Genomic DNA, 47105 nt, shown 5'->3' on the forward strand with positions numbered 1-47105 from the left:
AGGCCGGCCGTGAAGACGCCGAGTCGCTGCCAGTTCTCCATCTGCCGCTGGTCGCCGCGCTTGGCGATCTGCCGGGACCAGTCGATCTCCGGCATCGGGTGCACCGGATAGGGGGCGAAGCGTTCCGTGTCGACGCGCGTCTGCAGCGCCTCGGCTCCCGTCAGCATCGCGAGATGCGGCTCCGTGCCGACCCCCTGGCAGGTCACGATGCCGATCCCCGTGACGACGACGTCGTTTGCAGCTTTCGCCATTCTCAAGCTCCCCTGGCCGTTGCGGCCATCGCATCCATCAGCCCGACTTCGCCGGCCCGCTTGCGCACGATCCCGGCGAGCGGCACCTCGGCGAAAGGCATCGTGCGCAACTTGAGCTGCGCGTCGCAGACCTTCTTGCCGTCCGACGTGATCCTCGCCTTCGTCACGGCATAGCCCGAGCCATCGTGTTCGAGCACCGCCTCGATGTCGAGCACCGCGTCCGGCTCGACGAAGGTGCGCATCTTGGCGCCGTCGACGGACATCAGGAAGGGCATGGCGGCAAAATCGGTCGCGGCGAGCACGAGGAAGCCGGAGGCCTGCGCCATCGTCTCGATCAGCAGCACGCCCGGAACGAGCGGCATGCCGGGAAAATGGCCCTCGAAGACCGGGCTTTTCGCCGGGACGACGGAACGGGCGGTGAGCGTCCTGCGCTCGGCGTCGATCGTCTCGACGCGGTCAATCATCTGGAAATATTCAAGCAGCATTTCAGAATGGCCTCCGGCGGACCGGAAAAGGGAAAGGCCTGCCGGGTCTGGCAGGCCCAAAGTGCTGTCCGTATGTAGGCGCCGCGATGGGTCGGCGCAACGGCATCCGGACCGGGTGGACATGCCGCCCGGCGATCAGGCCTTGGCGGCGCGCAGTTCGTCGATCTTGGCGCAGAGGTTCTTGAGGACGAAATACTCCTCCGTCGAAACCTTGCCTTCGTTGACTTCCTGCGTCCACTGCTCGAGCGGGATCTTGATGCCGAACTCCTTGTCGATCGCGAAGACGATGTCGAGGAAGTCCAGGCTGTCGATGCCGAGATCGTCGATCGTATGGCTTTCGGGAGTGATCGTGTCACGGTCGATCTCGCTCGTTTCGGCGATGATGTCGGCCACCTTGTCGAATGTAGCAGTCACGCTATTACCTCATGAAATCTTGGGTCGCGCGATCCTATAAGGAAATAAGGCGGAATTGCCAATGGCCGCACTCCGCCGCTGCTGCATTTTGGCAACAGGGTGTTGCGCAAACATCATCCGGCCCGGCAAGGGCCTCGAAATGCCGGATTTCCGGCCGCGACGCGCTTTAGACGGCGAGCGAGTGGCGCCCGCCGCCGCCGGAGAGGAAGCCGTCGAAGGCCGCAGCGATGGCCCGGGCAAAGGGCCGCCCGGCAGCGCGCAGTCGGAACCGACCGTTGCCGACGGCGACAAGACCGTCGCGGTCGCGGGCCGCGACCTGATGCGTTTCCTTGAGAAGGGTCGCCGCATGATCCGGAAACCGGGTGCAGAGTTCCCGCAGGCTGAAGCCGAAGTCGCACATGATGCGGCTGATGATCCAGGCGCGCGCCCGGTCCTCGTCCGTCAGCGCATAGCCGCGAACCGTCGGCAGCACGCCGGCCCGGACCCTGCGCAGATATTCCCCCGTCGCCGGCATGTTCTGGGTATAGCCCTGCGGCACCCGGCCGATCGCTGACGCGCCGAGCCCGATCAGGCATTCGGCCGTATCCTCCGTATAGCCCTGGAAATTGCGGTTGAGCCGGTTGCCGCGCGCCGCCGCCGCGAGGCCGTCGCCGGGCAGCGCGAAATGATCGATGCCGATCGCCGTGTAGCCGGCGGCGAGCAGCATTCCCGCCGCGTGGCGCATCTGCTCGAAGCGTGCCGTGACCGAGGGCAGCGCCGCCGGGTCGATCATCGTCTGGTGCTTCTTCATCCAGGGCACGTGCGCATAACCGAACAACGCGATCCGGTCGGGCCGCAGCGACAGCACTGCCGTCATCGTCGCTTCCAGCGATTCGGTGGTCTGGTGCGGCAGGCCGTAGAGCACATCGCAATTGACGGAGCGGACGGCCCTGGCGCGGCATGCTTCCACGACCGCCCGCGTCTGCTCGAAGGTCTGCAGGCGGTTGATCGCCTTCTGCACGACGGGATCGAAATCCTGGATGCCGAGGCTCGCGCGTGTCAGGCCGATCGCCGCAAGCGCGTCGTGGCGGGCTCCGTCGAGGTCGTTCGGGTCCATCTCCACGCTGATCTCCGGCCGCTCCGCCCAGGTGAAGCGGCGGTCGATCTCCCGTCGGAGAGCGATCATGTCGTCGGGCCGCAGCATGGTGGGCGAGCCGCCGCCGAGATGCAGCGCCGTCACGCGGCCGCGCCCCGCAAGATGGCCGCCGACCAGCTCGATTTCGCGGCAGAGCCCTTCGACATAGGCCTTGACCGGTTCGTAGCGCAGCGACTGCCGGGTGTGGCAGGCACAGAACCAGCAGAGCCGATCGCAGTAGGGAACGTGGGCGTAGAGCGACAGGGCTGCGTCGGCGTCGATCCGCGCGAGCCAGTCTTCATAGGTCTCCGACCCGACACCGTCGTGGAAATGCGGTGCCGTCGGATAGCTGGTATAACGCGGAACGGGTGTGGCAAGCCTCTCGATGAGCGTCTGGTCCATAGCGGTCTCCTGTATTTTTCAGCGTTATCGTGGGGGACCGTCAGACGAATTGATTTTGATCAAGCGAAATGCGGTGCATTCACCCTAACGTTTGTCAATTGACAGGAAGCGTTATTTTGCCGCGCGAAGCAACGCTGTAAACAACAGGCTGCAACAGGTAGAGTCCGTGCCGATTTGAAGGGTCCGGGACCAGAACGCCGAAAGGGCAAGTCGATGGAAGTCAGACGCATGGACATCCATATCGCCGAAATTCCGGTCGCCTGCCGAGCCTGCGAGGCGCGCCACGGCGGCGTCTGCGGCACGCTCACGCCGGCCGAGCTCTGCGAGCTCAACAAATACTCCGCCCGCCGGCGTCTTGACGCCGGCACCGAGGTCGTCGGCCAGGGCGAGACGGTATCGAGCTACGCCAACATCATCCGCGGCGTGGTGAAGCTCACCAAGATGATGGCGGACGGTCGCCAGCAGATCGTGGGACTGCAGTTCGCCCCGGATTTTCTCGGCCGGCCGTTCGTGTCCGAGAGCGCCCTGTCGGCCGAGACGGCGACGGATGCCGAAATCTGCAACTTTCCGCGCAGCGTAATGGACCGGCTCGCCGCCCGCGCGCCCGACCTCAAGGACCGGCTGCACCGGCAGGCGCTGCAGGAACTGGATGAGGCACGCGACTGGATGCTCACCCTCGGGCGCAAATCGGCGCAGGAGAAGGTCGCAAGTTTCCTCTACCTGATCGCCACCCACAGCGATCCCGAAGAGGTCGACAAGAGCAGCTTCGACCTGCCGCTGTCGCGCGCCGACATCGCGGATTTCCTCGGCCTCACCATCGAGACGGTGAGCCGACAGTTCACCAAACTGCGCAAGGACGGCGTCATCGCGATCGAGAACAACCGCCACGTCATCGTCCCGGACCTCGACCGGCTCATGCAGTTCGCCGGCAACGACCGCTGAGCTTGCCGATCCCGTTCAGTTCGTGATGACGATCCGCGTGTTGCCGAGTCCGTTGCGGTTCGCAAGCGAGAAAAAAGTCGCGGCATTTTCGGGATGCAGGCGGATGCAGCCGTGCGAGGCCGGCCGGCCGAGCCGTTTCAGGTCATACGTCGCATGCACCGCGTAGCCACCGTGGAAGAAGATGGCGAAGGGCATCGGCGCATTGTCATATTTGCGCGACCGATGATGCTTGGACGCCCATTTGGCCGTCCAGGCGCCGATGGGCGTCCTGTAGCCCTTGCGTGCCGTCGACACTGTCCAGCGATGTTTCACGATGCCGTTCTGCGTGACCGTCATCGTCTGCGACGACAGGTCGATCTTCGCGACAAGGTTCGCTGCATTTGCCGTCAAAGGTAGAAAAAAACTGCAAACGGCGGCTGTCGCCGCCAACAATGCTGCGCGCATCGGCTCCCTCTCCGTATTCTATCCAGATTTACTGCTTCCCCGACGAGAAGGATGCTGCAAAGAACCGAATATGACAATGGAAATGAAAGGATCGTCCGACGAAACCTGTCGGAACGGTAAATTTCCGATCGGGCTGCAGGTCGCTCAAAGCATTTTTGCCAGGACGAAGACCAGGGCGCAAACAACGGCGAGCGCTCCGCAGGCATTCCGAAAGACGGCGAGCGCCCGATCGATGTCGGCGACCGATGCGATGCGCGACGCGGACGCGTTGATCATCGGCTCTTCGACGCGCACGCCGGCATAGACGCGCGGACCCGCAAGGCCTAGACCGAGCGCACCGGCCATGGCGGCCTCCGGCCAGCCGGAATTCGGCGAACGGTGCAGGCCGCTGTCGCGCAGGGCGACGCCGACGGCGCGCCGGGCGGAGGACCGGCCGAAGCGGAGCCATGCCCCGGCGGCGATCAAAAGCACGGAAAGCCGGGCAGCGGGAAGGTTGGCGAGGTCGTCCAGCCGGGCGGATGACCTGCCGAAATCGATGTGTTTCGGCGTCTTGTGGCCGATCATCGAATCCGCCGTGTTCAGCATCTTGTAGGCGAAAAGCCCCGGCAGGCCGGCGATCGCATACCAGAGCGCCGGCGCGACGACGCCGTCGGAGAAGTTTTCCGCGAGACTCTCGATCGCCGCGCGACAGACCGCGGGTTCGTCGAGCGTCGCCGGGTCGCGGCCGACGATCATCGCGACGGCGGCCCGCCCGCCGTCGAGCCCGCCGCGCCGGAGACCCCTCGCCACCGCGCGGACATGGTCGTGCAGACTCTTCTGCGCAAGAAAGACCGCGACGACCACTGCTTCCGCGAGGAACCCGAGGGCGCCGAGCGGCGCGAGGAGCGCATGCAGCAAATAGCCGGCAAGCGCCGAGCCCGCGAGCAATACGACGATCGAGGCGGTTCCGTTGAAGCGCCGCGTGTCGGGCGGCATGCGTTTGCGGTTGAAGGCGCGGTCGAGCGCCGAGATCGCACGCCCGAAGAGCACGACCGGATGCGGCACCCTCCGCCAAAGGCCCGGCGGGTCACCCACCACCCGGTCGATGGCGAGCGCAACGAACAGCACGGCAAGAGCAATGCTCATCTGCCCGACCCTCCGATCTCCGACAGCGCGGCGGCAAGCCGCGCGTCCCCTCTCTCGTCCGGCGCAAGGCCGAAACGCAGCCAGGTGCGGTCATAGTCGAAGCGGCGCACGAGAATATGACGACGGCAGAGCGCCTCCTGCAGGCCGTGCGCGTCGTCGTGGCGCACGAGGGAGAAGAGCGCCGAACCACCGGCAATGGCCAGACCCTGCTGCGCAAGAACGTCATCCAGCGCCTGCTTTCGCTCCCGGATCCGCACCGCGATCCCGTCACGCCCCCGTGCGAAGAGCGATGCCGCGACCGACAGCGCCGGACCCGACACGGCCCAGGGACCGAGCCGGTCGGCGAAGCGGTCGAGCAGCGCCGCCTCCGCCAGCACGAAGCCGAGGCGCAGACCCGCGAGGCCGAAGAATTTCCCGAAGGAGCGGAAGACGACGAGCCCCGGAACCCGCCCCGCCTCGGCGGCCAGCGTCTGCTGCGGCTCGGCATCGGCGAAAGCTTCATCGACGACAAGGAGGCCGCCGCCGCCGTGCAGGCGCGCGGCAAGGGCCAGAAGGTCCTCGCGACAATGCACTTGGCCGTCGGGATTGTTGGGATTGACGACGACCGCGAGGCCGTGCTGCGGCCCGATCCCGTCCAGACTGCCGATCCGGTCGACCTCGAAGCCGGCATTGGCGAAAACCCGGGCATATTCGCCATAGGTCGGCGAGAGCACGGCCACACGCCGGGCGGCGGGAATGACGCCCGGCAGCAACTGGATCACCGACTGGGTTCCCGGTACTGGAAGCGGCAGGCATGTGCCGCAGCCGTAGAAGCGCCCGGCGGCGGCCCGCGCCGCCGCGACGAGGTCGCTGTCCGGCAGCCGGTGCCAGGCAGCCATTTCGATCGCCGGCAGCGCCGGCGGGCAGGGATTGATGCCGGTCGACAGATCCAGCCAGTCCGCCGCCCGGCCGCCGTAGCGGGACGCGGCCGCGGTGACACCGCCGCCATGGGCGATCGGTTCCTCACTCATGCGTCGTCTCCCGAAAGGTCGATCAGATGCATGTAGGAGCCGATCACCGTGCCGCACCGCAATCCGGCTGCACCGAGGTCGTTGCCCTCCGAATCGCACGTGTCGAAGACCCGCTCCGCGGCCCCCTCGCTGACGATCGTCGAATAGTGGAACTCATGCGCGTTGAGGAGGCCGGCAAAACCGCTGCCGGGCCGCGGCCGCAGCCGGCGATAGCCGAGATGCCGGCGACGCTCGGCGAAGCTCGTCACGAGCGGCAGCAATCCGAGCATCGCGTGCCGTGTCCCGTCGGCGGCGATCAGCCCCTCCCCCAGCACCATGTAGCCGCCACACTCCCCATAGATGCGCGCGCCGCGTCCGGCGGCCGCGTGCATCGCTGCGCCGAACCGGGCGGCATTGGCAAGGGTGCAGGCATGGAGTTCCGGATAACCGCCCGGCAGATACACCGCGTCCGCCCGCAGCGCCGGCGCCTCGTCGGCGAGCGGCGAAAAGGGCACGATTTCCGCCCCCTGGCGCCGCCAGCCCTCCAGCAAATGCTCGTAGGCGAAGGCGAAGGCCGTGTCGCGCGCGACGGCGACCACCTGTCCGGGTGGCGGCATCCGGCGGACCGGAGCCGCCGAAGACTGCGGAGCGGCAGTGGCCGCCACCGCCAGCAAGGCCTCGACGTCGCAGGTTTCCGCCATGATGCGCGCGGCGCCGGCGATAAAGGATTCGAGGCCGCCGTGTTCGGCCGCCTGCACGAGACCGAGATGACGCTCCGGCAGGGCAAGGGCGGTGTCGCACGGCACGATGCCCAGCACCGGCATGCCGAGGCGGTCGAGCGCGCCGCGCAGCATCGCCTCGTGGCGTGCGCTGGCGACCCGGTTGAGGATGAGGCCGGCGACGGTGATGTCGGACCGCAGCGAGGCATAGCCGTGCGCGATCGCCGCGACCGACTGGGAGAGCTTCGCGCAGTCGACGACGAGCACGACCGGCAGGCCGAGCATGGCGGCGAGATCGGCCGGCGTGCCGCGGCCGTCGGCCGCCCCGTCATGCAGGCCCATCATCGCCTCGACCAGCAGCAAGGCTTCGGGCTCCGCGGCCGCGAGCGCCGACAGCAAACTGGGCCGCATCGCCCAGGGATCGAGGTTGATGCAGGTCCCGCGCGTCGCCGCGGCGTGGAAGGCCGGGTCGATGAAATCCGGCCCGGCCTTGCCGGACGCGACGGCAAGGCCGCGGTCGGCGAGAAGCCGGAGCAGCCCGAGCGTCACCGTCGTCTTGCCCGAGCCCGACGCGGGGGCGGCGATCAGAAAGCCGCTCACGCCGGATCCTTGAGGGAACGGGAGCCGAAGGGATCGGCCGCAAGCACCCTGCCCGCGGTCAGCGCCCCCAGCCAGTCGAGCGAGGCCCGCAACCGCACGACCTCGCCGACGACGACGACCGCCGGCGGTTCGAGCCCGGAGGCAAGCACATCCGCCTCGGCGCGCCCGAGCGTCGTCTCCAGCACGCGCTGCCGGGGCGTCGCGGCGTCGCAGACGAAGGCCACCGGCTCGTCCGAGGAGCGGCCGGCGCCGATGAGATTGGCGGCGATCTGGCCGATATGCTTCATTGCCATGTACATGACGATGACCGGCGAGCCGGCGGCAACGCCGCGCCAGTCGATGCGGTCCGGCACGACGCCGGAGGAATCGTGGCCGGTGAGAAAGGTCACGGCATGGTTCACCTCGCGATGCGTCACCGGGATGCCCGCATAGGAAAGGCCGCCGATGCCGGCGGTGATGCCCGGCACGATGCGGAAGGGGATGCCGTGTTCGACAAGCGTCAGCGCCTCCTCGCCGCCCCGGCCGAAGACGAACGGATCGCCGCCCTTCAGCCGCAGCACACGTTTTCCCGCCCGCGCCAGATCGACGAGGCGCAGCGAGATGTCGCGCTGTCTGGCGGACGGCTTGCCGCCGCGTTTTCCCGCAAATTCGAGTTCGGCGTCGGGCCGCGCCAGCCGCAGGCACGCCTCGTCGACCAGCGCATCGTGCACGATGACGTCCGCCTGCCGCAGCGCGTTGACCGCGTGGAGGGTGAGCAGGCCCGGATCGCCCGGCCCGGCGCCGACGAGCCAGACGGTGCCCTCGTCGAGGGTGGGCAGGGTGTCGAACAGCGCGTCCATCAGACCGTGGCCTCCCGGGAGACAGCCGGAGCGGATTCATCGCATGAGGAACCGGAATCGGTTTGCGAGGACAGGGCCGCAACGGCCTGAAGGGATTCGGCGATCGCCGCCGTGGCATGGGCGGATTTCGTCTTCGGCACGACGAGCCGCCCCGCCGCGCCCACGGCCGCAAGCGCCGCCGCCTCGGCAACGCCGTGGCAGCCGGTATGGGCGAAGACGACGGCGGACGGACTGGCCAGCCGCGGCGTCTCGGCCTCCAGCCGCGCGGCGTCGAAAACCGTGAAGGGAACGGAGAAGCGGCGGGCGACCGAGAGCATGGCAGGCTCCGCCGCACGGGTGTCGAGCGAGGCGACAAGCGCAATGTCGCGGCCCTCAAGGCCGCCTGCGCGAATTGCCGTCTCGACAAGCTTGAGGACTTCGTCCGGCGCCGTGCCGCGTTCGCAGCCGAGGCCCACCACCAGCGGCCTGCCGGCCTTCTCGCTCTTCATGATCGGCATCGCCATGTTGCGCCCTCGCCAGAACCGCATGCGAAGCGCAGGACCTGACACGGCCCCATCCCCGACAGTTCCGGCTGAAGCCCCCTGGATGGGTCGGCCCGCCGGACACCTTTCGGCCCGCGTCCGCGGGCACCGTCGCATGTCCGTCCTGTTTATCGGAGCGCCTGTCGGGGGTCAAACCGGTTTGCGGCAGATGCCGCGCCGGTTGCGGCACAGCGGGACTTCAGGCACGAACGAGATTGGCAAGCACGATCTCCCGCCAGACGCGGGTCGGCGACACCCAGGCATCGGGCGCATTGTAGTTTCCGGAGAAGACCACCGTCGCCAGATCCGCATCGGGCATCAGCCAGAGCCGCTGGCCGCCATTGCCGAATCCCGCCGCCCAGCGCCGGCTGCCACCGAGCGCCGGCACGGGCGCTTCGGCCGTGAACCAGAGCCGGCCATAGCCAAGTCCGTCCTCGAGCGCCACGGACGGTGTCAGCGATTGTCCGATCCAGCGCTCGGAGACGACGCGCCGTCCGGCGAAGAGGCCCTTGCCGAGCACGAGCCCGCCGATACGCAGCAGATCGCGGGCGCTGAGCCTCAGGCCCGAGGCGGCGGAGGCGACGCCGTCCCGCCCGCGCGACCACTCGAAGATCGGGATGCCGAGCGGCGCGAAGAGGGCGTCGCGCGCGAAGTCGGGAAGGCTGCACCCGGTTCCCCGTTCGATAATCGCGCCGAGGAGAGCGACCGCACCGCCGGAATAGATCCAGCGCCGGCCCGGCTCCTCCACCACCGGACGATCCAGCGCGAAGCGGCAGCGGTCGGCCGCCTGCTCCATGGCGATCTCGCTGTTCAGCGGATCGGCGTAGGACCGGTTCTCGTCCCATTCAAGCCCGAGCGTCATGGTGAGCGCATGGTCGATCGTCAGGCGCTGCCGCAGAGGATCGGCCTGCAGATCGGGATAGTCCGGAAACTGTGCGACAAGCGGCGCGTCGGGTGCCGGCACGAGGCCCCGGTCGAGCGCGATGCCGTAGAGCAGACCGACCACGCTCTTCGTGACCGAGCGCAGGTCGTGGAGCGTCTCCGCGCCGAAGGCGACTTCGCCGAGCGGCATGCCCCAGTTCTCGTCGCGCCCCTGCTCGTAATGCTCAAGCACAAGCTCGCCCTCGCGGCTGACGAGAACGGCATGAAGATGATGCAGCAGGCCCGATTCGATACCGGCCGCGAGTTTGCGCCCGAGCGTCGGAAAAAAGCCGGCCGCCTCCGGCGGCGTCACGCGCCAGTCTTCGCCGATGGACGTCATGGGGGATGTCGGCATCTGTCTTTCTCCGCTGCTCCGAATGCCACGACAAGGATGTGCCCGTGCCTCAAGCCCGGGACCGACCGGCATATCCGATACTATGAGATGCACCCCCGCCGTTTGATGGCGCTTGCGCGGTCCTTCCACCGTGGCAATGCACTTGCGGAGCCTGTCGCCGCCTTCCACCCTCCGCCGAGCCTGACAGACGGGCGCAACCCTTTGCCTTTTGCGGCAGCCTCTGACAAAAGGACGGACATCGCATCGCTTCGGACCTCCCCGTGACCGACATCGCCCTCCACCTGCTTCTCCTGCTTTTTCTCGCCGCATTCCTCGCCGGTTTCATCGATTCCATCGCCGGCGGCGGCGGCATGATCACCATTCCCGCCATGCTGCTCGCCGGCATTCCGCCCCTCGAAACACTGGGCACCAACAAGCTGCAGTCGCTGTTCGGTTCCGGCTCGGCGACGATCGCCTATGCGCGGGCCGGCCACGTAAGGCTCGGCGAACAGTTGCCGATGGCGGCGCTCTCGGCTCTTGGCGCGGCGCTCGGCGCCGTGCTGGCGACCGTCGTGCCCGGCGACGTGCTGAAGGCCGTGCTGCCCTTCCTGCTCGTCGGCATCGCGCTCTATTTCGGCCTGAAACCCAATATCGGCGACGTCGACAAGCACCGTCGCATGAGCGTCTTCCTGTTCACCGTGACGATCGTGCCGCTGATCGGCTTCTATGACGGCGTCTTCGGCCCCGGCACCGGCTCCTTCTTCATGCTCGCCTTTGTCTCGCTCGCCGGCTTCGGCGTGCTGAAGGCGACGGCCCATACGAAGCTCCTGAACTTCGGCTCGAATATCGGTGCCTTCATCGTCTTCCTCGGCTACGGCGTCGTGCTGTGGAAGGTCGGCCTCGTCATGGGCGCCGGCCAGTTCCTCGGGGCGCAGCTCGGTTCCAGGCTCGCCATGACGATCGGCGCGAAGGTCATCAAGCCGCTGCTGGTTGTCACCTGCATGGCGCTCGCGGTGCGGCTGATGTGGGATCCGGCCCATCCGCTTCGGCTGTGGATGGGCTTCTGAGGTCGCCTAGAACTCCACCCCGACCTGCGCCTTGATGCCGGAGCGGAACGGATGCTTCAGCAATTCCATTTCGGTCGCAAGGTCGGCGATCTCGATCAGCTCTTCCTTGGCGTTGCGGCCGGTCAGCACGACATGCGTCATGTGGGGCTTCTCGGTCTTCAGGAAATCGATGACCTCGGCAACGTCGATATAGTCGTAGCGCAGCGCGATGTTGATCTCGTCGAGCAGCACCATGGAATTGCGCTCGTCGCGGATCAGTTCCTTCGCCTTTTCCCAGGCTGTCCTCGCCATGGCGATGTCGCGGGCGCGGTCCTGCGTCTCCCAGGTGAACCCCTCGCCCAGCGTATAGAACTGGCAGATGTCGGAGAAATGCGCCTCGATCAGGTCGCGCTCGCCGGTCGCCCAGGCGCCCTTGATGAACTGCACGACGGCGCAGGGTTTCTTGTGCGCGATGTGGCGGAAGATCATGCCGAAGCCGGCGGTCGACTTGCCCTTGCCCTTGCCGGTATGGACGATGACGAGACCCTTCTCGTCGGTCTTCGTCGCCATGATTTTTTCGCGCGCATGTTTCTTCTTCGCCATCTTCTCGGCGTGGCGGGCAAGTTCGGCTTCGCTCATGCCGGCGGTTTCGTCATGGTTCTCGCTCATGTCAGTCTTCCCGTTTCGGCAGGTCGTCCTCGCAGTGCAGAAAGGCGACCCGCTCGTTCCAATACCAGTGCTGGGTGATCCCGACGCCGGTGGCGTCGTCGAGGGCGGCGACGTAAAGATCGATCTCGCCCGGCCGCGTCTCCGTCTCGAAGCTCATCGGCGAACCGCAATTGCCGCAGAAGCCGCGGCGGACACCCGGCGACGAGGCGTAGTGGCGGAGCGTCTCGCCGGAAAACGTCACGTCATCCGTCGCGGCGCAGAGAAAAGTCGTGACCGGCGAGGACGTCGCCCGCCGGCAGCTCTCGCAATGGCAATGGCCGGTGCGGATGATCTCGCCGGAAACCTTGAAGGTCAGCGCCCTGCACAGGCAGCGGCCGGAAAGCTGCATCACGATGCCCTCCTCTTGCCGATCGTGTCGAGCTCATAGCGTGCCGAATTCGACCGCGGTGTCCAGAGCCTGCGGTCGATCGCCTCGGCGAAGCGCGCCGCCATCTCGGCAAGTGCTGCAGGATTCTTCTCCATGAGAAAGGCACGCACGCGCTCGTCGAGCAGATAGGCCTGGTAGGCGGCCTCGAAATGGTGGTCCTTGACGGCGCCGGTCGTCGCGGCGAAGGCGAACATGAAATCGACCGTCGCGGCGATCTCGAAGGCGCCCTTGTAGCCATGGCGCATGACGCCGTCGATCCACTTCGGATTGACGACGCGGGCGCGCACGACGCGGCCGATCTCGTCCTCCAGCGTGCGCACCACCGGCCTTTCCGGCCGCGACAGGTCGTTGTGGTAGACAACGGGCTGACGGCCCGACAGATGCTCCGCAGCCGCGGCCATGCCACCCTCGAACTGGTAATATTCGTCGCTGTCCAGCAGGTCGTGCTCGCGGCTGTCCTGGTTTTGCACGACGGCCTGAAGGCTTTTCATGCGGACTTCCAGCCGTTCGCGCATCGGCACGCCGTCGCTGTCGCCGTCATAGGCGAAGGCGCCCCAGGCGAGCCAGGCTTCGGCGAGATCGCCGCGGTCTTCCCACAGCCCTTCGTCGATCATCGTCTGGAGGCCTGCGCCATAGCCGCCGGATTTCGTGCCGAAGATGCGGAATCCGGCCTGCTTGGCGGCCTCCGCCTCGGAAGCGCCTTTGGCCGCCAGCGCTGCGGCTTCCGCCCGCATGCGCGCGGCGATCGGGTTGTCCGCATCGTCCTCGTCGAGCGCGCCGACGGCGCGCACCGCGCGGTCGAACAGCGCGATCTGTTCCGGGAAGGCGTCGCGGAAGAAGCCGGAAATCCGGAGCGTCACGTCGACGCGCGGGTGGCGCAGCATCGCGGTGGGCACGATCTCGTAGCCGGTGACGCGGCGCGATGCCATGTCCCATGTCGGCTTGACGCCGATCAGCGCCATCGCCTGCGCGATGTCGTCGCCGCCGGTGCGCATGTTCGACGTGCCCCAGGCGGTGATGCCGAAGGAGGTCGGCCATTCGCCGTGATCCTGCGCATAGCGGGTCACGACGAGTTCGGCCGATTTCTTGCCGAGTTCCCAGGCGGCCGGCGTCGGCACGGCGCGGCTGTCGACCGAATAGAAATTGCGCCCCGTCGGCAGCACGTCCGGCCGTCCGCGCGTCGGCGCGCCGGAGGGGCCGGGTTCGATGAACCGCCCGTCGAGACCGCGCAGCAGCGCCGCGATCTCCGCCGGGCCGCAGGCGGCGATGGCGGGGCGGATGGTCGTGTCGATCGTGTCGAGAACCGCGCGGGTGGCGATCCAGCAGTCCGGGCAGGCAACGGTACCGTCCACCAGCCGGGCGGCAAGCAGTTCGATGCGCTCCACGGTGTCGCCCTTGCTGCGCCAGGGCGCGTCGGATTGGGCGACAAGGATCTCGGGACGCGGCCCGGCCCAGGGATCGGAGGCGACACAATCGAGCGGGTCGAAGGCAGCCGCCCCTGCAAGGGGGAAGAGGAGCGCATCCGCGGCGATCGCCCGTTGCAGGCTCGCCTCGCCGCCCTCGCCGAGGCCGCGCGGGACGCGGGCGAGCGCCACCGTCAGGTCGGTCAGCAACCGTCCCTCAGGCGAAACGCCGAAGACGTGCAGGCCGTCGCGGATCTGCATTTCCTTGAGGTCGCAGAGATAGGCGTCGAGCTTTTGCAGCGCCGCCGCCTCGCCGTCGGTCCTGGCGATGCCCGCGTCGCTGTCGAGGCCGGTGTCGCGCACGAGGTCGAGGATCTGCTTCGAGAGCAGCCGGATGCGCCGCGGGTCGCCGCCGGAGGCCTCGTAATATTCGTCGACCAGCGCCTCGAGGTCCTTCAGCGGCCCGTAGGTCTCGGCACGCGTCAGCGGCGGCGTCAGGTGGTCGATGATGACGGCGGCAGAGCGGCGCTTGGCCTGCGTGCCCTCGCCCGGATCGTTGACGATGAAGGGATAGAGATGCGGCACGGCGCCGAAGACGGCTTCCGGATAGCAGGTTTCCGACAGCGCCAGCGCCTTGCCCGGCAGCCATTCGAGATTGCCGTGTTTGCCCATGTGCACGATGGCATGCGCCCCGTAATGCTGGCGCAGGAAAGCATAGAAGGCGAGATAGCCGTGCGGCGGCACGAGGTCCGGCGAATGGTAGGTGTCCTTCGGATCGATATTGTAGCCGCGCGCCGGCTGGATGCCGACCAGCGTATCGCCGAAGCGGGCGAGCGGCAGCGCGAAGAGGTCGCCCAGGACGAACGGGTCGTCTTCCGGCGCGCCCCAGCGGGCGGCAACCTCATCCTGAATCTGAGCGGGAAGCGTGGCGAAGAAGCTCTTGTAATGACTCAGCGAAAGCGTCTCGCGGATATCCCGCCCGTCGCTTGCCGCATTGGTCGGCCCGGCCATCAGATGGGCGATCAGCGCATCGCCGTCGGCCGGCAGACCCACGACCGGATAGCCCTCCGCAGCCAGCGCATGAAGCACCTCCATCGTGCCGGCCGGCGTATCGAGGCCGACGCCGTTGCCGAGGCGGCCGTCGCGGTTCGGATAGTTCGCCATGACGAGGGCGATGCGGCGCTCGGCAGGCTTCGCGCGCCGCAGCCGCGCCCAGCCGGCGGCAAGCCTTGCCACGAAGCGGATGCGGTCTTCGACCGGATCGAGACCGACGATGTTGGCCTCGACGCGCTCGTCATAGCGGGCCGCCGCCTTGAAGGAGACGGCGCGGGAGAGCACGCGGCCATCGACCTCCGGCAGCGACACGTTCATGCCGAGATCGCGCGCCGTCAGCCCTTGCCCCGACGCCTGCCAGGCGGCGCGCGACGAGCCGGAGAAGATCATCTGCAGCACCGGCGCGCCGGTCTCGTCGAGCACGGTCGGTTTGCGGTCGGCGCCGGGCGCGGAGACGGCGAAGCTGGTGGCGTTCAGCACGACCTCGGGCGCGACGAAGGCAAAGGCCGCGCGCACCAGTGCCATGGAGGCCGGTTCCTTGAGGCTGGAGACGAAGACCGGCAGCGCGCGGATACCTTCTGCCGCCAGCGCCGCGATCATCATCTCGACCGGCCGCGTCTCGCCGCTCTGGACATAGGCGCGGTAGAAGCAGATGGCGGCGGTTGCCGAAGACCCTCCCCCTTGTGGGGAGGGGTTGGGGAGGGGAAGAGACGGTTCAGCAAGGAAACCCCTCCCCTCCGCTTCGCTCCGACCCTCCCCACAAGGGGGAGGGTTAGGCCCGCCGCACCGTTCCGGCTCATCGGCGTCGTCGGGAGCGGACAATGGCACATCGTCGCCATCGGCCTTCCCTGTTGCTGCCGAGGTCTCGTCGGAAGCGATCGCGCCGGCCGCCAGCGTCTGCCAGTCCTCGACGGCGACCACGCCCCGCCCCGGCCACCAGATGCCGGCCTTGTCCAGCGGTGCCGCCGGTTCCGGCTTCGCACCGCCGAAGACCAGCGCGTCGGCATAGGCGAGGAAGCGCCCGGCATTGTCGGCGCCAGCCTCGTTGAGATAGGCCCAGAGCTGCCGGCGGTCCTCGTCGTCGATGCGGTTGAAGGGCACGAGCCCCTCGTCCGGCCGGTCGTCGCCCGGCAGCGCCACGAGGCTGACGCCGTTTTCGACCGCCGTCGCCAGCAGGGCCTCGAGCACGTAGCGGAAATAGCTGGCGCCGCCGAGCGCGCGGATGACGATCAGTTTCGCGTGGCGGGCGGTGCGCTCGATATAGGTATCGACCGACATCGGATGCGACAGGGTGGCGAGGCTGGCAAGCCGCAGCCGCGTCTGTGAATTGCGCGACCTGTGTGCTGCTGCGACGGCGGCAAGCTCGGTGTCGGCCGCGGAGAGGAACAGGATGTCGCCCGGCGTCTGGCCGAGGTCGATCGCCTCGCTGCCCTCGGCAATGGTGCCCTTCTGGGCTAGCAGGAGATGCATCGGGCGCCTCCTGTTTGTGAAGCGGCAACCGCGGGCACCCCTCTCCCCCCTTGCGGGGGAGATGTCGGCAGGACCGACAGAGGGGGGTGGATCGGCAGGTACCCAGGTCCATCGGCTAGCGAAGAGATCGCTGCACCACCCCCCTCTGCCACCTCCGGTGACATCTCCCCCGCAAGGGGGGAGAAGGGAGCCCGTTGCAGGCTTCCCGCAACTAAGGGAATGGGCCAGCGCACCACCGTCACCCCTCGCTCACACCGCCGCCGAAATCGCCGCGCGCACGGCCTGCTCGTCCATGTCGTGCAGGCCGATGACGACGAGGCGGGTGCCGCGGGTCTCGGCGGGCGTCCAGGCGCGCTCGAAATAGTGGTCGATGCGGCTGCCGACGGCCTGGATGAGCAGGCGGAGCGGCTTGCCGGGCACGTCGGCGAAGCCCTTGACGCGCAGCACGTCGTGTTCGGCGATCACGCCCTTCAGGCGCTCGACGAAGGCAGCCGGCGCGGCGATCGGGCCGAGATCGACGACGAAGCTGTCGAACTCGTCGTGGTCGTGCTCCTCGCCGTTCTCGTGCTCCAGTTCGTGGTGCGACTTGCGATTGGCGATGTCGCCTTCCGTGCCGACGCCGAGGCCGAGCAGGATGGCGGCGGCGACCTCGCCGTTCCGCGCCTCGATCATCGACGGCTTGCGGGCGATGCGCGAGGCGACCTCGTCACGCACCGACTGGATGCCCGCGGCGTCGATCAGGTCGGCCTTGTTGAGGATGATGAGGTCGGCGGCGGTGAGCTGGTCCTCGAAGAGTTCCTCCAGCGGGCTCTCGTGGTCGAGGTTGTCGTCCGTAACGCGCAGCGCATCGACCCTGTCATGGTCGTCGGCGAAGCGGCCGGCGGCGACGGCGGCACTGTCGACGACCGTGATGACGCCGTCGACCGTCACCTGCGTCCTGATCTCCGGCCAGTTGAAGGCGGCGACCAGCGGCTGCGGCAGGGCAAGGCCCGATGTCTCGATGACGATATGGTCCGGCCGGTTCTCGCGCTCGAGCAGCTTCGACATGGTCGGGATGAAATCGTCGGCGACGGTGCAGCAGATGCAGCCGTTGGTGAGCTCGATGATGTCGTCCTCGCTGCAGGCCTCGGCACCGCAGCCCTTCAGCACGTCGCCGTCGACGCCGAGGTCGCCGAACTCGTTGATGATCAGCGCGATGCGCTTGCCGTTGGCGTTCATCAGCAGGTTGCGGATCATCGTCGTCTTGCCGGCGCCGAGGAAGCCGGTGATGACGGTGGCGGGGATTTTCTGTTGCAGCATGGGTTCAACCCTTCATTTTCAGCGGCAGTCCGGCCGCCACGAAATAGACTTCAGGTACGACGGCGGCGATCTGCTGGTGCAGCCGGCCGGCGTGGTCGCGGAATGCGCGTGCCATGCGGTTGTCCGGCACGATGCCGAGCCCGACCTCGTTGGAGACGAGCACGATGCGTCCCGGCGCCGCCTGAATGGCTTTCGACAGTCCGGCAAAGGCATCGGCCATCTCCCGCTCCTCCAACATCAGGTTGGTGACCCAGAGCGTCAGGCAGTCGACGAGCACCGCCCGGTCGTGACGCGCGACAGCGGTTATGGTCTCCGCCAGCGCCAGGGGCTCTTCGTGCGTTTCCCAGCCGCCACCGCGATCCTCCCGGTGCTTCGCGATGCGGTCCCGCATCTCGTCGTCGAAGGCGCGGCCGGTGGCGATGTAATGGCGCGGGAGGCCGGTCTCGGCGACCAGCCTCTCGGCGAAGGCGGATTTTCCGGAACGCGCACCGCCCAGAACCAGGACCGTTCCGGAGGGTATCGATGTCATCAGGCGGCCTTGGCGACTTTCTCGTTGGCAAAGCCAAGCGAAAGACCGAGCACGATCCAGAAGAACAGCGTCGTCGCAAGAGCGGCCACCGCGAACTCGGCGCCGAGCACCGCCGGCACGTTGCTGGCGATGTCGGACGGCTGCGGCGCGCCATAGACCTGAGGAGCTGCGATCAGCACGATGCCTGCAACCTTGGCGATCGGCCCGTCCTTCAGGCACAGGAGATAGAGCCCCGCCGCCGAAAGCATGACGGTAGCCCCCCACCAGACCTGACGGTCACCGAGTTCGGCGGCCGGAAAACCCGGCAGTTCCGGCGGCAGGCCGATCGCCGGCAGCATGTGGACCGCGAGCCAGCCGGCGGCACCCCAGAGCGCACCGTTCGAGACCGTGATGGCATGGCCGGACACGAGGCTGACACCGGCGAGCAGGAGCGCAAAGCCGGTTCCGGTGACGAGGTTGGCAAGCAGCGTGCCGGTGAAGCGGCCCATGCCGAACAGGATGCCGCCCGCTTCTTCGCCATGCTCGCCCTCGTGGGCATAGGCGGGTGTCACCGGCGAAAACACGGCGGCCAGGTCGACGATCGCGGCTCCGAGATCGAGCGACGAGTGCTCATGCGTCTCGGTTTGCGTCGCACCATCCGCAGCGGGCGTTTCTTCGCCGCCGCCTTCGTATTCTTCCGCATGCAGGATGAGCGGAATGACGCGGGCTTCCTGGGCGGCCGTCATCAGCACGCCGGAAAACAGCCCGGCCACCAGGGCGGCCAGGAGATAGCGCGTGATCATGTCGGAAACTCCTTAGTGGCAGGGAAAGCCGTAGGAGTGCCGGGTGTCGTGCGCGGTGTCGTGCAGCACGGCCGAGTTCGCAAGGCCGGCACCGAACACCAGGAAGGCGCCGATCAGCAGAGCGGCGAGACCGGCGACGACACGATCGCTGGATGAAAGGATAACAGAAGACGTAGCAGACGCAGCCATGACAACCTCCGTGCAGGCAGCGGGGACATTCCCCAAAGGTCGGGCACAATTGCCCTTCACTGGCCGGCAGGTCTCCTGGCTCGCGGCGTCAGGCGCGTCAGCGCCCGCGGGCTCCCTCACCTTCCCGGGCCGCGACATCGTGAAGAGGCGGACGATTCGTAGAAAAAGAGGCGTCCGGCCCCGGCTCATCACGATGCCACCCAGTGGCTTCTCCGGAGGCCGGCCTGCCCGGAAGCAAAAGCACCATGCTTCCGCTTTCCGCGCTCGACGACAACCGGACGGAATGCCCTCGCCACTCTACAGTCGCGGGGTCGGCCGTGATTGAAGCGCCCTGGTTGGGTCCACCTCGTCACGTTCCCATTTACTCGCCCCTCCGCTTCCGGAACGGCGAACCATCCAATGAACGTTGATGATTATGCCTCGGCTTCCCGGAAGTCAATCGACGGGCAGCGCCGCCCGCTGTCCGCAATCCGACGTCAGCCGGATTGCAGACAGCGGAAGCGTGGCGGTCAATAGCCCGGACCGCTGATGATGACGTCGCCCCGGCCGTAGTAGACCGGGCCGTCATAGTAGTAGCCGTCCACCGGTCCCTCGTAGACCCGGTAGCCGTCGTCGTAATAGACGCGCTCGCGCGGCCGCACGCGTTCGCGGTAGCGGGCCGTCGCGAACTGGCCGGCCTCCCGCAGCGCCTGGAACTGCGGACGCGTCAGATAGCCGTCGGCCCGGTAGCCCTGCGAGGACTGCCAGGCGGAGATGGCAGCGCGGGTGCGTGGCCCGAAGACGCCGTCGATCCCATTCGTCCGGTAGCCGAGTGCGCTCAGCCAGCGCTGCGCCTGGATACGCGAGCGCTGCTGCAGATAGGCCTCACGGCTGTCGGGCAGAACCTCGACGCGCTTGCGTTCCGGAACGGCCTCCTCGGCGACGACGTCGTCGCCGGTCTCGTCGCCCTCCGCCGTCCCGCCGTCATTGCTCCGCGCGGCAAGCGCCGACAGCCGCTTTTCGGCCTCCGCTGAGAAACGCCCCTTCGGAAAGGCCTTGAGATGCGCCTCGAACGCCGCCTGGGAACCGTCGAGGACCGCCTTGTCGAAACTGTCGCGCTCGGCTTCGGCGAGCCGTGCCTCCTCGTCGGCCTCCGCCTTGTCGGCGGCCGCCGCCTCTTCGGCACGCTTGCGTTCGGCTTCGGCAGCCTCATCGGCGCGCAGACGCTCGGCCTGCGCGGCCCCATCCGCCTTCGCCTTCTCGGCCGCCGCAGCTTCCTCGGCAAGCCGCGCCTTTTCGGCTTCCGCCGCGGCCTGTTCGGTCTTCGCTTTCTCGGCAGCCTCGGCCTCGGCCTTCAGGCGGGCAGCCTCTTCCTCGGCCTTTGCCTGTTCGGCCGCCGCCTGCTCTGCCTTCGCTTTCTCGGCCGCTTCGGCCTCGGCCTTCAGGCGGGCGGCCTCTTCCTCGGCCCTGGCCTTTTCGGCGGCCGCCTGCTCGGTCTTTGCCTTTTCGGCGGCGTCCGCCTCGGCCTTCAGCCGCGCCGCTTCGGCAGCGTCCGCCTTGGCCTTTTCCGCCGCGGCCTGCTCCGCGCGGGCCTTCTCGGCCTGTTCCGCCTCCGCCTTCAGCCGGGCCGCCTCCTGTTCGGCCTTGGCCGCCTCGGCGGCAGCCTGTTCGGCGCGCGCCTTCTCCGCGTCGGCCTCGGCCTTCAGCTTCGCGGCCTCCTGCTCGGCCTTCGCCTTGGCGGCCTCCGCCTCTGCCGCGGTCTCTCCGGCGGTTGCTGCCGGCTGCGTCTCAGATTTGCCGGCATCCGGCGACACGGCGACGTCGAGCCCCTTGGCGGCCCGCTCCTTCGCCGCCTCATCGGCGGCCGCGGCCTCGCCGGTCTTTTTGGCGGCGGCCGTCTCGGCGGCTTTCAGCTCGGCGAGCCTCAGGCGTGCCATGGACGCGAAGGTGCCGTTCGGATAGTCCTTGAGATAACCCTCGTAGGCCGCGATGTCGCTGCCGGCCGAAACCTTCTGCCAGAGGGAGAATTCCGCCTCCCACTTCTTCGCCGCGCTGCCGATCTGGCCGCTCGCCTTGCCGGCCTCCTGGGCGAAGGCGCCCGGCGCCGCGACGAGCGCGAGACCCACCAGGCCAGCAATTCCCAATTTGCCAAGACGTGCACTAGGCATCGTGAATGTCCTTTTCGCGTGGTCCGCGCCGCGCATCCTGCGCGCGCCGGTCATCTTCTCTTTATCCACCGGATTCAGGCACAACTTTGGTGCTTTCGTAACGAAACGTAGCAACGGTCCGCTGCCGGCGACGAGGGTATGACGCACGGCGCCGGCCGTTTAATCGAGCGCGCCGCGGTGCGGCGCCAGCAACGCCTCGAGCCAGCGCGCGTCGAGCGCCGCCTCCAGCTGCCCCGCCACGCCGTCCAGCGCTTCGTCGACCGAGCGGCGATAGTCGAAACCGCCGCCCTTTATACCGAAGCTTTCGAGAAGCCGGCGCCGGTAGGCGTCGCTCCCCATCAGCCCGTGAAGATAGGTGCCGCTCGCGCGTCCGTCGGCCGAGGTCGCACCATCGGGCCGGCCGTCGATCGTGACGGGCGGCCTGGCGCAGTCCGGCCCGGATGTGACGCCGAGATGGATCTCGTATCCGTCCAGCGGCGCATCGTAGGTTACCGACCAGGCGGACGAGTTGCGCACCGTCTTCTCCGGCGCCATGACCGTCATGACGTCGAGCAGGCCGAGCCCCTCGACCTCCCGCTCCGCCCCTTCGATGCCGAGCGGATCGCAGACGCGGCGCCCGAGCATCTGGTATCCGCCGCAGATGCCGATGACCCGCCCGCCCCGGCGCATATGCGCGTCGAGATCGCCGTCCCAGCCCTGCAGGCGGAAATCCTTCAGGTCCGCGATGGTCGATTTCGAACCGGGCAGCACGACGAGGCCCGCATCGGCGGGCAGGCGCTCGCCCGGCCGGACGAAGACGAGGTCGACATCGGGCTCTGCCGCCAGCGGATCGAGATCGTCGAAATTGGCGATGCGCGGCAGGACCGGGACCGCGATCTTGAGCGCGCCCTGCCCGCCGGACGCGAGACGCTCGAGCACGACCGAATCTTCGGCCGGCAGACGGCGGACGTCGGACAGCCAGGGCACGACGCCGCGGCAGGGCCAGCCGGTGAACCCGGCGATCGCCGTGATGCCGTCGTCGAAAAGCGAGACGTCGCCCCGGAACTTGTTGATGATGTAGCCTTCGATCATCGCCCGGTCGCCGGCGTCGAGGATCGTGTGCGTGCCGACCAGCGACGCGATGACGCCGCCGCGGTCGATGTCGCCGACGAGGACGACCGGTACGCCGGCGGCACGCGCAAAGCCCATATTCGCGATGTCGCCGGGCCTGAGATTGATCTCGGCGGGCGAGCCCGCCCCCTCGACCACGACGAGATCCGCTCCCGCCGAGACCGTCTCGAAGCTCTCCATCACTGCAGCAAGCAGCGTCGGCTTGAGCGCCTGGTAGTCCCTGCCCTTCGCCTGCCCATAAACCCGGCCCTGCACGATGACCTGGCTGCCGACGTCCGACTGTGGCTTCAGCAGGACAGGATTCATGTGGACGGAGGACGGAACGCGGGCGGCCATGGACTGCAGCCACTGCGCGCGGCCGACCTCTCCCCCATCCGCCGCCACGGCCGCGTTGTTGGACATGTTCTGCGGCTTGAACGGACGGACCGTGAGGCCGCGGTTCGCGGCGATGCGGCAGAGGCCCGCCACCAATACCGTTTTTCCGACATCGGAGCCGGTTCCCTGCAACATGATTTTGCGTGTCATGGCTTTCCGTAGCACTGCGCCGCTTCCGCGCAAAGAGTTCTAAACGCCGCATTTTTGCCGCGTTGCGGCAAGGATGTCGCCACGATCCAGGCGCCGCGGACAGGCCTCCCCGGACTTGGCGATGCCACCGTCCCGTTTGCGACATTCCATGCCGGCAACCATCGTGGAAAATACCGCTGCGAAGCGTATATCGGCGCCATGCAACAGACGGGATCGCAGAAGATCCCGCATTTCGAGGAAACGACCATGCTGTTCATCTTCAGCAAACCGAATTTCGTACAGATCGCCTGGAACGGCGAGGCCCCGCGCCACCAGTCGCGCGTGCGCAACCTCGTGCAGGACGCACCGTTCGGCCCGCTCGGCTTCGTGCGCACCCGCAGCGTCGGCTGATCGTCGACCCGGCTTTGAAGCGGCGCCGCCTCCGGCTGGAGCGGCGCCTTTTTCTTGCGCGAAAGACACCTTGAACGCGAAAGCCGCGCGCCCCCGGAAGGCGCGCGGCTTGCCAAAATACGCATGGCTTGCCCGGACAATACGCGTCCGGGATGGTTCCGCTCCGGTACGCGAGACCTGACCCGGAGCTGTCGGCATGTCCCTGCCGCGAGGAAACAATTAGCGCCTACATCCTTACCGGATCGTTATTGAGAGCTTAAACATTGGTGAATTGCGCTTTTTTATCAAAAAAATAAAAAATCTTCTCTGCGCTCCGAACGCCGCAATCAGGACAGTTTGCGTCCCTCCCGAGCCACCATCTTTTCGGCGTCTCGTTCCTTCAAACGCACATTTGCCTGTAGATGGGCAAAAGCTCAATTTTTGCCCTCCGAATGAGGTCCGAACGCACGCGAACCACCGCCGGGCGGCGCCCCGGAGGCGGCATCCGCCCGGCTTCATCCGGCGCCGGAGGTTGATTTCCTGACCGGAACCCTTACGCTAGGCCCCGTGACGAGACGAGGTCAGCCGGCGACAGGGTTCCGCCGAAGGACAACAAGAAGCTCGCCGTCGCTGCAAGCAGGGGGTCGGCTTGCCTGACCCGGTACGAGCCCCCTGACCTGCCCGGTTAAACCATTGGGCGGACGGGGATCGCAGTAGCCCGTCCAGCCCCTCCAGATTCAACGCTGCACCTAAGACTGGGAGGTCTTATGACCATGACGAAGCTCTTCGCTTCAAGCATCCTCGCCGCTGGTCTCTTTGCCTTTGCCGGTTCGGCACAGGCCGAGGACTGCGGGTCGGTATCGATCGCGGAAATGAACTGGGCCTCGGCCGGCGTCGCCGCCCATGTCGACAAGCTCATCCTGGAAAACGGCTACGGCTGCACGGTCACGCTCGTCACCGGCGACACGATGCCGACCTTTACGTCGATGAACGAGAAGGGCGAACCGGACGTCGCCCCCGAGTTCTGGGTGAATTCCGTGCGCACGGCGCTCGACGCCGCAATCTCGGAAGGCCGCCTGATCCAGCTCGCTCCGCTGCTCTCGGAAGGCGGCGTTGAAGGCTGGTGGATCCCGAAGTTCCTCGCCGACAAGCATCCGGACATCAAGACGGTTCAGGACGCGCTCAAGCATCCCGATCTCTTCCCCGCGCCGGAAGACGCGTCGAAGGGGGCCGTGCACAACTGCCCGTCGGGCTGGAACTGCCAGGTTTCGACCGCCAACCTCTACCGTGCGCTCAAGGCGGACGAGGCCAATTTCGAACTGGTGGACACCGGCTCGGCCGCCGGCCTCGACGGCTCGATCGCCAACGCATTCGAGAAGCAGACCGGCTGGCTCGGCTATTACTGGGCGCCGACGGCGATCCTCGGCAAGTACGAGATGGTGAAGCTCTCCTTCGGCGTCGAACACGACAAGGCCAACTGGGACGCCTGCACCGCCGTGCCGGACTGCCCGGATCCGGCCGTCAACGCCTATCCCACCTCCGACGTCTTCACCGTCGTGACGAAATCCTTCTCCGAGAAGGCAGGCGTCGCCATGGACTATATGAAGACGCGCCAGTGGGACAACGGCACGGTCGGCAAGGTTCTCGCCTGGATGGATGAGAATCAGGGCACGAACGAGGACGCCGCCAAGCATTTCCTCGAGAACTACCAGGATATGTGGACCAAGTGGGTCGCCCCGGACGTTGCCGAGAAGGTCAAGGCCGCGCTCTGACGAACCTGCGCAACATTGGCAGCGGCACGTCCGCTGCCAATTGTCGTTCTGCGATGAGACGATAGACGGCGGCCGGCGCTATACGCGCGGAAAGCCCAAGAAACGGCAAAAAGTCGCAAACAGTACATTGTGAAGCTGCGGATCGTGTCAATGACAGGACTGCAAGCCGGGAAAAAACAACAACGAACCCAGTGTGCGCGTCTTCGCGCCACGGTGGCACGTCGCCCCGTGGCCGAGAGAGGCAGACAACTTCCGGTACAATAAAGGGGACAACGATGGCATTTTGCGATTACGTGCCAGATCTTCTATGCAGATTCCCGGCCCTTGACGACACGACCATCCGCATCGCGCGAAAGACGATCGACGACGGTTTCAAGGGCCTCGTTCGCGCCTACGTGAACATCATCGACGCGGCGGTGCAGCCGCTGCAGGTCTTTTTGAACTTCCTCGAACGGACCTTCGTGACCTCGCCCTGGCCGATCATCCTGCTCTGCATGCTGGCGATCGTCTATTTCGGCAGCCGCAACATCAAGATCACGATCGGCACGGCGGTGTCGATGTTCCTGATCGGCCTGATGGGCCTCTGGAACGATACGATGGTGACGCTCGCGATGGTAACCGTCTGTACGCTGATCGCGATCGTCGTCGGCATTCCGATCGGCATCCTCATGGCGCGCTCCGACCGTGTCCAGTCCTTCGTGAACCCGGTGCTCGACGTGATGCAGACGATGCCGAGTTTCGTCTACCTGATCCCGGTCGTCATGATCTTTGGCATCGGCAAGGTGCCCGGCCTGATCGCAGTCGTCATCTACGCCGTGCCGCCGATGATCCGCCTCACCAATCTCGGCATCCGGCTCGTCGACAAGGAAGTGCTGGAGGCGGCGGACGCCTTTGGCTCGTCCGGCTGGCAGAAGCTCAAGAACGTGCAGATGCCGCTGGCGCTTCCCACCATCATGGCCGGCATCAACCAGACCATCATGATGTCGCTTGCCATGGTCGTCGTCGCCTCGATGGTCGGTGTCGGCGGTCTCGGCAAGAACGTTCTCCAGGCGATCAACAACCAGTTCTTCACCGTCGGCTTCCTCAACGGTTTCGCACTGGTGGCGATCGCGATCATTTTCGACCGGACCAGCCAGGCCTATGGCAAGCGTCTGCAGAAGCATTCGGAGGTGGTCCATGGCTAGTCACGAAATCGAGATCAAGAGCCTCTACAAGATCTTCGGCCCCAACGGCCGCGACTATGTCGAGCAGGTCAAGAACGGTCTCGGCAAGGCGGAGCTCAACGAGAAATACGGCCATGTTCTCGGCCTTCAGGACATCAACATCCTGATGCCGGCGGGCGGCGTGATGGTCGTCATGGGCCTGTCCGGGTCCGGCAAGTCGACCCTCATCCGCCATATCAACCGGCTGATCGAGCCGACCTCCGGCGAGGTTCTCTATGACGGCGTCGACGTCTGCAAGATGAACGAGAACGACCTTCGCGAATTCCGTCGCCACAAGACGGCGATGGTGTTCCAGAAGTTCGCGCTCCTGCCGCACCGCACCGTCATCGAAAACACGATCTACGGGCTGGAAATCCAGGGTGTGCCGGATAGCGAGAGCCGCATTCGCGCCCGCGGTTGGATCGAACGCGTCGGGCTTTCCGGCTTCGAGAACCATTACCCGAACCAGCTTTCGGGCGGCATGCAGCAGCGCGTGGGCCTTGCCCGCGCGCTCACCAACGACGCCGACATCCTGCTGATGGACGAGGCCTATTCGGCCCTCGATCCGCTGATCCGCGTCGACATGCAGACGGTTCTGCTCGATCTGCAGAAGGAGCTGAAGAAGACCGTCGTCTTCATCACCCACGACCTCGACGAGGCGCTGCGTCTCGGTGACAAGATCGCCATCCTGCGCGACGGCAAGGTGGTGCAGCAGGGGACCGGGCAGGAAATCGTCCTGAAGCCGGCCGACGACTATATCACCGCCTTCGTCAAGGAGGTGAACCGTGGTCGCGTCATCAACGTCGAGACGATCATGACGCCGATCTCCGGCAATCCGGACGGCCCGCCGATCGTCCGGGGCACGGTGCTCGAGTCCGCCGCGCGCCTCCTGACGGCCGCCGGCCAGAGCGCCGGCCATGTGGTGGACGAGAACGGCAGGACGATGGGCCGCATCAGCCTCGAGAACATCATCACCGCCATGGTGACGCCGACCAGCCATGAGGAACCGGCGCAGGCGGCCTGAGCAGGCCTGCGGACGGAACCACATTTTCTCGACCCGGCGGCGCGTCGGCGCGCCGCCGGGGTTTTTGCCGTCGGCGAAGTTCGTAACCTTGTCGGGATATAAAGATTCCTTTATATGATCGGGCATCATCGCTCCGGCTCACACTGCGTGGAGCGCCCGCAGCGCCAGACGGCCGCAAGGCCGGATAAGGACGATACCGATGACCACCGACATCAACCCGCTCGCCGACCTGCTTTCGGAAAAGCCCTTCCTCCTTGCCGACGGGGCCACCGGCACCTCGCTCTTCGCGATGGGCCTCGAAGCCGGCGAGGCTCCGGAATTGTGGAACGAGGCCAAGCCCGAGAACATCACGAAGCTGCATCAGGATTTCGTCGATGCCGGCGCCGACATCATCCTGACCAACACGTTCGGCGGCACGCGCCATCGCCTGAAGCTGCACCACGCGCAGGATCGGGTGTTCGATCTCAACAGGACCGCGGCCGAAATCGCCCGCGCCGTCGCCGACAAGGCACCGCGCAAGATCATCGTCGCCGGTTCCGTCGGCCCGACGGGCGAACTGCTCGTGCCGCTCGGCGCGCTGACCTATGACGGCGCGGTCGCGGCCTTCGTCGAGCAGATCGAGGGCCTGAAGGCCGGCGGCGCCGACGTCGCCTGGATCGAGACCATGTCGTCGCCGGAGGAAATCCGCGCAGCGGCGGAAGCCGCCGTGAAGGTCGGCATGCCCTTCGTCTATACCGGATCCTTCGACACGGCCGGAAAGACCATGATGGGCCTGCATCCGAAGGACATCCACGGCGTCGCGAAGGATATCGGCGCCGGCCCGCTCGCCGTCGGCGCCAATTGCGGCGTCGGCGCGTCCGACATCCTCTCCACGCTGCTCGACATGACCGGCGCCGATCCGTCGGCGACCATCGTCGTCAAGGGCAATTGCGGCATCCCGGAATATCGCGGCGCCGAGATCCACTATTCCGGCACGCCGCCGCTCATGGCCGAATATGCCCGCCTCGCCCGCGACGCCGGCGCCCGCATCATCGGCGGCTGCTGCGGCACGTCCTGCGAACATCTCGCGGCGATGCGCGTTGCCCTCGATGCGCACGAAAAACGCGAGCGCCCGTCCCTGGAAACCATCGTCGAGGTGATCGGTCCGCTGCGGAACAAGACCGCCAACGAGGGCGCCTCGGCCCCTGCCCGCGAGCGCAGCGGCCGGCGGCGGGGCTGAGGCTTTGCCGGCACCGCAGAGCAACGAGGCCGCCCGACACCGCCGCAGGCGGTTTGCCATGAGCCGGACACCCTATCGCGCCATCCCGCGCTGCGCACGCGCCGCGCGGACGGCCATGCAATCCTGATCGACGGCATCGGGGCTGGCCACAGGGCAACCGACGTTCTCGGCGAGATCTGACCGGTCAGTGTGCTTCGGCGAGGAATGCCCGCCACGCCGCAAGACCCGCATCGATGTTGCGGCGGCCGAAACCGACGCGGAAGCGGTCCGCAGGAGCCGGCAGCAGGTCCGAGACGAACAGGCTTGCCGGCAGCAGCAGCACGCCCTTCTCCTCGACCAGCCGCCGGCAATGCTCTTCGATACCGTCCGCACCGAGATAGCGCGTGAAGGCGACGCAGCCGCCGTCCGGCGCGGCCCATTCGTAGAGATGCCGACAGCCGGCAAAGAACGCGCCGAGCTTCTCCAGGTTTTCCGCGCAGCGCGCGCGGTTGCGGGCGAGGATCGTCGCGCGCGCCTTGAGCGCGATCCGGGCGAGCACTTCCGAAGGGCGCGCGTTGCAGATGGAAAGGTAGTGTTTCATCTTTTCCATGCGCGCGAGAAGCGCGCGGTCGCGGCAGGCGATCCAGCCGATGCGCAGGCCCGGCATGCCGTAGGCCTTGGACATGACGTTGAGGGAAACGCCTCTGTCGAACAGATCGGCCGCCTGCGGCAGGCGTTTCGCATCGTCGATTTCGAGGCCGCGATAGACCTCGTCGGAAAAGAGATGGATGCCGCGCGCGGCACAGAGATCGGCAAGGCCGCGGAAAATTGCCGGCTCGGCAATCGCGCCCGTCGGATTGTTCGGAAAGTTGACGGCGATCAGCTTCGTCTGCGGCCTTATGGCCCTGCGCACCTCGTCGAGGTCGATCTGCCAGCGGTTTTCCGGCCTGAGCGCCACGCCGGTGACATGGCGGGTGATCGTCACCGGCAATGTCTCCATCGACTGGTAATTCGGCACCGTCACGATGGCGTGGTCGCCCGCCTCCAGCAAGGCATGCATGGCGCAAAAGAGTCCCTCCTCCGCGCCGGCGAAGGTCAGGATGTCGGCGCCGGAGAGCGTGTCATAGGTCGAGGCGATGGTGTCGCGCAGCGCCGGCGCGCCCCAGGTCTCCGTATAGCCAAGCGTCAGCCGCTCCCAGGCGTCGCGATCCTCGGCGTCGGCAAGCGCAAGCAGGTCGCCCATGCGCATGGTTTCGGCATCGCTCGCCGTCATGTGGTGGCGAGCCGCGAACTCCCATGTCGAAAAATGGGTTTCCAGCCGGAAGTCGGGCAATGCCGTCATGTCAACGTTCCTTCTTCGCCTCGCCGCGTGCCTCGGCGAGGTAGTTGTAGATCGAGGCGCGGGAACTGCCGATGAGACCGGCGAGGTGCTCGACGGCATTGCGCGTCCGGAACAGGCCCGCACGGTCGAGCTCGCCGACCATTGCGACCCGCTCCTTGCGTTTGAGAGCCGAGAGCGCCAATCCCTGCCCCTTCAGCCAGGCATGCAGGGCATTGTTGATCGCCTCGCGCCAGTCCCCCTCGAAGAGGGAGGCAGGGCGCGGCCCGGGCGTGCCGGCAAAGGCCGCCAGCAGCTTCACGGCGTCGTCGATCCGCGAGACGTCCATATTGATGCAGAGCAGGCCGACAGCAGTGCCTGCGTCGTCCCGGAGCACGGCGGTCACGGATTTCAGCCGCCGTCCGTCCGTGCCGGTCTTTTCATAGGGCCCGAGCACCTTTTCGTCCGTGCCGGACGGCGGAAACTCCGCTTCGACCAGCGAATCCATGCCTGGCCGACGGCCGGAGAAGGCGTTCCAGATCGCCGAGATGCAGCCGGAGGCAAGGTCGTGGAGCACGACCTCCGCATGGGGGTAGAGCAAGGCGCTGATGGCAGCCGCGGCCGGCTCATGCAGGCGAAGCATCGGCGCGACGAGGGAGGATCGTGTCGTCATGACACAGCAGAAACAGGAAGCAATAACAAATGTCAATATTAGATATTTTATCTAAGTTTGTGATCACGAGCCTTGCCCGCGCAGGCGTGGCGTCCTATCGATGACGGGACGATTCGAGGGGAGACAGAGATGAACGCCGAAATGGCCGCCTTTCCCGACAGGGAGACGATCGCCGCGAAGCTCTCGACATTGGGCGAGTCCGACCAGGCTTTCCTGCGCCTGCTGATGGAAAACGCGCAACAGGACGAGAACTTCCTCTCCGGCCTGGACCTCTGCCTTCACGAGGCAGCCGAGGCCAAGTTCCTCAACTCGCTGAAGCTCGAGAGGCTCGGCGAGTGGCTGGGCGGCACGGCGCCGGCGCGCCTGCAGGTTCGGCTGATGGAGGCGGCGCGCTCCAGCCAGCACGCGGCCTACCAGGCCTTCCGCAACGGCCTTACCCGCTCCGGCGGCCTGGAACAGGCCTACCCCAGGGTGTGACCGCTGCGTCAGCCGCCGGAAGGTCCGTCCGTGGAGACCGAAGGCGGCAGGAAGGCGCGGCGGATCATGTCCGCCAGTCCATCGATCGCCGGCCGCGCGCGCCTGCGGGTCCGCTTCAGAACGACCCGCGAGGAGTCGATCGGCGGGAAGCCGTCTTCCTGCGTCAGTTCGCGCGCGCCCTCGGGGATGTTGCTGCGCGACAGCGGCGCGACGGCAAGACCGCTCGACACGGCCGAACGAAGGCCCCCGCTCGTGTCGCAGGTGAAGGCGATCCGGTACGGGATGCCGTGCAACTCCAAAGAACGCAGCGCGAAGTCGCGACACCAGTTCGAGTCCCAGTAGACGGCGATCGGCAGCGGTCGCTGCAGGTGCCTGTCGTGAACCGACGAGGCGACCCAGACGGTCGGGTCGACCACAAGCACCTCCCCGTCCGCTTCGTCCCGGCAATCGAAGATGACGGCGAGATCAAGCTCGTCGCTCTCCAGCGCCCGGAGTTGCTGCGCGGTATAGGCGCACATCACGGTCACCTCCGCCGCGGGATGAGACTCCGCGAAGGCGGCCAGCGCCTGCGGCAGGATCGTGCGGCTGTATTCCTCCGGAATGCCGACCCGCACCGGCCCTTCGAGCGGCGCCGTCCCCATCGCCGCCGCTGCCTCCTCGACGAGCCCGACGATGCGGCGGGCATAGGGCAACAACCGCCTGCCGCTGCCGTTCATCAAAACGCCGCGCGGGCCGCGATCGAAGAGCGGCATACCCACCGCTTCCTCCAGCCGCCGCAACTGCATGCTCACCGCCGACTGCGTGCGGCCGAGCCTGTCGGCAGCGCGCGTGACGTTCTCCGTTTCCACCACGGCGAGGAAGGTCCTGAGCAGGTCGCTGTCAAGGGCGGGATACATGGAAGCAATCTCATATCGTGATTTCTGGCATCATCACTATTCATTTGTGAAATGTCCAGAGCTCCGTTCTGCTGCCCCGGCAGAACGAGGAGACAACAGACATGGAATGGATGCGGCGATGCAGACAGGCGACAGCGAACTGGCGGTGCCGTCGCCGCCAGCTGCGGGCGGAACGACACGACCTGAAGACGATCCTGGCGCGCGGGGACGACCACCTGCTGGAGGATATCGGTTTGACGCGAAGCGAGGCGGAACGGTTGATGGGCCTGCGAGAACAGCCCCAAAGGGACCGGACTTGAGCGCCGGAGCGCGGGCCCGCCGGAAGGGCGAAGCCGTCTCCCGTCCGGCCACCGGACGGGAGACGGCCTTTCGGGTTATTCGGCTTTCTCGCCGGCAAGGCCGCCGGCGAGCCGCACGAGCTGCAGGAACTCCGCCCGGTAGCCGAAGGGGTCGGTGCCGCGGGCCGCTTCGGCCAGCCCGAGGATCGAGCCGTAGGCGTAGTCCTGCAGGGCGGCCACGCCCTGCAGCTTCTGCCCGAAGGCGGCGACCGCGATCGAAAAGCGCACGTCGCCCGGCGCCTGCGCAAGGTCCGCGACCACATTCGCGTCCGTCACCGGCAGCGTCACGAGCGCGCTGGTGTCGCCCGTCGGCGTCTTGTAGCGCATCCTGACGAAGGCGAGTTCCGACGAGGCGGCGGCCGGTTCCGCCTCGGCGGCGCCGTAGCGCAGCGGGTCGTTCAGCACGGCCGGGCTGCCCTTCGGCGTCACCTCGTAGATCGCCGTCACGCGATGACCGGAGCCGATGTCGCCGGCATCGACCTTGTCGTTGTTGAAGTCCTCCCGGTTGAGCGCGCGCGTCTCGTAGCCGATCAGCCGGTACTCGGCGATGCGGGCGGGGTTGAACTCAACCTGGAACTTCACGTCCCTGGCGATCGGGAAGAGCGACGAACCCGCCTCCTCGACCAGCGCCTTCCGGGCTTCCGCCAGCGTGTCGACATAGGCGGCGGTGCCGTTGCCGTTCTGGGCGAGCGCCTGCATCATCGAATCGTTGTAGTTGCCGCGGCCGAAACCGAGCACCGAGAGGAAGATGCCGCTCTTGCGCTTCGCCTCGATCATCGCCTTGAGGTCCTCGTCGCTCGACGGGCCGACATTGAAATCGCCGTCGGTCGCGAGCATCACGCGGTTGACGCCGTCCTCGACGAAGCCCTTTTCGGCAAGCGCATAGGCTGCCTCGATGCCCTCGGCACCCGCCGTCGAGCCGCCCGGCTGCAGGCCGTCGATCGCCGCGAGGATCCTTGCGCTGTCCTTCGCCGCCGTCGGCTCCAGCACCACCCCGGCATTGCCCGCATAGGTGACGATGGAGACCGTGTCCGTCGGCTTCAGCGTGCCGACGAGCAGCCGGAAGGCGCTCTTCAGGAGCGGCAGCTTGTCCGGCTCGTTCATCGAGCCGGAGACGTCGATCAGGAAGACGAGGTTGGCTGCCGGCTGCGTTGCGGCAACAGTCTCGTACCCCTTGATGCCGATATGCAGCAGTTCGGTACCGGGGTTCCACGGGGTCGGAGTGACCGTCACCGTCGCGTTGAACGGTACCGCGGCGCTCTTCGGCCCCGCCCAGTCGTAGGGGAAATAGTTGACGAGCTCCTCGACGCGCACGGCCTCGCGGTCCGGCAGGCTGCCGGAGAGCAGCGAGCGCCGCACGAAGGAATAGGAGGCCGTGTCGACGTCCGCCGAGAAGGTCGAGACCGGCTCGTGCGCGACGCTCTTCACCGGGTTGGGATCGCCGGAGGCAAAGCGCTCGCGGTCATCGGCCTGAGGCACCGGCAGAGCGATGACATCGGTCGGCTGGACGAGCGTCCGGGTCAGGGCACGCGTCTGGCCCGCCTGGCCGATCGAGAGCTGCGGCTCTTCGGCAAGCACGGCATCCGCCTGCGATTCCGCGGCTTCGACGGCACCGGCGGCCGGCGCCGGCTCGGCGACGGTCGTCTCGTCCGCTGCCGTGCGGCTGTCGGGAAGCGGTGCGACCTTGCGCGCCTTGTCCGCGCCGGATGGCTTTTGGCCGGTCTCCGACTTGCCGGCGGAAAGACTGCTGCCGGCATCGACCTGGCCGTCCGCGACCGGCCCGGCCTCCCGCCGTTCCACCTGGGGCGTCAGCGAAACGGCGCCGTTGCGCACGAGTTCGAGAGTGACGAGGCCGGCGACGGGCACGACGAGAAGCGTGGCAAGCGCCGAGCCAGCGAGAAGTCTGCGGTTCATGATGGGGCTCCAAATCCGGTTGAGGATGGAGCTTCGACGCCCGCCTGCGGCCGATCCTTGGGCGGCGTCCCGATTTTTTTCCGCGCCGTCGAACGCCGACATGGCGGCGGCGAGCGCCCGCGTGCGGGCATCCGCATCCGGAGACGGCGGGGTCCTGCGGGCGAGTCGTTCAAGATCGAGATCGGTCATCGTCTGTCCTTCCGTCACGCAGCCGCGTCGCGAAGCAGCACCTTCAGGCGCTTGCGGGCCTCGTGCACATGCCAGGAAACCGTCGTCTCCGCACAGCCGAGAACATCGGCGGCGGCGGCATGGGTCAGCCCCTCGCCATAGATCAGCAGCACCGCGTCCCGCTGCTTGTCGGGCAATTGCCGGACGGCGCGCCAGAGATCGTCGCTCGCGTCGTCGGAACCGTCGCCGCCACCGGCCGACACCGCCTGTTCGCGGACATAATCGGCGTCGCGCCATTGCTCGCGCCGACGTTTGCGCATGTGGTCGCGCGCCGCGTTCAGCGTCACCGTATAGAGCCAGGTGCGGAAACGGCTCGTGCCGCGGAAGCCGCGGATCGCGCCGGCAAGGCGGATGCAGACTTCCTGCGCCACATCCTCCGCGTCCTGCCGCTCGCCGCACCAGCGCCAGGCGACCGTATGGATGAAGTCGTAGTGCTGCGACAGAAGTGCCGCGAAGGCCTCGCGATCCCCCGCCGCTGCTCTTTCCGGTATGCCGTCGTCCAAAGGCGCCATCCATAGAAGTGCTTCCCGGCTGTTGGACGTGCGACGCATGGCATTCCTTGGGCGGCAGGCGAATTTTTTTCACCAGGGCAGGCGGCGCACCACGGCGATGGCCGTGCCCATGACGGCGTCGCGGTCGTGCCGGCGGATTTCCGGTGCATAGAGGCTCGATATGCTGCCGTCGAGAAAGAGCGCATCACGGCAGCCGAGCCGGTTGCGGAAGAGCGTCGCGAAATCGTGGAAGCGCACGGGATCGATCGAAATGACAAAGGCGATGCGACCGTCCGGCAGGATGCCGACGCCGTTGCGGACCTGAAGGCTGGTGCCGTCCGGCAGGAACTTCGGATGGAGTTCCCCGTCGATGACCAGCATCGGCCCGGACTGCGTCGCCTCGCGCGGCGCAATGCCCGCCCCGGCATAGGCCCCGGTTTCCGTCACACCGGCCTTGCCGTCACCCACCCAGAAGACGCCGTTCGGCTTGAGGAAGAAGTTGCCGAACGCATCGCCGCGATTGAGCGCACCCGTTTCCCTGCCCTGCTCCACCAGCAGCCCGACCGGCCCATGGTCCGGATGATACATGCCGCCGTTCATGGCGAAGCTCATGTATTCGCCGTTGCGCAGCAGATGCGTGTTGAGACGGTCGTAGGTTGCGCCGCCTTCCCCCAGCGTCGCGGCACCGAAGAGACGGATCGCGTCCTTCGCCGGGTCAAAGGTGCAGACGGTGTAGCGGGCCGAAAGATGTTCGATCCCGGCGCAGTTCGGTGGTCCGGCCATGACGACGCTCGGCGGGCAAATGACGGCAGTCAAGACTGCCAGGAAAGGAGGGACCTGCATCGCCATTGGCTCCGCCGGCAATACGGCAATTTTAGCAACGGAGGAGCGCGACGATCAAAGCGAGAGCGCGGCCATGTGGAAGCGCAACTGCTCGCCCCGATAGCGATAGCGGGCGCCGACGGGACAGGCGGCACGGGCGCGGCAACCGGAAGCCATGCAGCCGGCCTGTCCCGCCGGCGAAACGAGATGCCTCTGGCAGGCTGCGACGTCGAAGGCCTGAGGATGCACAGCCGCGGCGGGACAGGTCGTGAGGCACGGCTTGTCGGTACAGTGCTCGCAGGGATGCGGCGCCCTCGGCGCTGGCTCGTCCTCAAGGCGCGCCGCAAAGCCGAGCGCGCCGCGATAGCCGTGCCAGAGACCGTAGACCGGATGGATGAGGATGCCGAGCGGCGAGGCTTTCAACCCTTCCGCCCGCATCGCCCATTGCTGGAAGGGCTGCCAGGGCGGGTCGGACGGGAACCAGGCCGTGGCTCCGGCATCCGCGGCGACCGGGCGGATGGCGGCCTTCGACCAGTCGTCGAGCGGATTGCCGCCGCCGCCGTCGGGCTGCCCCTGCCGCCAGCGTTCGAAGGCGGGCCAGAGGGAACTGCCGACATTGCCGACCAGCACGACGCTCGCCGCCGGCCGGCCATCATCGAGCTGCGGCGCCGCCGCGTCCGTGTCGAAAAACACGGTGCCGCGCAAAAAAAGACCGTGCGGCCGGAGAGCCGCACGGATCGTGTCGAGGTCGGGGCGGTCCGCCCTCACCGGGTGACGTCCCCCTTGAGTTCATAATGCGGGCGCCAGACCTCCTTCTGGATCATGTCCGCAACCCGCACCGCTCCGCCTTGCTCCCTGGCGCGATCGGGACCTCTTCAGGTGAACGCGTCCGGCATCGATTCCTTGCGCTTGGCGACATAGGCGAGCAGCGCCTCGTCGATCGCCGGATCGAGATAGGGCGCCTCGTAGTGCTCCAGCCAGGTGCGGCAAAGCGCGTTGGCCCGCTCCTCGATGCGCTTGCTGCCCTCGATCTCCCACTGCTCGAACGAATTGTTGTCGGCGAGCGCCGAGCGGTAGAACGCCGTCTGGAAGTTTGCCTGCGTGTGGGCGCAGCCGAGATAGTGGCTGCCGGGGCCGACCTCACGGATCGCGTCGAGCGCCTGGGCATTCTGCGAAAGGTCGACGCCTTCCGCAAGCTTCTGCATCATGCCGAGCTGGTCCTGGTCGATCATGAACTTCTCGTAGGACGAGACGAGTCCCCCTTCGAGCCAGCCGGCCGCGTGCAGCACGAAGTTCGTGCCGGCGAGCAGCGTCATGTTGATCGTGTTGGCCGATTCATGCGCCGCCTGCGCGTCCGGCACCTTGGAGCCGCAGAGCGAACCGCCGGTGCGGAACGGCAGGCCGAGACGGCGGGCGAGCTGGGCCGCACCGTAGGAGACGAGCGACGGCTCCGGCGAACCGAAGGTCGGCGCGCCCGACTGCATCGAGATCGAGGCGGCGAAGGTGCCGAACAGCACCGGCGCGCCCTTGCGGATAAGCTGGGTGAACGAGGCGCCGGCGAGAACCTCGGCGAGGATCTGCGTCAGCGTGCCGGCAACCGTTACCGGGCTCATCGCGCCCGACAGGATGAAGGGCGAGACGACGCAGGCCTGGTTGTGGCGCGCATAGACCTTCAGCGCGCCGACCATCGTCTCGTCGAAGACCATCGGCGAGTTGGCGTTGATGAGGTTCAGCGTCACCGTGTTCTGTTCGACGAAGTCCTCGCCGAAGACGAGCTTCGCCATGGCGATCGTATCCTCGGCGCGCTCCGGCGCCGTGACCGAGCCCATGAACGGCTTGTCGGAATATTTGATGTGGCTGTAGACCATGTCCAGGTGACGCTTGTTCACCGGCACGTCGACCGGCTCGCAGACCGTGCCGCCCGACGAGTGCATCGACGGCGCCATATAGGCGAGCTTCACGAAATTGCGGAAGTCCTCGATCGTCGCATAGCGCCGGTTGCCTTCGAGGTCGCGCACGAAGGGCGGGCCGTAGACCGGCGCGAAGACCGTCGCCTTGCCGCCGATATGGGCGTTGCGCGCCGGATTGCGGGCATTCCAGGTGAAGTCCGACGGCGCCGTCTTGAGCAGGTCGCGGCAGAGGCCCTTCGGGAAGTGCACGCGCTCGCCCTTGACGTCGGCGCCGGCCTCCTTCCAGAGCGCGAGCGCTTCCGGATCCTCGCGGAACTCGATGCCGATCTCTTCGAGCACGGTGTCGGCATTGCGCTCGATGAGCGCAATGCCTTCCTCGTCGAGCACCTCGTATTCGCGGATCTTCCGCGTGATATAGGGCAGCGACGGGCCCGGGCCGCCGCCGGTGCGGGAGGCGCGCCGTGCAGCAGCGCCCCGGCCCTCACCCCGCGAGCGGCGCCCGCCGCCCTCACCTTCCGGCTGCTCGTTCGTCAAACTCATCTGCGTGTTTCCTCATCTGTCCGGCGCCGAAGGACGCTCTCTCCGGCCCTATGCTAGCAAGCCGCCGAAGCGGGACGGGTCTCAATGCGCCAAGGCATGGCGCGCGCGGAATAGGCGCGGTGAAGCGACCGGGCACCGACGGGTTTTTGGCCCTGTCAATTCTTTCCAACAAAGGTTATCTCTTTTCAAGAGTTTGCCGCTGGTCGCTTTCACTGCTTGCGACGTCGTTTTCAAAATCGGATTCTCGGGCTTCCACGGCTAACACTCAACGATGATGGGCAGGCGCGCCGCCACCTGAGGAGACGAGGAAACACAATGTCTGACGATGAAATCATTCTCGCCGATCTCTCCGACGAAGAACTCGTGCAGCAGATGCACGACGATCTCTACGACGGCCTGAAGGAAGAGATCGAGGAGGGAACGAATATCCTCCTGGAACGCGGCTGGGCGCCCTACGACGTCCTGACGCAGGCGCTCGTCGAAGGCATGCGCATCGTCGGCGTCGACTTCCGCGACGGCATTCTCTTCGTGCCCGAAGTGCTCCTCTCCGCAAACGCCATGAAGGCCGGCATGTCCATCCTGCGTCCGCTGCTCGCCGCCACCGGCGCCCCGAAGCAGGGCAAGATGGTGATCGGCACGGTGAAGGGCGACATCCACGATATTGGCAAGAACCTCGTCGGCATGATGATGGAAGGCGCCGGTTTCGACGTCATCGACCTCGGCATCAACAATCCGGTCGAAAACTATCTCGAAGCGATCGAACGCGAGCAGCCCGACATCCTCGGCATGTCGGCGCTGCTGACCACCACGATGCCCTATATGAAGGTCGTGATCGACACGATGAAGGAAAAGGGCCTGCGCGACGACTATGTCGTTCTCGTCGGCGGCGCGCCGCTCAACGAGGAATTCGGCAAGGCCGTCGGGGCAGACGCCTATTGCCGCGACGCGGCTGTCGCCGTCGAGACCGCCAAGGAATACATGAAACGCAAGCACAACATGCTGGCGGGCGCCTGATACGCGCCCATTTGCGATCGGACGGCGTAGCGCCCTTGCGCCGGCACCGTCCGATCGCCAGATTCATTCCGCCGCGTTTGCGACGCTGTTGCCGGCGTCCTGCGTCGCATCGACGGCATTGGCGGTATCCTGCCCCATGCCGCGAATGGTGTTGCCGCAGGCGCTGAGCGCGAGAAGGGCGGCGAATACGATGCTGATCTTGGTCATGTGTCTTGCGGTCATGGTCGGAGTCCCCTGTGACGGATGTGATTGACGCAGAACTTCGGCTCGGAAGTCCGAGCGCAGAACGCACGAGCCGCGAAAAAGTTCGCGTCATCGCCTGCGGCGCGATCGCGCGCGAAATTCTCGCCGTCAGCAGGGCCAACGGTCTCGACCATCTCGACCTGCACTGTCTTCCCGCCATCTGGCACGCCTATCCGGACCGCATCGCCCCCGGCGTGAAGAAGGCGATCGAGGATGCCAGAAACGAAGGCTTCCGCCGCATCTTCGTGGGCTACGCGGACTGCGGCACAGGCGGGCTGCTGGACAGGGTCTGCGAGGACGAGGGCGTCGAACGGATCGCCGGGCCGCATTGCTATTCCTTCTTCGCCGGCAACGATCTCTTCGCCCGCTGGGACGACGATGTCACGGCCTTCTTCCTGACCGACTTCCTGGCGCGGCAGTTCGCCGCCTTCGTGATCGAACCCCTCGGGCTCGACCGCCATCCGGAGCTGAAACCGCTCTATTTCGGCAACTACACGAAGCTGGTCTATCTGTCGCAACTCGAGGATGACGCCCTAAAGGCGAAGGCGAGAGATGCGGCGGACTATCTCGGTCTCGCATACGAATACCGCTTCACCGGCTACGGCGACCTTGCGCCGGCACTGGCAAGAACCTGAGCCGCAACGGACGTTCACGATGCGTTAGCCTTTCCGTGCGGCGGCGCAGCCGGCCTTAACGCCCTGCTAAGTCCGACAGTCGATCCTCCGCAGCGCATCGGATGGAGGACGGAAGTGGCGATCGAGACCCGCGGGAAAGACAGGGCAGACGTGGAGACGGCCGTCGGCCCGCCTGCCCGCGACGTCCCCTCGCGCCGCCCGCTCGTTGCCATCCTGACGCAGGGCGGTCCCAATCCGGAGATCGTCGTCAACGCGCTGAAGACGCGCTTTCCCGATCTCGTCGTGATCGTCGAGCAGCCGGAATCGAAGGCGCTCTTCGTCCGCCGACGCGCAAGGAAGCTCGGCTGGCTGCAGGCGCTCGGCCAGCTTGCCACCATGATCGTCTCGAAATTCGGCAAGCGCTTCACGGCGGCGCGCGCCGCCGAGATCCTGCGCGACTACGACGCGGACGCGACGGTCGATCCGGCGGTGCGGCGTCTCTCCGTCGGTTCCGCCAACGACCCGGAATTCGCGGCGCTCGTGCGCGACCTGAAGCCGGCGGTGCTGATGGCCGTCAGCTGCCGCATGCTGAAGACCGAAACGCTTGCGGCGATGCCCTGCCCCGTCCTCAATCTCCACGCCGGCATCAATCCGCAATATCGCGGCCTTCAGGGCGGATACTGGTCGCGCGTCATGGATGACGAGGAGAATTTCGGCGCGACAGTGCATCTCGTCGATGCCGGGGTCGATACCGGCGGCGTGCTCTACCAGACACGCGTAAAACCCTCGCCGAGGGACACGATGCACACCTATCCGCTGCTCCAGACGGCGGCGGCGACGGCGATCGTCGTCAGCGCGGTCAAGGACGCGGTGGAGGGCCGGCTCGCGCCCCGTCCCGTCGACGGCCCCTCGCGCCAATGGTATCATCCGGCGATCTGGACGTGGTTCCGGCACGGTTTTAGCCGCGGCATCTGGTGATCCGTCGTTTCCACGAAATTCAGCGCGTCGTTTTTAAGCGAGGGGCGGTCGTGGCGAGTGAAGCCCGCGCCCCGGCCAGCAAGCATTGTCAGCGCGAGGAGAATTCGCGACATGGCAGACCGCATCATCGTCTACTGGCGGGACATCCCCGCCCAGGTCATCATCAAGCAGGGCCGCAGAACCGCCAAACGCGAGCTGTCGCTGCGCTTCACCGAAGCGATCGACATGTGCGCCATGCGCACGGGCGCGGCCGAGACCGACGACTATCTCGCCGAATGGCGCAAGGCCGACCCGGAGCCGGTGTCCGACGACCTTGAGGCGGAGGCCGACAGGGCCACGGCCGAACTCGAAGCCGCCTATGACAGGGAGCGGCTGGTCTCGCTCGTCAAGGCGGGAGGCCGCGACAATGGCTGACGCCGCGCCGAAACCCGGCAATGCCGCGCCGGCCGCGAAGGCGAAGACCGGCGCCTTCACGCCCGCCGGCGTGTCGCCCAGCCGCCGCGCCCGCCACAAATACACGGTCCGCCTCTGGGCGGTGCGCAATTCGCGCTTCCTCGAATGGTTCTACAGCCGGTTCGCCGACCTCTTCCTGCTGCTGCATCCGGTGTGGAACCTTTTCGGCTACCAGCGCGTCGAGCGGCCGATCACCTTCGTCGAGCGGCACGTGAAGGGTTTCCTCTTCGACTGTCGCATGTGCGGCCAGTGCGCGCTGTCGTCGACCGGCATGTCCTGCCCGATGAACTGTCCCAAGCAGCTTCGCAACGGTCCCTGCGGCGGCGTCCGGGCCAACGGCAACTGCGAGGTCGAGCCGGACATGCCCTGCGTCTGGGTCCAGGCGTGGAAAGGGTCGCAGAACATGACCAGGGGAAATGCCATCATGAACGTGCAGAAGCCGGTGAACCAGTCGCTCAGGGAAACCTCGTCCTGGCTCAGGGTGACGGCGGAAGCCGCCGCCGCCCGCGAGACCGCCGCCGGAAAGGACGCCTGAGATGGCGCATATCGACGAAAACCCGCTCGGCGTGCACCTGCCGCTCGATCCCCTGCCCGGCCATTCCTCGCTCGGCCGGCTGGAGCGCGTGCTGCGTCGCGGCGAATTCGCCGTCACGGCCGAGCTCAACCCGCCCGACAGCGCCGACCCGCAGGACGTCTACGACCGCGCCGCGATCTTCGAGGGCTGGGTGGACGGCATCAACGCGGTCGACGCCTCCGGCGCCAACTGCCACATGTCGTCGGTCGGCATCTGCGCGCTGCTGACCCGCATGGGCTATGCCCCGATCATGCAGATCGCCTGCCGCGACAAGAACCGCATCGCCATCCAGGGCGACGTGTTAGGGGCGGCCGCCATGGGCGTTTGCAACATCATGTGCCTGACCGGCGACGGCGTGCAGGCCGGCGACCAGCCGGGCGCCAAGCCTGTCTTCGACCTCGACTGCATGTCGCTGCTCGAGACCGTGCGCATCATGCGCGACAATGCGAAGTTCCTGTCGGGCCGCAAGCTGACGACGCCGCCGAAGGTGTTTCTCGGCGCCGCGATCAACCCTTTCGCGCCTCCCTATGATTTCCGGCCCTTCCGCCTTGCCAAGAAGATCGAGGCCGGCGCGCAGTTCGTGCAGAGCCAGTACTGTTTCGACGTGCCGATGTTCCGCGAATACATGAAGAAGGTGCGCGACCTCGGCCTGCATGAAAAGTGCTACATCCTGGTCGGCGTCGGGCCGATGGCGTCCGCCAGGACGGCCAAATGGATCCGCTCGAACGTGCCGGGCATCCACATTCCCGACGCGATCATCAGGCGGCTCGAAGGGGCCGAGGACCAGAAGAAGGAAGGCAAGCAGCTCTGCATCGACATCATCAATGAGGTGAAAGAGATCGAGGGCGTCTCCGGCGTGCATGTCATGGCCTACCGCCAGGAGGAATACGTCGCAGAGATCGTCCACGAATCCGGCGTCCTGAAGGGACGGCGCCCGTGGAAGCGCGAGGCGAACCCCGTCGACGACCTGGTCGCCGAACGCATCGGCCGGACCCGCGACGGCGTCGAGCAGAACCAGCAGGAAATGGCGGAGATCGCCGCCCATCATCCGCATTGATCCAAAGACCGCTTTGTAACGTCACATCCGCGCGATAGGTTTGAGGCCGACGCGCTTCGCCGAGAGGACATCCATGACCCGCACCATCGTCGCCTCCGCCACCCGCGAGATCATCATCGGCTTCGACCAGCCGTTCTGCGTGATCGGCGAGCGGATCAACCCGACCGGCCGCAAGAAGCTTGCCGCGGAAATGATCGAGGGCAACTTCGACACCGTCATCAAGGACGCGCTCGAACAGGCCGCCGCCGGCGCAACGATGCTGGACGTCAATGCCGGCGTCACCGCCGTCAATCCCAACGAGACGGAGCCGCCGCTGCTCGTCAAGACGTTGGAGATCGTCCAGGGGCTCGTCGACCTGCCGCTCTCCATCGACTCGTCCGTGACGGCCGCCATCGAGGCCGGCCTCAAGGTCGCCAAGGGCCGCCCGCTCGTCAATTCGGTCACCGGCGAGGAGGAGAAGCTCGAAGCCATCCTGCCGCTCGTCAAGAAATACGACGTGCCGGTCGTCGCGATCTCCAACGACGAGTCGGGCATTTCGATGGATCCGGACGTGCGCTTCGCCGTCGCCAAGAAGATCGTCGAGCGCGCCATGGACCACGGCATCAAGCCGCATGACATCGTCGTCGACCCGCTCGTCATGCCGATCGGGGCGCTGGGCGACGCGGGCCGCCAGGTCTTCCAGCTGCTCTACCGCCTGCGCAACGAATTGAAGGTCAACACGACCTGCGGCCTCTCCAACATCTCCTTCGGCCTGCCGCACCGCCACGGCATCAATGCCGGCTTCATCCCCATGGTGATCGGCGCCGGCATGACGTCGGCCATCATGAACCCCTGCCGCCCGCAGGAGATGGAGGCCGTGCGCGCCGCGAACGTGCTGAACGGCACGGACGCCAACTGCAGCAACTGGATCATGACCTACCGCGACTACAAGCCGGCGGCCGACGGCAGCCATGCCGCCCCGGCCGCGGCGGCACCTTCCGCCGGCGGCGGCCGTCGCGGCGGCCGCGCGGCTCGGGCGGGTGTCGGCGCGGGGAAGGAGTAACGTGGCCTCCCGCCGCATGCGCCGCGACGCCTCCAGCCTGATGCTGGAGGCGCCGTTCGTCATGGCGATGCGCATCCACGAGATGCAGATGGCGGCGCTGACAGGCACCGCCCAGAACAGGCCGGAACTGACCCGGATGGTGATGGAGAAGGTGGCGGCGACCGCCGAAAGCATGATCGCGGCGAACATCGCGCTGACCCGGGCGATGATGGGGGTTTTCTTCGTGGGCACCGGGACGCTGGCACCCGCGTCGATGGCCGTGGCGGGAGAAAAGGTCGCCGCCGCCGTGCTGAAACCCTATGGCCAGCGCGTCCGGAAAAACGCCAGGCGCCTCTCCCGCAAGACCGGCTGAAGCCCGCGAAACCCGGCATCTGCAAGAAATCATGCCGCTTTCCCTTTCCATGTCGGGAATTGAACAATCCGGCAAGGATTTCCGTTGCAGTCTCATCTTATGTCCGGGCATAGCGGCGCGTCCGCCCGTCCGGCAAAGGTTCGCCGGCGGCGCCCCTGCAGAAAGACTTGATCGATGCGGTACGACGGCACATCGGAAAACGAGGCCAACATGAGCGAAGCGGCACCGAAGGATCCCCTCGTCCTCTTCATGCCGTCGGGCAAACGCGGCCGGTTTCCGGTCGGCACGCCCGTGCTCGACGCGGCGCGCACGCTCGGCGTCTACGTCGAAAGCGTCTGCGGCGGGCGCGCCACCTGCGGCCGCTGTCAGATCTCGGTGCAGGAGGGCAATTTCGCCAAGCACAAGATCGTCTCGTCGAACGACCACATCTCGGTCAAGGGGCCGAAGGAGGAGCGTTACGAGAAGGTTCGCGGCCTTCCGGACGGGCGGCGGCTCTCCTGTTCCGCCCAGATCCTCGGCGACCTCGTCATCGACGTGCCGCAGGACACCGTCATCAACGCACAGGTCGTGCGCAAGGCGGCGACAGACCGGGTCATCGAGCGCAATGCGGCCGTCCAGCTCTGCTATGTCGAGGTGGACGAACCCGACATGCACAAGCCGCTCGGCGACCTCGACCGGCTGAAGGTCATGCTGGAGAAGGACTGGGGCTGGAAAGACCTGCTGATCGCGCCGCACCTGATCCCGCAGGTGCAGTCGATCCTGCGCAAGGGCAACTGGGGCGTCACCGCCGCGATCCACCGCGACATGGATTCCTCGCGGCCGTTCATCGTCGGGCTGTGGCCCGGCCTGAAAAACGAGGCCTACGGCATTGCCTGCGACATCGGCTCGACGACGATCGCCATGCACCTCGTCTCGCTGCTGTCCGGCCGCATCGCCGCCTCTTCCGGCGCGTCGAACCCGCAGATCCGCTTCGGCGAAGACCTGATGAGCCGCGTTTCCTACGTCATGATGAACCCGGACGGTCGGGAGGCGATGACAAAGGCGGTGCGCGAGGCGGTGAACGGACTGATCGGCAAGGTCTGCGAGGAAGGCGGCGTCCAGCGTGACGACATCCTTGACCTCGTCTTCGTCGGCAACCCGATCATGCACCACCTGTTCCTCGGCATCGATCCGACGGAACTCGGCCAGGCGCCCTTCGCGCTCGCCGTCTCCGGCGCGCTGCAATACTGGGCGCATGAGATCGATATTTCTGTCAACCGCGGCGCGCGGCTCTACATGCTGCCCTGCATCGCCGGTCATGTCGGCGCCGACGCGGCGGGTGCGACGCTCTCCGAGGGGCCCTACCGGCAGGACCGCATGATGCTGCTCGTCGATGTCGGCACCAATGCCGAGATCGTTCTCGGCAACAGGGCGCGCGTCGTCGCGGCTTCCTCACCGACCGGGCCGGCCTTCGAGGGCGCGGAAATCTCCTCCGGCCAGCGCGCCGCCCCCGGCGCGATCGAGCGCGTGCGCATCGATCCCGAAACGCTGGAGCCGAAGTTCCGCGTCATCGGCGTCGACAGGTGGTCGGACGAGGACGGCTTCGCGGACGCCGCAAGCGCCGTCGGCGTCACCGGCATCTGCGGCTCGGCGATCATCGAGGTGGTCGCGGAAATGTATCTGACCGGCATCATCAGCCAGGACGGCGTCGTCGACGGCGCCATGCAGGCCAGAAGCCCGCGCATCCTGCAGACCGGCCGCACCTTCTCCTATCTCCTGCATGACGGCGACCAGAAGATCACCGTGACGCAGAACGACATCCGTGCCATCCAGCTCGCCAAGGCAGCGCTCTATGCGGGCATCAAGTTGCTGATGGAAAAGCTCGGCGTCGACCATGTCGACACGATCCGCTTCGCCGGCGCCTTCGGCTCGTTCATCGATCCGAAATATGCGATGGTGCTCGGCCTCATCCCGGATTGTGACCTTTCCGAGGTGAAGGCGGTCGGCAACGCCGCGGGAACCGGGGCGCTGATGGCGCTCCTCAGCCGCAGCCACCGCCGCGAAATCGAGGAGACTGTCAGCCGCATCGAGAAGATCGAGACGGCGCTGGAGCCGAATTTCCAGCAGCATTTCATCGATGCGATGGCCATGCCCAACAAGGTCGATGCCTTCCCTGAACTCTCGAAGGTCGTGACGCTGCCGGAACGCAAGGTCCTGTCGGATGACGGCGGAGAAGGCGGCGGGCGCAGGCGGCGGCGCAACCGCGACTGACCGGCAAACGGCGCGATGCACGGCGGACCCGTCGTGCGTCCACCGAATATCCGCCCGCAGCTCTGCTTGAGCTGATGCCTGCCCCACTGAGCGAGAAAGATCCGGGAATGCCGCGCACCAGACACCTTGCCCTCATCCTTTGCCTCGTCATGCCGGGCCCCGCATTCGCCGACAGCTATGCGGCGATCAGCGGCACCGCGATGGCGGTGACGGGAGATATCGCGTTCGACGATTTCAGCATCGTCTTTTCGAACGGCGAGGAGATCGTCTTCGACGAGTTGGTCGGCGACACGTTCGTCGTCGACGGCGAGACGGTGAACGCATCGGTCTACAGCTTGAAGGAGCCGAAGGATCCGGAGCTCCTGAACGGCAATCGGCTCTGCGGCAACGGCGATGTGACCTATGTCGCCTCCTGGGGGGCCGAGAACGGCACGGACACGATCGTCGCCGTCTTCACGACCCAGGACGTACCGGAAAGCAGCGCCGACATGTGCGCCTCCTACACCTATGAATGAGCCGGCGGGCGGCGGCGGGACTGTTTCGCCGCCGCACCAGGTTCAGCAGGCGATCGGCAAGATCTCCTTCGGCCGGCGCTCGATCCGCGCGA

Annotated in this window: 46 protein-coding genes, 1 pseudogene and 1 riboswitch; of the genes and pseudogenes, 18 read left to right on the forward strand and 29 right to left on the reverse strand. The window is 66.7% G+C overall.

The window, feature by feature from the left end:
• The 4 genes and pseudogenes from LXM94_RS12885 to hemN all read right to left on the reverse strand — a co-directional run.
• Positions 1-251, reverse strand: a pseudogene (locus LXM94_RS12885) (beta-ketoacyl-ACP synthase); the annotation flags it as partial.
• Between the two features lie 2 nt (positions 252-253).
• Positions 254-736 carry a 3-hydroxyacyl-ACP dehydratase FabZ family protein gene (locus LXM94_RS12890; RefSeq protein ID WP_235771838.1) on the reverse strand — a complete coding sequence of 161 codons (483 nt, stop codon included), beginning with the start codon at positions 734-736 and terminating at the stop codon, positions 254-256.
• Between the two features lie 135 nt (positions 737-871).
• A complete protein-coding gene (locus LXM94_RS12895; RefSeq protein WP_235771839.1) occupies positions 872-1150 on the reverse strand; it encodes an acyl carrier protein in 279 nt (92 codons plus the stop codon).
• A 166-nt stretch (positions 1151-1316) separates the two neighbouring features.
• Positions 1317-2666 (reverse strand): oxygen-independent coproporphyrinogen III oxidase, encoded by a 1350-nt coding sequence (gene hemN / locus LXM94_RS12900; protein WP_235771840.1) that lies wholly within the window; start codon positions 2664-2666, stop codon positions 1317-1319.
• A 213-nt stretch (positions 2667-2879) separates the two neighbouring features.
• Between hemN and LXM94_RS12905 the strand changes: the two genes are divergently transcribed.
• Positions 2880-3608, forward strand: coding sequence for a Crp/Fnr family transcriptional regulator (locus tag LXM94_RS12905; RefSeq protein ID WP_235771842.1), 729 nt, complete (start codon positions 2880-2882; stop codon positions 3606-3608).
• 15 nt (positions 3609-3623) lie between these two features.
• Here LXM94_RS12905 and LXM94_RS12910 read toward each other — a convergent pair whose 3' ends face one another.
• From LXM94_RS12910 to LXM94_RS12940, 7 genes are all read right to left on the reverse strand, one after another.
• The gene (locus tag LXM94_RS12910; protein ID WP_235771844.1) at positions 3624-4052 is read right to left on the reverse strand and encodes a L,D-transpeptidase; all 429 of its coding nucleotides are present in this window, start codon (positions 4050-4052) and stop codon (positions 3624-3626) included.
• Between the two features lie 144 nt (positions 4053-4196).
• The gene (gene cbiB, locus LXM94_RS12915; protein ID WP_235771845.1) at positions 4197-5177 is read right to left on the reverse strand and encodes an adenosylcobinamide-phosphate synthase CbiB; all 981 of its coding nucleotides are present in this window, start codon (positions 5175-5177) and stop codon (positions 4197-4199) included.
• Positions 5174-6187 carry a threonine-phosphate decarboxylase CobD gene (gene cobD, locus LXM94_RS12920; protein WP_235771847.1) on the reverse strand — a complete coding sequence of 338 codons (1014 nt, stop codon included), beginning with the start codon at positions 6185-6187 and terminating at the stop codon, positions 5174-5176. Before cobD ends, cbiB begins: the two co-directional genes overlap by 4 nt.
• On the reverse strand, positions 6184-7485 hold the full coding sequence (locus LXM94_RS12925) for a cobyrinate a,c-diamide synthase (RefSeq protein ID WP_235771849.1): 1302 nt from the start codon (positions 7483-7485) through the stop codon (positions 6184-6186). Before LXM94_RS12925 ends, cobD begins: the two co-directional genes overlap by 4 nt.
• Positions 7482-8324 carry a uroporphyrinogen-III C-methyltransferase gene (gene cobA, locus LXM94_RS12930; protein ID WP_235771851.1) on the reverse strand — a complete coding sequence of 281 codons (843 nt, stop codon included), beginning with the start codon at positions 8322-8324 and terminating at the stop codon, positions 7482-7484. Before cobA ends, LXM94_RS12925 begins: the two co-directional genes overlap by 4 nt.
• On the reverse strand, positions 8324-8812 hold the full coding sequence (locus LXM94_RS12935) for a cobalamin biosynthesis protein (RefSeq protein ID WP_408015639.1): 489 nt from the start codon (positions 8810-8812) through the stop codon (positions 8324-8326). Before LXM94_RS12935 ends, cobA begins: the two co-directional genes overlap by 1 nt.
• Positions 8813-9044: 232 nt before the next feature.
• Complete coding sequence (locus tag LXM94_RS12940) at positions 9045-10121, reverse strand: serine hydrolase domain-containing protein (protein WP_235771853.1); 1077 nt, start codon at positions 10119-10121, stop codon at positions 9045-9047.
• A gap of 260 nt (positions 10122-10381) precedes the next feature.
• On the opposite strand from LXM94_RS12940, the gene LXM94_RS12945 reads away from it, so the two are divergent.
• Positions 10382-11167: a TSUP family transporter gene (locus tag LXM94_RS12945; protein WP_235771855.1), complete on the forward strand. Its 786-nt coding sequence runs from the start codon at positions 10382-10384 to the stop codon at positions 11165-11167.
• Positions 11168-11173: 6 nt separating this feature from the next.
• Here the strand turns inward: LXM94_RS12945 and cobO are convergent, their stop codons facing one another.
• The 9 genes from cobO to LXM94_RS12990 all read right to left on the reverse strand — a co-directional run bounded on the left by cobO (position 11174) and on the right by LXM94_RS12990 (position 22749).
• Positions 11174-11815, reverse strand: coding sequence for a cob(I)yrinic acid a,c-diamide adenosyltransferase (gene cobO, locus LXM94_RS12950; RefSeq protein WP_235771856.1), 642 nt, complete (start codon positions 11813-11815; stop codon positions 11174-11176).
• Between the two features lies 1 nt (position 11816).
• Complete coding sequence (locus LXM94_RS12955; RefSeq protein WP_235771900.1) at positions 11817-12203, reverse strand: GFA family protein; 387 nt, start codon at positions 12201-12203, stop codon at positions 11817-11819.
• Positions 12203-16168: a cobaltochelatase subunit CobN gene (gene cobN, locus LXM94_RS12960; RefSeq protein WP_235771857.1), complete on the reverse strand. Its 3966-nt coding sequence runs from the start codon at positions 16166-16168 to the stop codon at positions 12203-12205. The genes LXM94_RS12955 and cobN overlap by 1 nt, the downstream gene beginning before the upstream one ends.
• Before the next feature lie 249 nt (positions 16169-16417).
• The gene (gene cobW, locus LXM94_RS12965) at positions 16418-17467 is read right to left on the reverse strand and encodes a cobalamin biosynthesis protein CobW (protein ID WP_235771858.1); all 1050 of its coding nucleotides are present in this window, start codon (positions 17465-17467) and stop codon (positions 16418-16420) included.
• A gap of 4 nt (positions 17468-17471) precedes the next feature.
• The gene (cobU, locus tag LXM94_RS12970; RefSeq protein WP_235771859.1) at positions 17472-17996 is read right to left on the reverse strand and encodes a bifunctional adenosylcobinamide kinase/adenosylcobinamide-phosphate guanylyltransferase; all 525 of its coding nucleotides are present in this window, start codon (positions 17994-17996) and stop codon (positions 17472-17474) included.
• Positions 17996-18778, reverse strand: a complete 783-nt coding sequence (locus tag LXM94_RS12975; RefSeq protein WP_235771860.1) for a CbtA family protein — start codon at positions 18776-18778, stop codon at positions 17996-17998. Before LXM94_RS12975 ends, cobU begins: the two co-directional genes overlap by 1 nt.
• Positions 18779-18790: 12 nt before the next feature.
• A complete protein-coding gene (locus LXM94_RS12980; RefSeq protein WP_235771861.1) occupies positions 18791-18967 on the reverse strand; it encodes a CbtB domain-containing protein in 177 nt (58 codons plus the stop codon).
• 48 nt (positions 18968-19015) lie between these two features.
• Positions 19016-19379: riboswitch (cobalamin riboswitch) on the reverse strand.
• A gap of 97 nt (positions 19380-19476) precedes the next feature.
• Complete coding sequence (locus tag LXM94_RS12985; protein ID WP_235771864.1) at positions 19477-21114, reverse strand: peptidoglycan-binding domain-containing protein; 1638 nt, start codon at positions 21112-21114, stop codon at positions 19477-19479.
• Positions 21115-21273: 159 nt separating this feature from the next.
• Positions 21274-22749 carry a cobyric acid synthase gene (locus LXM94_RS12990; RefSeq protein ID WP_235771866.1) on the reverse strand — a complete coding sequence of 492 codons (1476 nt, stop codon included), beginning with the start codon at positions 22747-22749 and terminating at the stop codon, positions 21274-21276.
• 198 nt (positions 22750-22947) lie between these two features.
• Between LXM94_RS12990 and LXM94_RS12995 the strand changes: the two genes are divergently transcribed.
• From LXM94_RS12995 to bmt, 5 genes are all read left to right on the forward strand, one after another.
• Positions 22948-23139 carry a hypothetical protein gene (locus tag LXM94_RS12995; RefSeq protein WP_235771867.1) on the forward strand — a complete coding sequence of 64 codons (192 nt, stop codon included), beginning with the start codon at positions 22948-22950 and terminating at the stop codon, positions 23137-23139.
• 752 nt (positions 23140-23891) lie between these two features.
• Positions 23892-24890 carry an ABC transporter substrate-binding protein gene (locus tag LXM94_RS13000; RefSeq protein WP_235771901.1) on the forward strand — a complete coding sequence of 333 codons (999 nt, stop codon included), beginning with the start codon at positions 23892-23894 and terminating at the stop codon, positions 24888-24890.
• A gap of 275 nt (positions 24891-25165) precedes the next feature.
• Positions 25166-26074 carry an ABC transporter permease gene (locus LXM94_RS13005; protein ID WP_235771868.1) on the forward strand — a complete coding sequence of 303 codons (909 nt, stop codon included), beginning with the start codon at positions 25166-25168 and terminating at the stop codon, positions 26072-26074.
• Positions 26067-27116 carry a quaternary amine ABC transporter ATP-binding protein gene (locus LXM94_RS13010; RefSeq protein WP_235771869.1) on the forward strand — a complete coding sequence of 350 codons (1050 nt, stop codon included), beginning with the start codon at positions 26067-26069 and terminating at the stop codon, positions 27114-27116. The genes LXM94_RS13005 and LXM94_RS13010 overlap by 8 nt, the downstream gene beginning before the upstream one ends.
• Before the next feature lie 199 nt (positions 27117-27315).
• A complete protein-coding gene (gene bmt, locus LXM94_RS13015) occupies positions 27316-28335 on the forward strand; it encodes a betaine--homocysteine S-methyltransferase (RefSeq protein ID WP_235771871.1) in 1020 nt (339 codons plus the stop codon).
• Between the two features lie 184 nt (positions 28336-28519).
• Here the strand turns inward: bmt and LXM94_RS13020 are convergent, their stop codons facing one another.
• Positions 28520-29656 (reverse strand): aminotransferase class I/II-fold pyridoxal phosphate-dependent enzyme, encoded by a 1137-nt coding sequence (locus tag LXM94_RS13020; protein WP_235771873.1) that lies wholly within the window; start codon positions 29654-29656, stop codon positions 28520-28522.
• A gap of 1 nt (position 29657) precedes the next feature.
• Positions 29658-30305 carry a helix-turn-helix transcriptional regulator gene (locus LXM94_RS13025; protein WP_235771874.1) on the reverse strand — a complete coding sequence of 216 codons (648 nt, stop codon included), beginning with the start codon at positions 30303-30305 and terminating at the stop codon, positions 29658-29660.
• Positions 30306-30434: 129 nt separating this feature from the next.
• On the opposite strand from LXM94_RS13025, the gene LXM94_RS13030 reads away from it, so the two are divergent.
• Positions 30435-30782, forward strand: a complete 348-nt coding sequence (locus LXM94_RS13030; protein ID WP_235771875.1) for a hypothetical protein — start codon at positions 30435-30437, stop codon at positions 30780-30782.
• Positions 30783-30790: 8 nt separating this feature from the next.
• Here the strand turns inward: LXM94_RS13030 and LXM94_RS13035 are convergent, their stop codons facing one another.
• From LXM94_RS13035 to LXM94_RS13060, 6 genes are all read right to left on the reverse strand, one after another.
• Positions 30791-31678 (reverse strand): LysR family transcriptional regulator, encoded by an 888-nt coding sequence (locus tag LXM94_RS13035; RefSeq protein ID WP_235771878.1) that lies wholly within the window; start codon positions 31676-31678, stop codon positions 30791-30793.
• A gap of 374 nt (positions 31679-32052) precedes the next feature.
• Complete coding sequence (locus LXM94_RS13040) at positions 32053-34119, reverse strand: vWA domain-containing protein (RefSeq protein ID WP_235771880.1); 2067 nt, start codon at positions 34117-34119, stop codon at positions 32053-32055.
• Between the two features lie 14 nt (positions 34120-34133).
• Positions 34134-34670: an RNA polymerase sigma factor gene (locus LXM94_RS13045; RefSeq protein ID WP_408015638.1), complete on the reverse strand. Its 537-nt coding sequence runs from the start codon at positions 34668-34670 to the stop codon at positions 34134-34136.
• A gap of 69 nt (positions 34671-34739) precedes the next feature.
• A complete protein-coding gene (locus tag LXM94_RS13050) occupies positions 34740-35432 on the reverse strand; it encodes a phosphodiester glycosidase family protein (RefSeq protein ID WP_235771882.1) in 693 nt (230 codons plus the stop codon).
• A 114-nt stretch (positions 35433-35546) separates the two neighbouring features.
• A complete protein-coding gene (locus LXM94_RS13055) occupies positions 35547-36239 on the reverse strand; it encodes a 4Fe-4S dicluster domain-containing protein (protein WP_235771883.1) in 693 nt (230 codons plus the stop codon).
• Positions 36240-36346: 107 nt separating this feature from the next.
• Positions 36347-37921, reverse strand: coding sequence for a trimethylamine methyltransferase family protein (locus LXM94_RS13060; protein ID WP_235771884.1), 1575 nt, complete (start codon positions 37919-37921; stop codon positions 36347-36349).
• Between the two features lie 315 nt (positions 37922-38236).
• On the opposite strand from LXM94_RS13060, the gene LXM94_RS13065 reads away from it, so the two are divergent.
• Positions 38237-38935, forward strand: coding sequence for a corrinoid protein (locus tag LXM94_RS13065; protein ID WP_235771886.1), 699 nt, complete (start codon positions 38237-38239; stop codon positions 38933-38935).
• A gap of 63 nt (positions 38936-38998) precedes the next feature.
• Here the strand turns inward: LXM94_RS13065 and LXM94_RS13070 are convergent, their stop codons facing one another.
• A complete protein-coding gene (locus tag LXM94_RS13070; protein WP_235771888.1) occupies positions 38999-39157 on the reverse strand; it encodes an entericidin domain-containing protein in 159 nt (52 codons plus the stop codon).
• Positions 39158-39180: 23 nt separating this feature from the next.
• Here LXM94_RS13070 and LXM94_RS13075 point away from each other — a divergent pair, with 23 nt between their 5' ends.
• From LXM94_RS13075 to LXM94_RS13115, 9 genes are all read left to right on the forward strand, one after another.
• Complete coding sequence (locus LXM94_RS13075; protein ID WP_235771903.1) at positions 39181-39813, forward strand: DUF1638 domain-containing protein; 633 nt, start codon at positions 39181-39183, stop codon at positions 39811-39813.
• 150 nt (positions 39814-39963) lie between these two features.
• Entirely contained in the window at positions 39964-40770 is an 807-nt protein-coding gene (locus LXM94_RS13080; protein ID WP_235771904.1) for a formyl transferase, read from the forward strand.
• A gap of 111 nt (positions 40771-40881) precedes the next feature.
• The gene (locus LXM94_RS13085) at positions 40882-41184 is read left to right on the forward strand and encodes a virulence factor (protein ID WP_235771889.1); all 303 of its coding nucleotides are present in this window, start codon (positions 40882-40884) and stop codon (positions 41182-41184) included.
• Positions 41177-41758: a methylenetetrahydrofolate reductase C-terminal domain-containing protein gene (locus LXM94_RS13090; RefSeq protein ID WP_235771890.1), complete on the forward strand. Its 582-nt coding sequence runs from the start codon at positions 41177-41179 to the stop codon at positions 41756-41758. Before LXM94_RS13085 ends, LXM94_RS13090 begins: the two co-directional genes overlap by 8 nt.
• Position 41759: 1 nt before the next feature.
• Positions 41760-42854 (forward strand): methylenetetrahydrofolate reductase, encoded by a 1095-nt coding sequence (locus tag LXM94_RS13095; RefSeq protein WP_235771891.1) that lies wholly within the window; start codon positions 41760-41762, stop codon positions 42852-42854.
• 73 nt (positions 42855-42927) lie between these two features.
• A complete protein-coding gene (locus LXM94_RS13100) occupies positions 42928-43896 on the forward strand; it encodes a methyltetrahydrofolate cobalamin methyltransferase (protein ID WP_235771893.1) in 969 nt (322 codons plus the stop codon).
• 1 nt (position 43897) lies between these two features.
• Entirely contained in the window at positions 43898-44248 is a 351-nt protein-coding gene (locus LXM94_RS13105) for a hypothetical protein (protein ID WP_235771895.1), read from the forward strand.
• Positions 44249-44458: 210 nt separating this feature from the next.
• Positions 44459-46498 (forward strand): ASKHA domain-containing protein, encoded by a 2040-nt coding sequence (locus LXM94_RS13110; RefSeq protein WP_235771896.1) that lies wholly within the window; start codon positions 44459-44461, stop codon positions 46496-46498.
• Between the two features lie 107 nt (positions 46499-46605).
• Positions 46606-47013, forward strand: a complete 408-nt coding sequence (locus LXM94_RS13115; RefSeq protein ID WP_235771897.1) for a hypothetical protein — start codon at positions 46606-46608, stop codon at positions 47011-47013.
• Positions 47014-47105 lie beyond the last annotated feature (92 nt).

The organism is Rhizobium alarense (assembly GCF_021555155.1).
In the GTDB taxonomy this organism is placed as follows: domain Bacteria; phylum Pseudomonadota; class Alphaproteobacteria; order Rhizobiales; family Rhizobiaceae; genus Rhizobium_D; species Rhizobium_D alarense.

Bases quoted from the DNA above. Each gene is read 5' to 3' on its own strand.
- LXM94_RS12890 (WP_235771838.1), bottom strand. From the start codon at position 736: ATGCTGCTTGAATATTTCCAGATGATTGACCGCGTCGAGACGATCGAC.
- hemN (WP_235771840.1), bottom strand. From the start codon at position 2,666: ATGGACCAGACGCTCATCGAGAGGCTTGCCACACCCGTTCCGCGTTAT.
- LXM94_RS12905 (WP_235771842.1), top strand. From the start codon at position 2,880: ATGGAAGTCAGACGCATGGACATCCATATCGCCGAAATTCCGGTCGCC.
- LXM94_RS12910 (WP_235771844.1), bottom strand. From the start codon at position 4,052: ATGCGCGCAGCATTGTTGGCGGCGACAGCCGCCGTTTGCAGTTTTTTT.
- cbiB (WP_235771845.1), bottom strand. From the start codon at position 5,177: ATGAGCATTGCTCTTGCCGTGCTGTTCGTTGCGCTCGCCATCGACCGG.
- cobD (WP_235771847.1), bottom strand. From the start codon at position 6,187: ATGAGTGAGGAACCGATCGCCCATGGCGGCGGTGTCACCGCGGCCGCG.
- cobA (WP_235771851.1), bottom strand. From the start codon at position 8,324: ATGGACGCGCTGTTCGACACCCTGCCCACCCTCGACGAGGGCACCGTC.
- LXM94_RS12935 (WP_408015639.1), bottom strand. From the start codon at position 8,812: ATGAAGAGCGAGAAGGCCGGCAGGCCGCTGGTGGTGGGCCTCGGCTGC.
- LXM94_RS12940 (WP_235771853.1), bottom strand. From the start codon at position 10,121: ATGCCGACATCCCCCATGACGTCCATCGGCGAAGACTGGCGCGTGACG.
- cobO (WP_235771856.1), bottom strand. From the start codon at position 11,815: ATGAGCGAGAACCATGACGAAACCGCCGGCATGAGCGAAGCCGAACTT.
- LXM94_RS12955 (WP_235771900.1), bottom strand. From the start codon at position 12,203: ATGCAGCTTTCCGGCCGCTGCCTGTGCAGGGCGCTGACCTTCAAGGTT.
- cobN (WP_235771857.1), bottom strand. From the start codon at position 16,168: ATGCATCTCCTGCTAGCCCAGAAGGGCACCATTGCCGAGGGCAGCGAG.
- cobW (WP_235771858.1), bottom strand. From the start codon at position 17,467: ATGCTGCAACAGAAAATCCCCGCCACCGTCATCACCGGCTTCCTCGGC.
- cobU (WP_235771859.1), bottom strand. From the start codon at position 17,996: ATGACATCGATACCCTCCGGAACGGTCCTGGTTCTGGGCGGTGCGCGT.
- LXM94_RS12975 (WP_235771860.1), bottom strand. From the start codon at position 18,778: ATGATCACGCGCTATCTCCTGGCCGCCCTGGTGGCCGGGCTGTTTTCC.
- LXM94_RS12980 (WP_235771861.1), bottom strand. From the start codon at position 18,967: ATGGCTGCGTCTGCTACGTCTTCTGTTATCCTTTCATCCAGCGATCGT.
- LXM94_RS12985 (WP_235771864.1), bottom strand. From the start codon at position 21,114: ATGCCTAGTGCACGTCTTGGCAAATTGGGAATTGCTGGCCTGGTGGGT.
- LXM94_RS12990 (WP_235771866.1), bottom strand. From the start codon at position 22,749: ATGACACGCAAAATCATGTTGCAGGGAACCGGCTCCGATGTCGGAAAA.
- LXM94_RS12995 (WP_235771867.1), top strand. From the start codon at position 22,948: ATGCAACAGACGGGATCGCAGAAGATCCCGCATTTCGAGGAAACGACC.
- LXM94_RS13000 (WP_235771901.1), top strand. From the start codon at position 23,892: ATGACGAAGCTCTTCGCTTCAAGCATCCTCGCCGCTGGTCTCTTTGCC.
- LXM94_RS13005 (WP_235771868.1), top strand. From the start codon at position 25,166: ATGGCATTTTGCGATTACGTGCCAGATCTTCTATGCAGATTCCCGGCC.
- LXM94_RS13010 (WP_235771869.1), top strand. From the start codon at position 26,067: ATGGCTAGTCACGAAATCGAGATCAAGAGCCTCTACAAGATCTTCGGC.
- bmt (WP_235771871.1), top strand. From the start codon at position 27,316: ATGACCACCGACATCAACCCGCTCGCCGACCTGCTTTCGGAAAAGCCC.
- LXM94_RS13020 (WP_235771873.1), bottom strand. From the start codon at position 29,656: ATGACGGCATTGCCCGACTTCCGGCTGGAAACCCATTTTTCGACATGG.
- LXM94_RS13025 (WP_235771874.1), bottom strand. From the start codon at position 30,305: ATGACGACACGATCCTCCCTCGTCGCGCCGATGCTTCGCCTGCATGAG.
- LXM94_RS13030 (WP_235771875.1), top strand. From the start codon at position 30,435: ATGAACGCCGAAATGGCCGCCTTTCCCGACAGGGAGACGATCGCCGCG.
- LXM94_RS13035 (WP_235771878.1), bottom strand. From the start codon at position 31,678: ATGTATCCCGCCCTTGACAGCGACCTGCTCAGGACCTTCCTCGCCGTG.
- LXM94_RS13040 (WP_235771880.1), bottom strand. From the start codon at position 34,119: ATGACCGATCTCGATCTTGAACGACTCGCCCGCAGGACCCCGCCGTCT.
- LXM94_RS13045 (WP_408015638.1), bottom strand. From the start codon at position 34,670: ATGGCGCCTTTGGACGACGGCATACCGGAAAGAGCAGCGGCGGGGGAT.
- LXM94_RS13050 (WP_235771882.1), bottom strand. From the start codon at position 35,432: ATGGCCGGACCACCGAACTGCGCCGGGATCGAACATCTTTCGGCCCGC.
- LXM94_RS13060 (WP_235771884.1), bottom strand. From the start codon at position 37,921: ATGAGTTTGACGAACGAGCAGCCGGAAGGTGAGGGCGGCGGGCGCCGC.
- LXM94_RS13065 (WP_235771886.1), top strand. From the start codon at position 38,237: ATGTCTGACGATGAAATCATTCTCGCCGATCTCTCCGACGAAGAACTC.
- LXM94_RS13070 (WP_235771888.1), bottom strand. From the start codon at position 39,157: ATGACCGCAAGACACATGACCAAGATCAGCATCGTATTCGCCGCCCTT.
- LXM94_RS13085 (WP_235771889.1), top strand. From the start codon at position 40,882: ATGGCAGACCGCATCATCGTCTACTGGCGGGACATCCCCGCCCAGGTC.
- LXM94_RS13090 (WP_235771890.1), top strand. From the start codon at position 41,177: ATGGCTGACGCCGCGCCGAAACCCGGCAATGCCGCGCCGGCCGCGAAG.
- LXM94_RS13095 (WP_235771891.1), top strand. From the start codon at position 41,760: ATGGCGCATATCGACGAAAACCCGCTCGGCGTGCACCTGCCGCTCGAT.
- LXM94_RS13100 (WP_235771893.1), top strand. From the start codon at position 42,928: ATGACCCGCACCATCGTCGCCTCCGCCACCCGCGAGATCATCATCGGC.
- LXM94_RS13110 (WP_235771896.1), top strand. From the start codon at position 44,459: ATGAGCGAAGCGGCACCGAAGGATCCCCTCGTCCTCTTCATGCCGTCG.
- LXM94_RS13115 (WP_235771897.1), top strand. From the start codon at position 46,606: ATGCCGCGCACCAGACACCTTGCCCTCATCCTTTGCCTCGTCATGCCG.